The sequence below is a fragment of the Lentzea sp. NPDC036955 genome (assembly GCF_055608005.1).
The window spans coordinates 184436-240317 of record NZ_JBVJRC010000003.1 but is presented as its reverse complement, the minus strand read 5'-3'; the positions used below and the strand labels follow the sequence as shown (position 1 = coordinate 240317).

The following is a 55882-nucleotide window of genomic DNA, read 5'->3' as shown; positions in this document are numbered from 1 at the left end:
AGTGGGCGCCCTTGGGCTGGACGCCGTAGATGAGCCAGACCGCGCACCGATCCGAGCACGGCGTGACGGCCAGCTCTGCGGCCAGGCGGTCCGCGTGCTCGGCGACCCGAGCCGAGGTGTCGACGTCCACGACTTCAGTGATCGACTTCGTGAGGTACTTGGTCAGGTAGCCGATGTGCCGCCCGGCTTCCTCCGTGCCGCCGAGGATGCCCTTGGAGTGCACCTGACGGCCGAACTCAGCCACATGCGCCGGGGCGTCCAGGTTGGCCACTGCGTCCGCCCACGAGGTCAACGGGACGTTCGTGTCAGGGTCCGCGAAGCCCTTGACGCGCATGTCCCACACGGGCATCCGGGTGCCGCTGTACTTGATCTCATCGTGGTTGGGCCACCACACCTGGAGGTAGGTGGCCGCCGTGACGTCGCGGACGATCTGGTGGGGGATCGAGCCCCGGACGGCGAAGTGCGCGTGCGGGGTGATTCGCCTTTGCGGCTCGACAGTGCCGAAGTACTGCGCGTCGAACCCGACGACCCGGCGGAGGTTCTGCCACCACCGGTCCACCAGCGACGCGAAGTGCACGGCGTCCCGAGCCGCACGGCGGTAGTCGTAGGTGTCCGGGTTCACCGGGGAGCCGTCGTCGCGCACCTTGCCGTAGGTGTCGAGGGTGAGCGTGACGAACGTGGACGGCCGGTACTTGCCCGCAAACTCTCGTCCGACCGTGCGCTTGTCGACCCTGCGCCGAGGCAGGTTGGGCGCGTCCTGACGCCGACAGGTGGACCGGATCGGCGCGGTTCTGGCCGGCCGTTCGACGGCGGGGAGGTTCCTGCGGACTCCCTCACCGCGCAGGTCGGTGTCCGCTTCCCGGATGGCCTCGCGCAGGTCCTCCACCTGGTCGAGAGCGCCCTCAACCTCTGCCTTGCGGTACTCCGCCGTCAGGTCCGAGCGGTAGGTGATCAGCGCGACCTGATCGGCCGTAGGTGCTTCTCGCTCGGCAACGGGCTCGTGGTCGAGGTGCCAGCCCTCGCGACACTGGGCCATCCGGGAGCGCCGGTTGCGGTCCGCGCAGGCCGGGCACTTGCTCGCCTGGGTGGAGTTGCAGCGCACCGCGACGATGCGAACCTCACCGGTGTCGAGGTCGACGACCTCACGCATCACTGGCCGAGTGCACACGCCGTGCTGCTCAGCCGCCGCCTTGATCACGTCGAGCGTGAGAGGCAGGCGTGCGCGTTCCGCCGAGGTCATGCCCGCGACGTCGAGAGGAACGGCGGGAACAATGCCGGTTGCGTCTGATGTGGACTGCTCGGTCACGCTGCCATCCCTTCCGGATCGTTGGGGCGTCCGGTGATCTCGTGCACCGTCGCGTCGGTGAGGAACAGGGACAGCTCGACCAGGTCCGCGTCCGTGACGTGGAAAGCCCGCGCTCGTTCCGGCTCCCTGTGGCCGTCCTGCTTGATCCAGGCGACACCGGGCGTGTTCTCGCTGATTTCGTGAGCAGCCGCACCCCGCTGCCGGACACCGTCACCCAGGACCATGTCCACCTGAACCGGCTCGTCCAGGCGCAGTGCCACGCGGGTCGTGAACAGGTGGCGGAAGCCGACGATCTCCTTGCGCGGGTCCTGGACCAGGGCGACGACCGCGAAGCCCGGAGCGCGGCCCTGCGACGTGATGGTCTGAACGGCACGAGTAGCGCGGTCCCGCAGGTTCTTGTCCGTCTGGTAGGCGATCACGTCCGCCAGCTCGTCCACGATCAGCACCGTGAACGGCTCACCCGTCGACCGCGCCGCCCAGAGCCGCCGGACACCCCGGTAGCGAGAGGCCCTCTCCTTGACCTCAGCCGCGATCTCCTCCAGCAGTGCGACCGCGTCAGGGCCGTTGTCGTAGACGACCTTGGCGAAGGCGTCCGGGCACTGTCCGAGTTCCATGCCGCCCTTGGGATCGACGCCGACCAGGCGGACGAGTCCCGCGCGGATGGCCGGGGCGAGCTGCCAGACGATCGACCACAGCACAGAGCCCTTGCCCGCACCGGGCACGCCGACGACGAGCAGCTGAGAGCCCAGCAGACGCAGCGACCACGGCCGGCCAGTCTCCGTCTCACCGACAACGACCCGCTTGAGGTTCACCGCCGCGTCATCGGACAGCTCAGGCACGGTGACCGCGCGAGCGAGCGGGTCCGAGTGGATCAGGTCGAGTTCGAGCACCCGAGGCCGCAACACCCGGACCCGGCACGACTTCGCGTTGAATGAGTGCGCCAGGTTGTCCCGCCGAGCCTCCCACTGCTCCGGAGACTGCGCGGGAACCATCCGCACCCGCACACGATCCCGCCAGCCCTCCGAGCGCACGCGACGCAGCTTCGGCCGGTATTCCCTGCCCCTGCTGTCTTTCGTGAGTTCGGCGAGCCGCGTCACCGTGCGCCACTGAGGCGCGTAGACAGTGGCGCGACGCCACTCCGTCAGCACGCGATACCACACGTGGCGCACGAATGACGGCCGATGAAGACCGGCCCAGATCGTCAGGGCGCACGCGATGCTCAACAGGACGATGACGAGCACCCACAGTCCCCAGTGGAGGTGGACCAGGTAGACCGTGAGGCCGCAAAGCACCGCGACCGGGTACCGCACGGCGAGAACCACCAGGCGCACGACCAGCCAGACGAGCAGGACCGCCGCGACGATGGGCAGTGATACGACCTTGACCCACCGGGGCAGGAAGAACCACCACGGCAGGCGCGGCCGGACGCCCTCGAACGGCGCGGGATCAACCCAGCGGTTCCCGGACATCACGCCTCACCGCCGTTCACGACCACCACGGCGACGAAGATGAGCGGCAACCAGCCCAGGCAAGCACAGCACTTGATATGTCCAGGCGCGTAGATGCCGAACCGGTGGCACACCTGGCAACGCCGACCGTTCGGCAACTTCCAGTCCGATTGCCGGTGAGTCCCGCTTGACGCGGTGCATGTGTGTGGCGATACCCTTTGCATGACTCGAATCCCCTTGTGTCCCAACGAATGCATGGCAGATCGAGTCGGTGTGAATCACGGGGAAACAGCCGAGGCCCGCCAAGACTTCCGGCTGTTTCCCGCGCGACACACCAACACGGGGTATTCAGTTGTCGATCACATTCGAGCGACCGTCAGGTCAGCTCTTGCCTTGCTCTCGCGCCAGTCGGGCTTCACGGTCGGCCCAGTACAGGGCTTCGTGGTGATGGCCCCGGTCGATCTCAGCCACCCTCAGATAGACCGCCGCGCTCTTCTCGTGGAACCGCCGCAGTTCCTCAGGACTCGCACCGTTGCGCGGCATCAGCCGAGGCAACAGGTCGTGCGCCTCACTCAGCGACTGCACCTGTGCGACCCGCTCCCAGGTCACCTTCTGCTCTGCCACAGACATCACAGCCGTTCCCCTCACGCCGCAGTGGGCGACGCGTCGGTCTTCTGCGGAGCGGCCTTCCCGCCACGGTTCGCGGGCATCGCCGAGTGCATCTCGTCGGCCCAGATCGTGTAGTTGACCCAGCCGTCTCGCACGTACGGCGTGACCTTCAGTCCGGTGAACACCGCAGGACGGAACGGCGTGCCCTGCATCGTCTCGGGTGGAACCGGCTGGTGGTCCGCCGCGATCTTCACGACCTGACCGGTGTTCTTGCCCTTCGCGGAGGGGTCCGTCCCCTGCACCGTCCACACCGGACGACCCGTCAGCTTGCAGACGGCGGGCTTGCTCTTACCGTCCACGTAGTCGTTCGCCCGCTCCACCGAGATGACGAAGAAGCCCTGCGGGAACAGCTCGTCGAAGGTGATCGGGAACCTGTGACCAGCGGGGATAGCCATGTTGTGCACCTCTTCACGTCGTTGCCCGTAGTGCCGGACTGGAGTTACCTAGTCCTCTAGGCAAGTTCAGGTTAGCTAGTCGTCTAGAGGAGTTCAATCAGTCCTCCTGATTGTTCGCTTTTGCAAGCGCGACTACTGCGCCGGGACGTCGTATTCCAAGACGAAGGAGTGCGCGATCTTCACTGTGTCGCACACCTCCACCGGGACGCCGTTCGTGTCGTACGCCGTGCGTACCAGGGTCATGACCGGGATTCCTGCGCCGATCTCCAACGCCTTGCGCTCGTCCGGTGTCGGCATCCGTGCGGACACCTCTTCCGTGAAGCGCGCCAGCTCGTGCCCCGCGTCCTCGATCCGGCCGTAGATGCCGCCGGGGCCGGTGTTCACCTCAGTGATCGACGTGCCCTTGGCAATCGACTCCGGGATGTACGAGGTTGCCGTCTCCACCGGCCGGCCATTGGCCAGGTAGCGCCGCGACCGGACGATGACCCGTTCCCGCGGCTTGAGGCGGAGGCGTTCGGCGATGTCCGCCGAGGCAACCTCGTTCGTCACGCGGATCTGGTCGACGCTCGGCACGTGGCCAGACGCTTCGGCCTCAGCGATGAAGGCGGACTTACCTTCCTTGCGGTGTCGGCGAGCGAACCGGTCGGAGGCGAGTCGTCGGACCGGGGGAGCGGAGCGCACGAAGACGCCCTTGCCATGCTGGGCGACGACGAGACCTTCGGTCCTCAGCTCCTTGATCGCTTCGCGGACCGTCATCCGGGCTACCCCGAAGTGGTCGATCAGCGTCGCTTCGGAGGGTAGTTGCTCGCCAGGAGTCAGGCGTCCGTGATCGATGTGCGCGCGCAGGATGTCCGCGATCTGGCGGTACGGCGGCCGATCGCTGGACCTGTCTATAGTTCCTAGATCGAGCATGGTCACCTACTCCTACAGACGACTAGACGAGTTCAGTTTCCCACACTCGTCTGCTGAGGGAAAGTGCAGGCGATGACTGAGACGCCCCGTCATTCCGTGAGTGTTGCCGGAATCGTCGTGAACGACGAGGGCAAGGTTCTTGTCATTCGCCGCCGCGACAACGGTCACTGGGAGCCTCCAGGTGGGGTGCTCGAAATATCGGAGACGTTCGAGGAGGGCGCGCGCCGTGAGATCTTGGAAGAGACCGGAATCGCTGTTCGTGTAGACCGTCTGACTGGTGTCTACAAGAACATGAAGCGCGGTATCGTCGCGCTAGTCTTCCGGTGCACTCCGCTTGATCAACCAAGCTGTGTCACGGAGGAAGCGACCGAAATTTGCTGGATGTCATTGAAAGACATCCATGAAGTAATGGCGCCTGCTTATGCTGTGCGGGTCGCAGACGCCTGGGGTTCCGGCGTGGAGGTTCGTGCTCACGATGGCGTGAACCTGTTGTCCTAGTTGAGTGGCTAACGCCCGACATTGAGAGTCGACTGACACGGAATCGATCCCGCTCTAAGTTGATGTTAACCTTATGTAGCGCTGTCAACGTTGGACTCGTAAACGTTTGCGCTGTGTCGTGTCACCGTTGTGCGGACCTTCCATGGTTTCCGCAGTTGCAACAGTCTTATCTCGTTCGCGTCAAGCTTCAGGCCGCATATATCGCAGTCGAACTCGATCGGTACGACCGAATTATCATACTCGCGAGCCTCGCCGACTTCGAGTTCGGGGGGTTCGACAGCTTCGGACTTGTCATAATCTGCGTACAGTAGGCCGTCATTTCCGCAAACTCTACACTTCTCAAACTCGACGAATGACGGCGCCAGACGGACATGCATGTTCACCATTACCACTGAGACGTACTCGGAGAGGCTGGGGCCAAAGCGTCGCTTCAGGTCGCGAAATCTTCTGGCCGCACTATCAAGTTTTGCATCAAGGCGGATTTGGATCTCGTCAATCGCCTCGTCCAGCAATCTTTTGGCGGCGCGGTGTGACGGGCCCCAAAAGATATCCCATCGTTCTCCGGTTATTTCGATTAGCTCGCTAGTGAGGCGAATGAAGCTGCGAAGTGCTGGCGATGCATGCTGGTTATCCATGAAACCTGTGTGGCAAACCGAATTTCTGGAGTCAAACACTACGCCGTCTGATCGGTCAGTGTAGGAAAATGTTGGATGCAACTCTTGCACTCGCCTGCATGCTTCTGGTCCGCTAACTGTGCGAACCTTGTGTAGATCCACTTTGGCTACTGGTATCGCTCCTGTCAAATATCTCAAAGTATCAAAAGTGCAATTCCTGTCGGCTATCAATACAGGGATTGTGAGTGTCAGGCAGTACTTTGCTAGGTATTCAAGGGAAAGTCCGCTATGGAGGGCGCACCTATCGGTTTCTTTCGGCGTATCGTGAAATGACCTGATTGCCTCTTGTCCGGCCCGGCGTGCTGCGCTGAGGAGAAAGTTCGGAAGCTTTGCAACATTGCGCCAGTCTTCGTTCTGTGGCATCTCTCCACCTTGCCTGTAACTGTGCGGCAGCGTATCAGTGTTTACTGTTGCTGAATTCGGCTTTATTGGATCAAGGCGCGCCGCCGTCGGCGGCGCGCGGTGGACCGGTCGCCTGCCGGCATGGACCGCATTCATCCGGGTACGGCGGGCTCCCGCTTCGCTCCGCCCGCCGACCACGGCGGCACGGCCCACGAGGTGGCGTGGCAGCGCACCGCCGACGACGGAACCAGAACCACGAAGCCACCAGCCGACCCTAGCCGGAACGATCGCGTGGACGGCCGGCTGATCGAGCTGGGCACGGCGATCGACTGCCGCGACGGCTACGCCGCCTTGCCACCGAGCAAGGGACCCCGGACAGCGCGAAGGCACCACCGCGACGCGCTGCGATCGGCTTCGCGTCGAGGTGATGCCTAAGGTGTGGTTGATCAACTCCCAGGCCGTCTCCAGGCCGTGAGACGTCCCAAAGCGTCGAAAACCAGTGAGAACTATCGAGCAAGAAACCGCAGCTCAACGGTCATGCAAACCAACATCCACGCCTACAACAAACCCCAGCGATCACAACATCGCCATCTGGCTCGCGATGTACTCCTGACCTGCTGTTTTCGGCCTAGCTGATCTTCCAGGCCGTCATACTCGTCCGCATGACACGAGTGAGATGCCAAGCGGTGCGCTGGGTGAGCGACGAACCTCAGCCGGGTTGGGTCGAGGTTCAGCTCACCGACGCCGACGGAGCGGTCTGGAGCCTCTTCGACAAGCCGCCGGTGTTCGATGCGGATGACCGGCTGACGCCCGACGCGGTGTACCCGGTCGAAGTCGAGCTGGACTGCGAGATCGTGTCGCGCCAAGCCGACGCCGGCGGCCGCGATCTGATCACCATCTCGACCCGGCGTCCCCGGGGCGTTGAAACGGAGACCGGCCGAGACCGGTTCACGGTCGCACCAAGTCAGCTCATCCGTGCCTAGCTGCAGCATCACGCCGTCTCCAAGCTGACGGCCTTCCTGCTCTTGGCCCGCTGAACGGCATCAGGTGCGTGTAGACGCGACGGACCGGACGCGTCCAGCCTCTGGGGAACTCCACCCTCAGCGCCAGATCCGCCGCGAGTGCGCGGAGGTCGTCGAAGCGACGCCCCCGCGCACCCGGTCCTGCCGTGCTCCCGACGGACGACCTGGGCGTCAACGTCCGCCGCGGGCCATCCGCAGCACGTCCAGCGCCTCGTCCAGCTGCTCCTCGCTCAGCTTCCCGGGCACGTGACCGCGCTCCAGCACCACCGCGCGGATCGTCTTGCGCTCCTTCAGCGACTGCTTGGCGATGGAGGCGGCCTCCTCGTAGCCGAGGTAGCGGTTCAGCGGCGTCACGATCGACGGCGACGACTCGGCGTACTCGCGCATCTGCGACTCCTGGGCCTCGGCGCCCGCGAGCACCTTGTCGGCGAGCAGGCGGGCGACGGCGGCGAGCAGGCGGGAGGACTCCAGGACGTTGCGGGCGATCACCGGGAGCATCACGTTCAGCTGGAAGTTGCCCTGGGAGCCGGCGAACGCGACCGCGGCGTCGTTGCCGATGACCTGGGCCACGACCATCATCGTGGCCTCGGAGATCACCGGGTTGACCTTGCCGGGCATGATCGAGCTGCCGGGCTGGAGGTCGGGCAGTGCGAGCTCGCCGAGGCCGGTGCGGGGGCCGGAGCCGAGCCAGCGGAGGTCGTTGGCGATCTTGAACAGGGCCACGGCGGTCGCGCGGAGCTGGCCGGAGATCTCGACCACGCCGTCCTGGGTGGCCTGGGCCTCGAAGTGGTCGCGGGCCTCGGTCAAGGGGAGGCCGGTCGCGGTGGCGAGCTCGGCGGCGACCGCGGCGCCGAACCCGTCGGGGGCGTTCAGGCCGCTGCCCACGGCGGTGCCGCCGATCGGGAGCTCGGCCAGGCGCGGGATCGAGGCGTTCAGGCGTTCGACGCCGTAGCGGACCTGGGCGGCCCAGGCGCCCGCCTCCTGGCCCAGGGTGATCGGCACGGCGTCCATCAGGTGCGTGCGGCCGGACTTGACCAGGTCGGACCACTCAAGAGCACGCTGCGAGAGCACCGACTCCAGGTGTTCCAGTGCCGGGACGACGTCGGTCACCACGGCTTCCGTTGCGGCCACGCGCAGGGTCGTGGGGAACGTGTCGTTGGACGACTGGGAGGCGTTGACGTGGTCGTTCGGGTGGACGTCACGGCCCAGTGAGCGCGTGGCGAGGGTGGCGATGACCTCGTTGGCGTTCATGTTCGACGACGTGCCGGAGCCCGTCTGGAAGACGTCGACCGGGAAGTGCTCGTCGTGGGCGCCGGAGGCGACGTCGTCGGCGGCCGCGGCGATCGCGGCGGCGACGTCGTCGGGGAGGACGCCGAGGCGGGCGTTCACGCGGGCCGCCGCGGCCTTCAGCAGGCCGAGGGCGCGGATCTGCGCGCGTTCCAGGCCTCGACCGGAAATCGGGAAGTTCTCGACCGCGCGTTGGGTCTGGGCACGCCACAATGCGCCGACCGGCACGCGGACCTCGCCCATCGTGTCGTGCTCGACGCGGTACTCCTGTTCAGACATACCCCGAGTCTCTACGCTCGATCACAGCACTGCCACCCACCACTGGCAGAAGGGCACCACTCATGGAGCGTGACGTCGACCTCCTCATCGTGGGCGCTGGTCCCACGGGGTTGTTCGCCGCTTACTACGCAGGCTTCCGGGAACTCTCCGTCGCACTCGTCGACGCCCTGCCCGAACCGGGCGGCCAGGTGACGGCGATGTATCCGGAGAAGATGATTTTCGACGTGGCCGGGTTCCCCGCGGTCCGCGGCCGCGACCTCGTCAACGGCCTCGTCGAGCAGGCGGGCCAGTTCAAGCCCACCTACCTGCTCGGCCGGCAGGCCCGCACCTGCGAGTCCACTGAGGACGGTCTGCGGGTCGGGCTCGCGGACGGCACCACCCTCAACGCCGGCGCGGTGCTCATCACCGCCGGCATGGGCGAGTTCAACCCGCGTCCGCTGCCCGCGGGCGACGGCTGGCTGGGACGTGGCATGGTGCACTTCGTCCCGGTGCTCGCCGAGCACGCCGACCAGCACGTCGTGATCGTCGGCGGCGGCGACTCGGCGTTCGACTGGGCGCTGGCGCTGCACCCGATCGCCGCGAGCGTCACGCTGGTGCACCGCAGGGCGAACTTCCGCGCGCACGCCGCGACCGTGCGGCAGGTCCGCGAGCTGGGCATCGAGATCATCACCGACGCCGAGGTGCTCGCGCTGCGCGGCACACCGCTGTCCGAAGTGGACGTCAAGGTCAAGGGCGAGGACGTCAAGACGCTGCCCGCCCACACCGTGGTCGCCGCGCTCGGGTTCACCGCCGACCTCGGACCGATCGAGTCGTGGGGCCTGGAGCTCGACCACCGCGCAGTCGTCGTCGACACCACCATGCAGACGAAGATCGACCGCGTCTACGCGGCGGGTGACGTCGCGCAGTACCCCGGCAAGGTCAAGCTGATCGCGACCGGGTTCGGCGAGGCGGCCACGGCGGTCAACAACATCGCCGTGGCGCTCAACCCCGGCGCCCACCTCTTCCCGGGGCACTCCAGCAACGCCGGCTGACCACGACCCGGCACCGCGCGCTACGGCAGCGGTGCCGGGTCGTGCTTCGCGATGGCCTGGAAGATGATCGACGTCCGGAAGCCGACGATCTCCTTGCGCTGGCTCAGTCGGTCCACCAGGAACGCGTGCAGGTGCTCGTTGTCCTGCGCGCTCACGTGGATCACGAAGTCGTCGCTGCCCGCCATCACGAACACCGACTGCACCTCCGGCAGTCCGGCGGCGAAGTTCTGGAACGCGTCGATCACGGCTCTGCTGAGCGGGCGGACCTGCACCGACACCAGGGCCTGCACCGAGCGGTTCAGCGCGATCGGGTTGATGTCGGCGTGGTAGCCGCGGATCACGCCGCGTTCGCGCAGCAGCCGGGTGCGTTCGAGGCACGTCGACGGCGCCACGCCCACCTTGCGCGCGATGTCGCGGTTCGACTGCCGGGCATCGCGCTGCAGTTCCCGCACGATCGCCGAATCAAGTTCGTCCACCACGCCTCCCGCCTGCCTCTGCCGAACAAGGTTCGGCACAGCATCCACGACCTTGGTCATCACCCTAACTTCAGGTGCGGATGTTGTCGGAAGTTCGGGGAGGACACGAGATGTGGGAACACGAGCGGCTGGTCGTGCGCACCGGGCGGAGGTCGGGCATGACCACGATGGTCGCCGTCCACTCGTCCGCGGCGGGCCCTGCGGTCGGCGGCTGCCGGATGAAGGCCTACCCGGCGGTCGGGGACGCCATCGCCGACGTGCTGCGGCTGTCCAGGGCGATGACGCTCAAGTGCGCCGCGGCCGGCCTCGCGCACGGAGGTGCGAAGAGCGTGATCGTGGCCGACCGGCCGCTCACGCCCGAGCTGCGGCGGGCGGTGCTGCTCGACCACGCCGAGCTCATCGAGGAGTTCGGCGGGCAGTACCGGGCGGGACCGGACGTCGGGACCGGGCCGGACGACATGCTGGTGCTGCGCGAGATCACCCCGCACGCGTACTGCCTGCCGGAGGAGCACGGCGGCACGGGCTCGTCGAGCGGGCCCACGGCGCGCGGGGTGCTGGCGGCGCTGCACGCGGCGGCCGAGGAGGTGTTCGGGAGCGCGGACCTGACCGGGAGGAAGGTCGTCATCAGCGGGTTCGGGTCGGTCGGCGAGCTCGTCGCACGGGGGCTGCCGGGCGCGGACGTCGTGGTGTCCGATGTGGACCGGAGCAGGCGGACCGGCGAGTTCGGCTGGGTGGAGCCGGAGCAGGCGTACACGACGAAGGCCGACGTGCTGGTGCCCGCGGCCGTCGGCGGCGTGCTGAGCCCGGAGGTGGTGCGGTCGCTGGACGTCCGGCTGGTCGTCGGCCCGGCGAACAACCAGCTGACCGACGACGGTGTCGCGGACCTGCTGGCCGAACGCGGGATCGTGTGGGTGCCCGACCACGTCGCGGGTGCGGGCGGGGTCGTCTACACGCTCGCACGGGAGGACGAGGGCCTCGACCACGAGGCGGCCCTCAAGCGCGTGGACGGCATCGCCGGGACCGTCCGGCGCCTGCTGCACGGCGGCTGACCGCGCGACGAGCCCGCCGGAGTCCACTTCGGACCCCGGCGGGCACGTCACCGCTCGATCAAGGAAGGACCTGCACCTGCTCGCCGACCACCAGGTTGTCGTAGAACACCTGCGAGGCGTCGAGCGTCATCCGGATGCAACCGTGCGACTGGACCGCGATGTCACCCTGGTGGAACGCGATACCGGTCGTGGTGAAGTACACCGCGTTCGGCATCGGGCCGTTGTAGGGGACGCTCCAGTCGTTCTTCACCTTGCGCAGTACCGAGAACGTGCCGACGGGGGTTTCGTGCCCCGGCTTGCCGTGGCTCACCTTCACCGGGCCGTAGCTCGTCTTCCCGTTGTAGACGAGCCATGCCAGGTTCGAGTGCTTCTCCAGACACGCTCCGTTGTAGACGGTGCACCCCGCCTGAGCCTGAGCGGGAGTGGCGAAGGCCGCCACACCGAGGAGCAGGAGCACCGTCGTGATCAGAACTCGCATCCTCATCACCCCTCGGTGATGGGATAACCACCCTCAGGTGACTTCAATCATGTTCGGATGCACCCCGGCCACGGCACGAGCGGCGGTCGCGACGCGGAGGACCCGCCTCCCGCGATGAAGGGGAGACGGGTCCTCGGGGCTGCGCTTACCGCCGTGCGACTAGACGGTGCCGGCGTACTGGCTGATCCACGAGCGGAAGTACGGGACGTCCACGTAGATCGACGGGGCCTGGGCGCAGTTCGCGCCGCCACCGGAGCGGCTGGTCGCGCCGATGAGCTCCCAGCGGCCGTTGATCGACTTCACCTCGGGGCCACCCGAGTCGCCGTAGCAGGCGCCCTTGTTGCCGTCGGTGTTGTTGGTGCAGATCTCCGACGCGGCGCTGATGCCGGAGCAACGGCTGTCCGAGACGATCGAGGTGTTCAGCTCCTGCAGGGTGACCGGAGCGCCACAGGCACCGCGGACCGGGCAGGTCTGGCCCCAGCCGATGATGCGGGTGGCGGTGCCGACCGGACCGGACGTGGCCGCGACGGGGGCGGGCGCCTGGCTGACCGAGGTGCTGAGCTGCACCAGCGCCAGGTCGGCCGACGGGTGCGTGACGATCCGGGACGCGCCGGTGACCGTGCCGCCGCTGGTGCGGTTGGTCGTGCCGATCCGGGTGCGGATCGAGGCCGCCGAGGAGCCCTGGACGCAGTGCTTCGCCGTCACGACCCAGTTGGCCTTGATCAGCGTGCCGCCGCAGAAGTGGCTGCCGGAGGTGCTCTGCAGGGAGACCATCCAGGAGTAGACCTGCGTGGCGTTGCCGCCACCCACGATCATCGGCGAGACCTCGCCGTCAGCGGTGGGGGTGGGGGCCGCCGTCGCCGAGACGGCCGAGGCGAGCAGAGCGCCCGCGGCCACGACGAATGCGGAGAACAACGAACGTGCCCTCATCGTTGAGTTCCTTTCCTGAACCCGGCGCAGGGTTGCCGGGGTCAGGACGGAAACTAAGGACAAAACCGACCCGGTCACTAGGGTCACTCGGAGGGTGACAGTCCGTTGACGGTTCACAGATTCACAGCGATCTACGGCAGCGGCTGCTGGACGTTCTCGGGCGCGTCGAAGTCCACCGAGGCGTATTCGCGCAGCTTGTGCAGGCTGTGGAAGCCGTCGATCATGCGCACCGTGCCGGACTTGGACCGCATGACGATCGACTGGGTCGTGCAGCCACCCGCCCGGTAGTGCACACCGCGCAGGAGGTCGCCGTCGGTCACGCCGGTGGCGCAGAAGAAGACGTTGTCGCCCGACACGAGGTCGTTCGTCGTGAGCACGCGCGACAGGTCGTGGCCCGCGCCGATCGCCTTCTCCCGCTCCTCGTCGTCCTTGGGCCACAACCGGCCCTGGATCGCGCCGCCGACGCACTTGAGCGCCGCCGCCGCGATGATGCCCTCCGGCGTGCCGCCGATGCCCACGAGCATGTCCACACCGGACGTGGGACGTGCGGCCGCGATCGCGCCCGCCACGTCGCCGTCGGAGATGAAGTGGATGCGCGCGCCGGCCTTGCGCACCTCCCGCACGATCGACTCGTGCCGGGGGCGGTCGAGGATGCACACGTTCACGTCGGACACGTCGCTGTGCTTGGCCTTCGCCACCCGGCGGATGTTCTCCGCGATCGGGGCGGTGATGTCGATGACGTCGGCCGCCTCCGGGCCCACGGCCAGCTTCTCCATGTAGAACACGGCGGACGGGTCGAACATCGCGCCGCGCTCGGCCACGGCCAGCACGGCCAGCGCGTTCGGCATGCCCTTCGACATCAGCGTGGTGCCGTCGACCGGGTCGACGGCCACGTCGCACTCGGGGCCCTCGCCGTTGCCGACCTCCTCGCCGTTGAACAGCATGGGCGCCTCGTCCTTCTCGCCCTCGCCGATCACGACGACACCGCGCATCGACACGGTGTGGATCAGCTTGCGCATCGCGTCGACCGCGGCGCCGTCACCACCGTTCTTGTCGCCGCGTCCCACCCACCGGCCGGCGGCCATCGCCGCGGCCTCGGTGACGCGCACGAGCTCCAGCGCCAGGTTCCGGTCCGGGGCTTCGCGACGTCGTTCCGCGGGGGTGTTCACCATTGCGCGCCTCCATGCGACTACTCAGCGTGCCGGGTTTGTGATCGGCAATCTGAATCCTTGCACGGGATCACGCCTGCGAAACGTCCTCCTCGACCACGGCGAGAGCTGCATCGATTCGCTCGCGCGCACCGGCGAGATGCTGCTCACACGTCTTGGCGAGCGCCTCACCGCGTTCCCAGAGCGCGAGCGAGTCCTCCAGCGACAGGCCACCGGCCTCCAGCTTGCGGACCACCTCGACCAGCTCGTCGCGGGCGGCTTCGTAACCCAGTGTTTCCTTCTGTGCTTCCGGACTCACGCGGACTGGCTCCTCAGACGGCTCAGCACGGTCGCGACGGCCAGGTCGTACCCGACCAGCGCCTCCGCGAACTCCTCGCCGTCACCCTCTCGCACCGCCTCGTCGATGAGCGCTTCGGCCTCCGCGACGCGCCGGTACTGCACCGTGCCCGCGGTGGCTTCGCTCAGGTCGTGCAACGTCAGGATCAGCGTCCGGCGGCTCGCGGTGTCGCAGTCGCCCACCAGATCGGTCCAGCACTCCGCCGCGGCCCTGTTCGCCGCCTCCGCCTTGGTGCGCAGCCCGGACGCGCACGCGCCGGCCGCCTCCATGGTCAGGGGCAGGAACACGGCATCACGCATCATCGGTACCTCCCCCTCCCGCATCGGTTCCCGCGCTGGTCACCACAGCGCGCACTGCTCCGTCAACGACGCGCACCCGCAGCTGTGTTCCGCCGGGGGCGTCCGTCACGGACCGCAACACACCGTCCGGCCCGTCGGGTGTGACGAGTTGCACAACGGCATATCCGCGCGCCAGCGTGGCGGCTGGTCCCAGGGTCGTCAAGCGGGCTTTCGTCCCGGAGAGGTGGACGTCCTCGCGGTCGAGACGTTGCGTGACCGCTCGCCGTCCCTGCTCCCGCAGCCGGTTCACCTCTTCGGCCCTGCGGTCGAGCGGACCGTGCGGGTCCGAAAGCACAGGTCGTGAGCGCAGCTGGTCGAGCAGGCGGCGTTCGCGGTCGACCCAGCCGTGCAGCGCGCGCCGGCCGCGGTCGCGCATCTGCCTGACCCGTTCACCCTCCTCGGCGACATCGGGAACCACCCGTTTGCCCGCGTCGGTGGGCGTCGAACACCGCACGTCAGCGACGTGGTCGATGAGCGGGGTGTCCGGTTCGTGCCCGATCGCGGACAGCACCGGCGTGCGGCACGACGCGACCGCGCGGCACATCGCCTCGTCGGAGAACGGCAGCAGGTCCTCCACGCTGCCGCCGCCGCGGGCGATGATGATGACGTCGCACTCCGGATCGCGGTCCAAAGTGGACAGTGCGGTGATCACCTGGGTGACCGCGGTCGGGCCCTGCACGGCGACGTTGATGACGCGGAAGTGCGCGCCGGGCCAGCGGTTCCGCGCGTTCGTCAGCACGTCCCGCTCCGCCGCGGAGGCGCGTCCGGTGACGAGCCCGATCTTCTGCGGCAGGAACGGCGGCCTGCGCTTGCGGCGCGGGTCGAACAGGCCCTCGGCGTGCAGCAGCTTGCGCAGCCGTTCGATGCGGGCGAGCAGCTCGCCGATGCCGACCGCGCGGATCTCGTCCGCGCGCAACGAGAGCGTGCCGCGGTTCGGGTAGAAGCTGATCTTGCCGTGCACGATCACGCGACTGCCCTCGGTCAGCTGCAGCTCGCGCACCATCCCCGAGCTCGCGGTGATCGACATGGACATGTCGACGCTCGGGTCGCGCAGCGTCAGGAACGCCGTGGAGCTGCGGGCGTTCAGCTGCGTCACCTGGCCCTCGACCCAGACCTCGCCGAGCCGGTTGATCCAGTCGAGCAGCTTGCGCGCGACCGTCCGCACCGGCCACGGGTTCTCCGGCGTGGATTTGTCGGTCACTGAGCCTTGACCGTCGCGATCCGCCGGTTGAGCATGCCGATGAACTCCGGCCGCGCGGCGTGGTCCAGCTCGTAGCGCAACAGCTCTTCGAGGTGCTCCAGCGACAGGTTCCGCAACCGGGCGCGCAGCTGGGCGATCGTCAGCTCGTCGTAGGACGGCAGGAACTCCGGCACCTCGGCGAGCGCGCGTTCCTCTTCCTCCCACGGGTCACCGGCGGGGGTTTCCTGAGAAGTCGTGACCGGCGTCTCGTCCTCGTCGAACGTCGCCCACTCCGGCTCCTCCTCCGCGGGCCTCAGTCCGGAGAGGACGTCGTCGCCCTTGATGGCGAGTTCGGTCACATGCTGCTGCACCCGCATGGAGAGCTGCATAGCCTCGCTGACCACCGTCAACGGAAGTCCGGCCAGCTGCTGCGGCAGCTTGCGGGCCTGTTCGAGGGCGGTCACCGCGAGCCCGGCGGCGACTCGGACACCCAGTGGCAGTGGCTTCATACCGCCTAGCCTGCCGCACCAGCGCGGCAAATGCCTAGGAACGGTCCTGGGTACCCTGGAGGCATGCCCAAGCGAGTCCTGTTGGCGAAGCCGCGTGGTTACTGCGCGGGCGTTGATCGTGCCGTCGAGACGGTCGAGCTCGCCCTCGAGAAGTACGGCGCTCCCGTCTACGTGCGCAAGGAGATCGTCCACAACAAGTACGTCGTGGAGACCCTGTCCGACCGAGGCGCGATCTTCGTCAACGAGACGGACGAGGTCCCCGAGGGCGCGCTCGTGGTGTTCTCGGCGCACGGCGTGTCGCCCGCGGTGCACGCGGAGGCCGAGCAGCGGTCGCTGCGCACCATCGACGCGACCTGCCCGCTGGTCACCAAGGTCCACAAGGAGGCCGTGCGGTTCGCCAAGGAGGACTACGACATCCTCCTGATCGGCCACGAGGGCCACGAGGAGGTCGAGGGCACCGCCGGTGAGGCACCCGACCACGTGCAGCTCGTCGACACCGCGGAGGACGCGGCCACCGTCGAGGTGCGCGACCCGAACAAGGTGATCTGGCTGTCGCAGACGACGCTCTCGGTCGACGAGACCATGGTGCGCGTCCGGCAGCTCAAGGACCGCTTCCCCGAGCTGCAGGACCCGCCCTCGGACGACATCTGCTACGCCACGTCGAACCGCCAGACCGCGGTGAAGACGATGGCGCCGTCGTGCGACCTGGTGCTGGTCGTGGGCTCCAAGAACTCCTCCAACTCGGTCCGCCTGGTCGAGGTGGCGCTGCAGCACGGCGCCAAGGCCTCGTACCTCATCGACTACGCCAAGGAGGTCGACCTGGCGTGGCTCGAAGGCGTCGAGACCGTCGGCGTCACCTCGGGCGCGTCGGTGCCGGACCTGCTCGTGATGGAGCTGCTGAAGTTCCTGGAGACGCACGGTTTCGGCGAGGTCGAGGAGATCACCACGGCGAACGAGCGGATCACGTTCTCGTTGCCGCGCGAGCTCCGCAAGGACCTCGTCCGCTAGTCCTCCGAAGTGCACGCGGGGACCTTTCGTACTCTCACTGAGTACGAAAGGTCCCCGCGTGCGTTCAGCCGAGGTTGTGCGGGGTGTGGTTGAGCGGGCTGGGTCCGGACAAATGAGTCAGGATGTTTCAGCAGCTCAGCGGTCGTCGCGTGGGGGACGGGGACGGCGCTGGCCGGCCGGGCGCTCGCCGCGGGCGGCACCTTCCGGGCGTGGGCGGCGGGCCGGAGCACCCTCCGGACGCGGACGGCGTGCAGGGGCCCCCTCAGGACGTGGGCGGCGCGGACGCTCCTCCGGCTCGTCGACGACCTCTTCGCGCGCGGGCTTGCGAGCGGGCTTGTTGCGCGACTTGATCTCGGCCTTCGCCTCGCGGACCTCGTCCGCGCTCGGCCGGTTCGGGTCCTTCTGCAGGAAGATCCGCACGATGCCCAGCGCCACGGTGACGGCGGTGGTGATCGCCATGACCGGGAAGCTGTCGATCAGCGGCTTGCCCAGGCCCAGCGCCATGGCGGCGAGGCCGCCCTTCTCCACCCCGCCGGTCATCAGGACCAGCAGCGGCACGGTGGCGGCCAGCACGAGCGGCGGCTGCACCATCGGCGCGAACAGGCTGCGGCGCTGCACCAGCAGGATCGCGGCGAGCGCGCCGAGGAAGAACGCCACGTTGAACGTCCAGCCGACCGTCTTGGTGCCGCTGATGTCGATGAACGCACTGATGGCCGCCGGGATGAACGCGCAGAGGATCGCGGCCCACCACGGGATGCCCTTGAACGACCCGCCGATGGCCCGGTAGTTCCACGGCACGGCGTCGTAGTCCTCGACCTCGTCGAGGTCGTCCTGACGGTCACGCAGCTCACTCACGAGGCACACGGTAGCCGTTCGGCCATTCGGTGTTCGTCAGTCCGTGGTTATCTCACGAGAAAGCAACCCGACTGCACGCTCTGTGCGTTTTATGCGGACTGTTCGTCCGCCCTTCGGACGATCGGGAGGGGCGTTGGGGTGGCGGAGGCGTCGGTGAGCGGCTCCACGCTCGCGCGGAACCCCTCCAGCGCGTCGAGCTCACGGCGCCGCGCGCTGAGGAAGCGCTGCAGGTGGGTGGAGGAGAGGTTGACGGCGTCGATCGCCGCGTCGGCGGCCCGGTGGGCCCGCCCGGCCTGCACGCGGACCTGTTCGACGTCGTCGGCCAGTGCCCGTTCGGTCACCGCGAACATCGCGGAGGACGCGATCACCGCGAACCCGGTCGGGCCGCACAGGAACACCCGGCGGTCGAGCAGCCAGCGCAGCAGCTCCGGGTCGGTGTCCAGGGCGGCGACGACGGCGCCGTCGTTGGGGACGAACATGATCGTGCCGTAGATCGCGTCGGCCCAGCGCTGGTAGCCCTTGCCGGCCAGCTCCGCGGCGCGCGAGCGGATGTTGCGGACGTGCACCCGCAGCGCGTCCTGGCGTTCCTGCGGGTCGTCGGTCTCGACCGCTTCCGCCCAGGTCGCCATCGACATCTTCGAGTCGACCGGGACCGCGCGGCCGCCGCCGACGTTGAGCACCATGTCCGGCCGCACCGAGCCGCCGCCGGCCACGTCCGTCTGCAACGTGTAGTGCAGGTTCTCCCTCAGGCCGAGCGCGCGCGCCGTCTCGACGAGCACCTGTTCGCCGAGCTCGCCGCGGCCGGAGACGCTGGAGAACGCCACCTCGTACCGTTGCAAAGCCGCTTGCTGGGCGTCCACGCGCGCGCGTTCGGCCTGGATGGCGAGCATGGCCTCGTCGGTCCGGCGGACGCCGTCCTGGTACAGGCGCCAGACGAACACCAGCGCCCCGGCGCACACGAGGGCCAGGACGAGGGAGGCGGTGATGATCACTGCGGTCACGGCACCGATGATGCTCCACCACCGATGTGAACTCGATCGGGTGACACGCCGGGAACCCTGGCGGAGTTTTGTCGGACCCCGTCTCTACGGTTGGGCCCATGCGGATCCTGCACACCTCCGACTGGCACGTGGGGCGGACGTTCCACGGCCGGGACCTGCTCGTGGAGCAGGAGTCGGTGCTGGGCGGCCTCGCCGACCTGGTCGCCTCCGAGCGGGTCGACGTGGTCGTGATCTCCGGCGACCTGTACGACCGGGCGGTGCCGTCGGCGGACGCGGTGTCGTTGTGCGCGCGGGTGCTGATGCGGATCAGGGCGGCCGGCGCGCGGATCGTGATCACGCCGGGCAACCACGACTCGGCGGCGCGGATCGGCGTGTTCGGCGAGTTCGCGGCGGCCGGCGGGCTGCACCTGCGCACCTCGATCGCCGAGCTGGCCACGCCCGTCGAGCTGGCCGACGAGCACGGACCCGTTGTGCTGTACGGCATCCCGTTCCTGGAACCGGAGCCGGCCCGGCACGTCCTGGGAGTCGTGGAGAAGGGGCACGCCGGGGTGCTGACCGAGGCGATGCGGCGGGTGCGGGCCGACCTGGCCGGTCGCGCGGCGCGGTCGGTGGTGCTGGCGCACGCGTTCGTCACCGGCGGGGCGCCGTCGGAGTCGGAGCGCACCATCGCGGTCGGCGGCGTGCAGGACGTGTCCTCCCGGGTGTTCGAGGGCGTGGACTACGTGGCGCTGGGGCACCTGCACGGGCCGCAGACGCTGGCGGACAACCTGCGGTACTCGGGCAGTCCGCTGGCCTACTCGTTCTCCGAGGCGCGGCACCGCAAGTCCGTGTGGCTGGTGGAGCTCGACGAGGGCGGCCTGGTCGGCGTGGAGCGGCGCGACCTGCCGGTGCCGCGGGCGCTCGCGACGGTGACGGGCACGCTGGAGGACGTGCTGTCCGACCCGGCGCACACGCCGCTGGAGGACCACTTCCTGTCGGTGGTGCTGACCGACCGGGTGCGGCCGATGGACGCGTTGCGGCAGCTGCAGAAGCGGTTCGAGCACGCGGTGCACGTGGAGTGGCGGCCGGAGCAGGGCCAGCAGCACACCATGACCTACGCCGAGCGGGTGCGCGGCCGCACCGACGAGGAGGTGGCCTGCTGCTTCGTCTCCGACGCGCGCGGGTCCGAGCCGTCGGAAGCGGAGAAGGCGTTGCTGCGCGAGGCTTTCGCGTCGGTCGCGAGGGAGCGGGAGCGATGAGGCTGCACCGCCTGGAGCTGACGGCGTTCGGGCCCTACCCGCGACCCGAGGCGGTCGACTTCGACCAGCTCGGCGCGGACGGGCTGTTCCTGCTGCACGGGGACACGGGCGCGGGCAAGACGACACTGCTCGACGCGGTGGCGTTCGCGTTGTTCGGCCGGGTGCCGGGCGCTCGAGGCGACGTGAAGAAGCTGCGCTGCGAGTACGCCGACCCGCAGACGCCGACCGAGGTGTCGCTGGAGCTCACCGTGCAGGCGCGGCGGTTCCGGATCGTGCGCTCGCCGGAGTTCGACCGGCCGAAGAAGCGCGGCGGCGGCTTCACCACGCAGCCCGCGAAGTGCTCGCTGACCTGGCTGGAGGGCTGGGACGGCGAGGGCATCACCCGCATCGACGACGTGGCACGCGCGGTCGAGGACCTGCTGGGCATGTCGTACGAGCAGTTCTTCCAGGTCGTGCTGCTGCCGCAGGGCGAGTTCGCGAAGTTCCTGCGGTCGGACACGGCCGAGCGGGAGGTCCTGCTGGAGAAGCTCTTCGGCACCGAGCGGTTCCTCGACGTGGAGAAGTGGTTCCGCGACAGGCGGCTGACGGCCGGCCGCGCGCTGGACGAGCGCCGGCGCGGTGCGAACGAGCTGGTGCACCGGGTCGCCGAGGCCGCAGGCGAGGAGCCGTCCGACGAGCCGGACTGGCTGGAGTCGTTGCTCGACCGGCTGTCCCGCGCGGTGAAGGAGCTGGAGGAGCGGTCGGTGGAGACCGCGGGGCTCGCCGACTCGGCCGACGCGCTGCTCGCGCAGGCGCGCGTGCAGGCCGACCAGATCCGCCGCGTCCGCGAGGCCCGCGATCTGTTGCAGCGGGTGGAGGACGCGGACTCCGCCGCCTGGTTCACCGAACGCGACGCCGCCCGCCGCGCCGTCCCGGTCGTGCCCGCGCACGGTGAGATCGCGAAGCTGCGGCAGTCCCACGAGTTCGCGCTGCGCGACGAGGCGCGGGCCGCCGAGGCGCTGGAGCGGCTGGGGTACGCGGGCACGGAGCTGCGGGCCGACGCCGAGCGGTTCCGCGAGGAGGCCGGTGGGCTCGGGGAGCTGGCCGCGGAGGCCGAGCGGCAGAAGGCCGACGAGCGGCGGCTGTCGGAGCTCAAGCACGCGTCCTACCAGGTCGAGCGGCGGCTGCTCGCGGTGAACGCCGAGCTGGAGGTGCTGCCGGAGGAGCTGGCGCGGTGCCGTGCCCAGCTCGACGCCGCGGCCGAGGCGTCCGCGCGGCTGGAGGGCCTGAAGGCCAAGGCGGACGCGGCCGAGGCGCTGCCCGGTGCGCTGAAGGCGTTGGAGGTGCGCAAGAACGAGCTGCACCAGGCGATCGACGTGCACCAGAAGGCCAAGGACGTGCTGCAGCAGGTCCGCCAGCAGCGCCTGGAGAACATGGCGATCGAGCTGGCGTCGGCGTTGCAGCGGGGCAAGCCGTGCGCGGTGTGCGGGTCGCCCAGCCACCCCGCCCCCGCGCAGCCGATGCTGGGCGGTGTCGGTGCCGCCGACGAGGAGGACGCGGCGCGCGACGAGCAGGCCGCGCTGGAGCAGCGCAACGCGGCCGAGAAGGCCCAGCACGCAGCCGAGCTGCGCATCCAGTCGTGCTGGGAGGTGCTGGGCTCCGACGAGCCCGCCGTCGTGGTCGCCGAGCACCGCGCAGCGGCGGAGCTCGCCCGGACCCGGTCGCAGCGGCAGACGGAGTTCGTGGCGCTGGAGGCCAAGACCCGCGACCTGGGCGCGGAGAAGTCGCGCGTCGAGCAGGACCTGGTCGGCCTGCGCACCGAGCACACCGCCCTGACCACGACCGTCGAGGTCCGCGCCGCCCGCCTGGACGCCGCGCGCGGTGAGCACGACGACGTGCTGACCCGCCGCGACCACCTCCTGCGCCTGGCCAAGGCCCTGGTGGAGCTGGCCGACCGCCGTTCCGCCCGCGACGCCGCGCTGGCCCGCGTGACCGAGCAGGAGGCGCTGGTCGCCGCTCTCGCCGCGGAAGCCGGCTTCGCCAACGTGCCCACCGCCCTGGCCGCCGCCCGCCCGCCGGTGAAGCTGCAGGCCCTGGACGACCGCATCGCCGCCTGGGAACGCGCCCGCGCCAGCGCCACCGCCACCCTGGAGGAGCTCGCCGGCGTCGACCCGGCCACCGCCGTGGACCTCGACGAGGTGGTCGCCCAGGCCACCGCGGCCCGCACGACCGCCTCGGAGGCCGCCACCCGCCTGGCCCGCGCCCGCGGCGCGTTCGACCGCGTCGGCGAACTGGCCGCCCGCCTGCGCGCCGAACGCAAGGCACTGGAACCGCTGGAAGCCGCCTACGCCGAGCTGGACGCGCTCACCGACGTGATCAACGGCCGCGGCCAGAACTCGAAGAGGATGACGCTGCGCTCCTACGTCCTGGCCGCCCGCCTGGAGGAGGTCGCCGTCGCCGCCTCCGCCCGCCTGCACCGCATGAGCCAGGGCCGCTACAGCTTCGTGCACTCCGACTCGGCCGGCGCCCGCGGCACCCGCGGCGGCCTCACCCTCGACGTCCTCGACGACTACTCCGGCCGCGAACGCCCGGCCAAGACCCTGTCCGGCGGCGAGTCGTTCCTCGCCTCCCTCTCCCTGGCCCTGGGCCTCGCCGACGTCGTCGCCAACGAGACCGGCGGCGCCCTCCTCGACACCCTGTTCGTCGACGAGGGCTTCGGCACCCTCGACTCCGACACCCTCGACATCGTCATGAACACCCTCGACGAGCTCCGCGCCGGTGGCCGCGTCGTAGGCCTGGTCTCCCACGTCGAGGAACTCCGCCAACGCATCCCCACCCGCCTGCGCGTCCGCAAGGCCCGCACCGGTTCCACGCTGGAGGTGTCGCTGGCCTGACCGTCCCGCACCACCTCCAGCGCGGAGCCGGTGTCACGCGGTTGGTCGCGCCGCGACCAGCTCGCTCGGTGTTCGTCGCGCCGCCGTCGGCTCGCACGCGGTTCGCCTGCGCGCCCGCAGGCTCGCGCTCCGCTCGCGTCCACCCGCTTTGCTCAGGTGCCACTCGCGACCGCTCCGCCCGCACAGCGGCCCTGCGCCTCGCCCGCTCGTGTTTCGCCCGTACGCGCCGCGCTTCGTCGCTGGCTCCGCTTCGCCCGGACGCGTCTCGCTCCGCCGCCTTGCCCGAACTGCCGTTCCGCGCCCGGTCCCTATCGCCCGGGGCTCAGCTCTCGTGCGCGAGCAGCCAGCGCTTCACGTCCAGCCCCCAGCGGAACCCACCCAGGTCCCCACCGATCCGGATCACGCGGTGGCACGGCACGAACAACGCCGCGGAGTTCCGCGCGCACGCCGACGCCGCCGCCCGCACCGCCGCCGGACGCCCGGACAGGGACGCGTACTCGCTGTAGGTGACCGGCTCACCGGCGCGGACGGTGCGCAGGACGTCCCACGCGTGCTGCAGGAACGGGCCCGACTTCTGCCGCACCTCGACGGTGTCGATCACCTCCAGGTCACCCTCGTGGTACGCCTCGACGGCCTTCGTCACGGTGCCGAGGTCGGGGCGCGGGACGATCTCCGACGGCATCAGCGAGGCGTGGATCTGCGGCGTCAGCAGGGCGAGGTCCGCGGTCCAGCCGCTGGCCAGCACCGCTCCGTCCGCCGCGACGACCGCGGTGAACGGGCCGGTCGGGGTGTCCACGGTGGACGTGTGGGCGACGCTCATGGGGTTGCTGCCTTCCTCGTCAGGTGTGCGCTCGCGTAGGAGCGCCACGGCCGCCAGTCCGGGCCGTGGGGAGCCAGGTCGCGCAGTCGCGCGGGGAGCACCAGGACGTCCGGTGCGCCCAGGACCCGCATGGCCACCTCGTCGGCGTTCTGGGCGCCGACCAGGGGTGCGAGCTCTTCGGTCAGGTCTTCGAGGGAGCGGCCCACGTCCACGACGAGTCTGCCGCTCGCCAGCGCCTCGGCCACCGGGTGGTCACCCGCCGAGTACAGGTGCGTCAGCGCGCCGTCCGGGACCCGCAGCGGGACGCCCGCGAACGGGGCCACGAGGCGCAGCAGGGTCTCGGCGCCGTCGACGCTGCCCGCGACGCGGATGCCGGGGACCGCGCGGACCAGCGGGCCGATCAGCGGGTCGGCGCCGAGGAACGAGTCCACGGCCACCGGGTCGGCGTCGAGGTCCAGCAGGCGCCGCACCCGCGCTACGGCGGCGCCCAGGTCGCGGACGTCGGCCAAGCGCAGCGAGCACAGGACGTGGTCGGCCGGGAACGTCAGCCGCACGATCGCCTCGCCGTGCGGCAGGAGCAGCGTGCGCGCGTAGGAGTCGTCGGTGACCTCCTCGACGCCGGGCAGTGCGTGCGCGCGGAAGTGCGCGAGCAGGCCGACGACGTCAAACGGGGGCCGGTAGGGCAGGCGCAGCACGATCCGGCCCGGCGTGCCGACCGGCGCCTTGCCGCGGCCGCGCATGTCGGAGGGGGTGGAGGCGAACACCATGCGGATGGTGTCGTTGAACTGCCGCACCGAGGCGAACCCGGCCGCGAACGCGATGTCGGCGAATGCCATCTCGGTCGTCTCGATCAGCAAACGGGCGGCGTGCGCGCGATGGGCACGGGCCAGCGCCAGCGGACCCGCGCCCAGCTCGGCGGTCAGCACCCGCGTGAGGTGGCGTTCCGAGTAGCCGAGCTTCGTCGCCAGGCCGGACACGCCGTCGCGTTCGACCACGCCGTCGCTGATCAGCCGCATCGCGCGGGCGGCCAGGTCGGCGCGCAGGTTCCACTCCGGCGAGCCGGGCGTGGCGTCGGGCAGGCAGCGGCGGCAGGCGCGGAAGCCAGCGGACTGCGCGGCGGCCGCGGTGAGGAAGAACCGGCTGTTGCGGCGCTTCGGGGTCACCGCGGGGCACGACGGCCGGCAGTAGATGCCGGTCGTGCGCACCGCGTGGATGAAGCACCCGTCGAACCGGGCGTCACGTGCGGCGCACACCCGGTACGCGTGTTCTTCGTCGATGACCATGTCAGCGATCCTGCCAGCGGGAACGCGCTATGGCTCGCGGGAATCGGACACCACCGTGGCCTGCCGTAGACTCGTCACCCGTGAGTTTGACCCTCGGTATCGTCGGCCTGCCCAACGTCGGCAAGTCCACCCTCTTCAACGCACTGACGCGCAACGACGTGCTCGCCGCGAACTACCCGTTCGCGACCATCGAGCCGAACGTCGGCGTCGTGCCGCTGCCGGACGCGCGCCTCACCAAGCTCGCCGAGATCTTCGGCTCGGAGCGCGAGGTGCCGGCCGTGGTGTCGTTCGTCGACATCGCAGGCATCGTCAAGGGCGCGTCGGAGGGCGAGGGCCTCGGCAACAAGTTCCTCGCCAACATCCGCGAGGCCAACGCGATCTGCCAGGTCATCCGCGTGTTCGACGACCCCGACGTGGTGCACGTCGACGGCCGCGTCGACCCCGCCTCCGACATGGAGACGATCAACACCGAGCTGATCCTCGCCGACCTCCAGACCCTGGAGAAGGCCGTCCCGCGCCTGGAGAAGGAGGCGCGGATGCAGAAGGACCGCCGCCCCGCCCTCGAGGCCGCGCAGAAGGCCAAGGAGATCCTCGACTCCGGCCGCACGCTGTTCTCCGCGAAGTCCGAGGTGGACCACGCGCTGATCCGCGAGCTGTCCCTGCTCACGACCAAGCCGTTCCTCTACGTCTTCAACGCCGACGAGGGCGTGCTGGGCGACGAGGCCCGCCAGAAGGAGCTGCGCGAGCTGGTCGCCCCGGCCGACGCGGTGTTCCTCGACGCCAAGGTCGAGTCCGAGCTGCTGGAGCTCGACCAGGAGTCGGCCCTCGAACTGCTGGAGTCCATCGGCCAGCACGAGCCGGGCCTGCACTCGCTCGCCCGCGCCGGCTTCCACACCCTCGGCCTGCAGACCTACCTGACCGCGGGCCCGAAGGAAGCGCGGGCGTGGACCATCCCGCAGGGCGCGACGGCCCCGCAGGCCGCGGGCGTCATCCACACCGACTTCGAGAAGGGCTTCATCAAGGCCGAGGTCGTGTCGTTCGACGACCTGGTGGCCGCGGGCTCGAAGGCCGACGCGAAGGCGGCGGGCAAGGTCCGCATGGAGGGCAAGGACTACGTGATGGCGGACGGCGACGTGGTGGAGTTCCGCTTCAACGTCTGACCCCGGACGACGGTGCCGGATCGTGGAGGTCCGGCACCTGACGCATTGACGCAATGTTTGCGTCATTCTATTGTTGGTCGATGCTGTACCCCACGCCCGCCCTCAGGTCCGAAGATCAGCGTGTTCTGCACGAGATCGAGGAACTGCGGCGCTCGTTGCGCCTCCAGGTCCGGTCCGCTCCGACGAAGTGGACCGACGGGCTGCGCAAGTTCCTGACCGCTGACGCGGTGGCCGCCTCCAACTCGATCGAAGGCTTCAAGGTGTCCACCGTGGACGTCGAGGACCTGATCGACGGTGAACGGGACGTCGACGTCTCCGAAGAAGATCGCGAGGAGACGCTCGCCTACCAGCGGATGATGACGTACATCCAGACGCTGCACGACGTCGAGGACTTCCGGTACGGCAAGGAGTTCCTCAACGCGCTCCACTGGATGCTGCAGGGGCACCGCAACACCCCGCGCAAGCCGGCTGGCCAGTGGCGTCGCGGCGCGGTGTACGTGACGGATGCCCGAGACCCCAGCATCGCGGTGTACACGGCGCCCGAAGCGGCCGACGTGCCGGATTTGATGGGCGAGCTGGTGGAGTGGCTGAACGCGGACGACGGCAGTCATCCGCTCGTGCGTGCCGCGATGGCGCATCTCCATCTCGTCTCCATCCACCCGTGGGCGGACGGGAACGGCCGCATGTCCCGGTCGCTCCAGACGCTCATGATCGCCAGGGAGGGAGAGCTGGCGCCGGAGTTCTCCTCGATCGAGGCGTGGCTCGGGCGGCCGGGCAACACCTGGGAGTACTACCGCGAACTGCAGAGCCGCGGGGCGATCTACCGTCCTGACCAGGACGTCTCCGGCTGGGTTCGGTTCAACCTCACCGCTTACCACCAGCAGGCGCAGACCGTGCGCAGTCGCCTGGACCGTTCTGGTCGCGTGTGGGTGCTGCTCGACGAGTTCGCCGCGTCCCGGGGGCTGGAGCAGAGGGTGGTGTCGGCTCTGCACGACGTCGCGATGTCGGGCCGGGTGCGCCGTACCCGCTACGAGCGAGCCGAGGACCTGGGCCTGCAACGAGCCCAGCGTGATCTCAGGGACCTGGTCGCCGCCGGGGTCCTCACACCTGTCGGTCGCACCCGTGCGCGCTTCTACACGGCCGGTTCGGCTTTTCCGGAACCGGCCCTCGAAGCGGCTCGGACACCGCTGACGCTTATCGACCCGTACGCGTCCTGACGGTGACCTGGACTCCCGGCTCGCGCGGTCGAAACGCGCGGGTACTCGGTTGACGATCACACCTAGACTCTCGCTGTGTGATCGTCGAGTACCGCGTCCTGGGACCGCTCGAGGTGCTGGCCGACGGCGAGCCGATCGCCGTCCCGGCTGGGCGGGGACGGGTGTTGCTGGCCACCTTGTTGTTGCGCGCCAACGAGTTCGTGTCCGTCGACGAGTTGGTGGACCGGGTGTGGGAAGGGGCGCCGCCGGCTGCGGAACGGGCGCACAAGACGTTGCAGACGGTCGTGTTGCGGTTGCGGCGGGCGTTGGGGGCGGCCAACTGCGTGCGGACGGTGTCCGGTGGGTACCGCGCGGAGGTCGCGCCGGAGCAGCTGGACCTCACGCGGTTCCGGGCGTTGGTGGAGCAGGGGGAGTTCCGGGCGGCGCTGGGGTTGTGGCGGGGGCCGGTGCTGGCCGACGTCGCTTCGGAGGCGTTGCACCGCGAGGACGTGCCGCCGCTGGTGGAGGAGCACGTCGTGGCGTTGGAGCGGCGCATCGACGAGGACCTGGCGCGGGACACCGACGTGCTGGTGCCCGAGCTGCGGGCGTTGATCGGGAAGCACCCGTTGCGGGAGACGTTCTGGGCGCAGCTGGTGCTGGCGTTGCACCGGTCGAACCAGCAGGCGGAGGCGCTCGCCGTCTACGAGGAGGTGCGCAGGAACCTCGCCGACGAGCTCGGGGTCGACCCCGGTCAGCGGTTGCGCGACGCGCACCGGCAGGTGCTCAGCGGTGAGGTGCCGTCCGGCGGTGTGCCGCGGCAGTTGCCGGCCGGTGTGCCGCACTTCGTCGGTCGGGAGCGCGAGCTCGACCGGCTCACCGAGTTGTTGCGGACGCGGCCGGGTGAGCCCGTGCTGATCTCGGCGATCAACGGGATCGGCGGCGTCGGGAAGACCGCGCTCGCGGTGCAGTGGGCGCACCAGCAGGCCGACCGGTTCCCCGACGGGCAGCTCTACGTGAACCTGCGCGGGTTCGACTCCCAGGCCGAGCCCGCGGACCCGATGTCGGTGGCCCGCGACTTCCTGGTGGCGCTGGGCTTCGCGTCGCACGAGATCCCGACGTCGGGGGAGCCGCTCGTGGCGGCGTACCGGTCGGCGCTGGCCGAGCGGCGGATGTTGCTGGTGCTCGACAACGCGCGTGACGTCGAGCAGGTGCGGCCGTTGCTGCCCGGTGGCGCGGCGAACCTGGTGGTCGTCACCAGTCGCAACCGGCTCGCCGGGCTGGTGGCGCGGGAAGGGGCGCTGCCGGTCGCGCTGGACGTGCTCGACGAACGGCAGGCGGTCGCCCTGCTGGTCGAACGCGTCGGCGCCGCCAGGGTCGAGGCCGAGCCGGACGCGGTGCGGCGGCTGGTCAAGCGGTGTGCCGGGTTGCCGCTCGCGCTGAGCATCGTCGCCGCCCGTGCCGCGTACGGGGACTCGCTGGGCACCCTCGCCGACGAGCTGGACGACGAACGGCTCGACGCGCTGGACATCGACGACCCGACCACCGGCGTCCGCGGTGTGTTCTCGTGGTCGCTGCGGTCGGTCAGCGAGCCGGCGGCCAGGACGTTCGTGCTGCTCGGGCTGCACCCCGGCCCCGACTTCGCGTTGAGCGCCGTGGCGAGCCTCACCGCGCTGCCGGCGGCCGAGGCCCGGCGCGCGCTCGCCGAGCTGGTCGCGGGCAGCCTCGTGCAGGTCGGTGCGAGCGGCCGGTACTCGCAGCACGACCTGGTGCGCGACTACGCGGCGGAACGGGCGGCCGAGCTGCCGGCGCAGGTGCGGGACGCGGCGGTGCACCGGATGTTCGAGCACTACCTGCACCTGACCCAGAACTGCTGGCAGCGGTTGCAGTTCAACATCCCGCCGGTCGTCACGGAGCCGCCCTCGCCGGGAGTGGTCGTCGAGGAGGTCCCGGACTCGGACGTGGCGTGGGCGCGGTTCGGCGCCGAGTACCCGGTGCTGTTCGGCACCGTCGAGCGCGCGAACGAGCTGGGTGCGGACCACGTCGTCTGGCGGGTGCCGTTCATGCTGCACGGCTACCTCTCCCGGCAGGGCTACATGCGGGAGGCGGTGGGCCTGCACCGCCTCGGGCTGGCCGCGGCGCAGCGGCTCGGCGACGTGGAGGCGCAGAGCCTCATGCACCGCAGGATCGCCGCGATCCTCATGAGCTTCGACGACTACGGGGAGACCGAGTTCCACCTGCGCGAGGCGATCCGGTGCGCCCGGCCCGGCGGCAACGTCCTCGCGGAGGCGCACCTGCGGCGCGGCCTCGCGTTCGCCTACGAACGGCAGGGCCGGCTGGCGGACGCGCTCGACGTGCTGGCGGAGATCCACCCGCGGATCGTGGGCCAGGACGACAGCTACGAGGTCGGCCGCCACCTCGCCGCACTGGGTCGCGCCCACCACACCGTCGGGCAGCACGAGCGGGCCCTGCAGCTCTGCCTGCAGGCGGCCGAGAAGTTCGCGGAGACCGACTTCAACGGCCAGGACGAGGGACCGTGCGGCAACACGGAGACGCTGGGTGACATCCACCACGCGCTGGGACGGCACACCGAGGCCGTCGTGATCTACCGGCGGGCGCTGCAGATGTGGCGGGACATGCGGACCGCGACCAACATCGCCGACTGCCTGCGCAAGATGAGCGAGGCGTTCATCGCCATGGGGGACGCCGTCCAGGCGCGCGAGTGCCTCCTCGAAGCCGTGCAGATCATCAAGGGCAGCCAGGACTCGACGTACTACCAGGGGGCGGAGGACCTGCAGGACCTGCTCGCCCGGCTCGACCGGATCGAGGACGCCGACGGGACGCCGGCGTGAAGGCCGAGTACCGGGTGCTGGGGCCGCTGGAGGTCCTGCTCGACGGTGCGCCGGTCACCGTCCCGGCCGGCCGCTGCCGAGTGCTGCTCGCGACATTGTTGTTGCGCGCCAACGAGTTCGTGTCCGTCGACGAGCTGGTGGACCGGCTGTGGGACGGCGCACCGCCCGCACCGGACCGGGCGCACAAGACGTTGCACATGGTCGTGACGCGGCTGCGGCAGGCGCTCGGCGCGGCCGGCTGCGTCACCACCCGCAGCGGCGGCTACGCGGCCGTGGTGGCGCCGGAACAGCTGGACCTCACGCGGTTCCGCGTGCTGGTGGAGCAGGGGGAGCTGCACGCGGCGCTGGCGCTGTGGCGCGGCCCGGTGCTGGCCGACGTGGTCTCCGAGCCGCTGCACCGCGACGACGTGCCACCGCTGCTCGAAGAACAGGTCGTGGCGCTGGAACGCCGGATCGACCAGGACCTCGCCCGCGACACCGGCGCGCTCGTGCCCGAGCTGCGGGCGCTGGTCGCGCGGTACCCGTTGCGGGAGGTGTTCTGGGCGCAGCTGGTGCTGGCGTTGCACCGGTCGGACCAGCAGGCGGAGGCGCTGGCGGTCTACGAGGAGGTCCGCGCCCGCCTCGCCGCCGAGCTGGGAACCGGTCCCGGGCAACGGCTGCGCGACGCGCACCGGCAGGTGCTCAGCGGTGAGGTGCCGCCCGACGACGTGCCCCGGCAGCTGCCGGCCGGTGTGCCGCACTTCGTGGGCAGGGAGCGGGAGCTCGACCGGCTCACCGAGCTGGTGCGGGCGCGGCCGGGTGAGCCGGTGCTGATCTCGGCGATCAACGGGATCGGCGGGGTCGGCAAGACCGCGCTGGCCGTGCGGTGGGCGCACGAGCAGGCTGACCGGTTCCCCGACGGGCAGCTCTACGTGAACCTGCGCGGGTTCGACTCGCGTGCCGAGCCGGTCGACCCGCTGTCGGTGGCCCGTGACTTCCTGGTGGCGCTCGGTTTCGCCGCGGCCGGTGTGCCGGCGGCGGAGGACGCCCTCCTCGCGGCCTATCGGTCGGCGCTGGCCGAACGCCGCGTGCTGCTGCTGTTGGACAACGCGCGTGATGTCGAGCAGGTGCGGCCGTTGCTGCCCGGCGGTGCGGCGACCCTCGTGGTCGTCACCAGTCGCAACCGGCTCAGCGGGCTGGTGGAACGGGAGGGTGCGCTGCCGGTCGCGCTGGACGTGCTCGACGACCGGCAGTCGGTCGACCTGCTGGTCGAACGGATCGGGCCGGCCAGGGTGGCGGCGGAACCCGAGGCGGTGGCCCGCCTGGTGCGGCGCTGCGCGGGTCTGCCGCTCGCGCTGAGCATCGTCGCTGCCCGTGCCGCGTACGGCGACGCGCTGGGCACCCTCGCCGGCGAGCTGGACGGCGAACGGCTCGACGCGCTGGACATCGACGACCCCACGACCGGCATCCGCGGCGTGTTCTCGTGGTCGCTGCGGTCGGTCAGCGCGACCGCGGCGAGGGTGTTCGTGCTCCTCGGCCTGCACCCCGGCCCCGACTTCACGGCCGACGCCGCGGCCAGCCTCGCCGCGGTGCCGGTGGAGACCGCTCGCGCGGCGCTCGGCGAGCTCGTCGCCGGCACCCTCGTCCAGCACGGCGCGGACGACCGGTACTCCCTGCACGACCTGTTGCGCGACTACGCGGCGGAACGGGCCGCCGAGCTGCCGGAGACCGAACGGGAGCACGCGCTGCGCGGCATGTTCGACCACTACCTGCACACCTCGCTGCTCGCCTGGGCGCAGGTCCGGTCGGTGGTCGTCGAGCCGCCGGTCGCACCGCCGGTCGCGCACGCGGTGGTCCGGCCGGTCGCGGACCTGGCCGCCGCGGGGGAGTGGTTCGCCGCGGAGAAACCGGCGCTGCTGCGGGTCGTGGCGCACGCGGCCCGGTCCGGCGCGGACGACGTCGCGTGGGCGCTGGCGTTCTCGATGCACCTGGCGGTCCTGCGGGCCGGTGACCTCGCCGTTGCCGTGGCGCTCAACCTCCAGGGGCTCACGGCGGCGGAACGCGCCGGCAGCCGCTGGGGCCGTGCGCGGATGCACCGCTGCCTGATCGGCACGTACATCGCCATGCGGGCGCTGGACGACGCCGAGCTGCACCTGCGGGCGGCGCTGCGGCTGGAGGAGGACGACCCCGCCTCCAGGGTGAACCTGACCAGGGGCCTCGCCCAGATCTACCAGTTCCAGGACCGTCCTGCGGACGGGCTGGCCGCCCTGCTCGGGGTGCGGGACCTGGCCGACGGGCTCGCCGACCGGGTGGAGCGGGCGAACTACCTCGCGAGCCTCGGCGACTTCTACCTGATGTCCGGTGACGACGAGCAGGCGCTCGTGGTCGGGGAACAGGCGCGGGTGGCGATGCGGGAGGCCGGCGTCCGGCCGACCCCGGTGCTGTGCCGCAACATCGAGGGGCTCGCCGCCCTGCACCTGAAGGCCGGGCGGTATGCCGAGGCCATCGCGTACTACGAGGAGTCCGTGGGCCTGCTGCGCGAGATGCGGGCGACCTACGACCTGGCGCACACGCTCGTGCTGCTCGGGAAGGTCCTCAAGCAGACCGGTGACCTGCGGCGGTGCGAGGAATGTCTGCGCGAGGCGGAATACATCATCGGCGAACGTGATGACGGATCGTCACGAGACGTGCGCAGAGAGCTGAATGTCGTGCGGGGCTAGAAAATTCGTGTTTGTACCGACCTTCGTGGGGTATCCGAGTTGAGGATTTCCCCACCTGGAGGTGTCATGATCGTCCTCGGACTGATCCTGCTCGTCGTCGGATGGCTCGCCGGTATCAGCATTCTGACGACCATCGGTGTCGTGCTGCTGGTCATCGGCGCGATCCTCGCCGTTCTCGGCGCGGTCGGCAAGCCGATCGGCGGTCGCGCGCACTACTTCTAAGAAGGTCCTGACGCCAGGACCGCGGTCCTGAAGCAGGGCTACGAAGCCAGAAGGGGGAGCCTCCACTGTGGAGGCTCCCCCTTTCGGCTTGGGTGGCAACGGTTTGTGGACGTTGCTCCGGCTTCAGCTGCCTAGAGGCTGCTCTTGCTCCGAGCGGCCGCCGCGAACACTCCGAACGCGACTCCCAGCATGCCCAGAGCGGCGACAGCGGCAACAACAAGATCAACAGACATGATCAGAAAAACTCCCTACAGCGATCTCTCCCGTTCTGATGACGCTCGGGTACCCACTCGCGTTGCATCGAGTAACGTTTTCCGCGTGAAACTCCGTGCTGTGGAAGCGCGTGTGCTCTCCGTAGCGCCGTGGCTGCTCGCCCTGTCGGTGGTCGGGCACCTGCTCATGGTCGCCTTCCAGGCGAAGATGACCATGATCGACCTGCTCGTCTACCGCAACGGATCACCGCACCTGTTCCGGGGCGACCTCTACGAGTGGCGGCTCGACCAGTACGCGGACGTCTTCCCGCTGCCGTTCACCTACCCGCCGTTCGCGGCCGCGATCTTCACGCCGATGAGCTGGGTGCCGTGGGAGGCCTCCCGCTGGATCTGGCAGCTGATCTGCCTCGGGTGCCTGTACTTCATCGTCCGCACGAGCCTGAAGCTGCTCAGGCTCGACGACCCGCGCCGCGCGATGCTGTGGACCGCGCTGGTGCTGTGGATCGAGCCGGTGCGCACCACGCTCAACTACGGGCAGATCAACCTGGTGCTGTGCGCGATCCTCATCGGCACGCTCGCGAGCGCGCGCAACTGGGTCGGTGGCGCGGGTGTCGGTTTCACCGCGGGCATCAAGCTGACGCCCGCGATCTCCGGTTTGTACTTCCTCATCACGAAGAGGTGGATGGCGGCCGTTTGGTCGTTCGTCGCTTTCGCGGCCACGTACGGCATCGGCTGGGCGATCTCACCGTCGCAGTCGGACAGGTTCTGGTTCCAGCTGCTCGGCGACGCGAGCCGGGTCGGGCCGGTCGGCAGCGCGATCAACCAGTCGATGCGCGGCGCGCTGAGCCGCACGGTCGGCCACGACGTGCAGACCGGGCCGCTCTACCTCGTCGCCGTCGTCGTCGCGGCCGCGCTCACGTGGTTCGCCGTCAGCAGGACCAGGGACGTGCTGGCGTTGATCGTCAGCGTGCAGTTCCTCGGCCTGCTGGTCTCGCCGATCTCGTGGAGCCACCACTGGGTGTGGGTGGTGCCCGCCCTGCTGTGGCTGGTCTACGAGGGCGGCCACGTGCTCTGCACGATCACCGCCGGCCTGTGGGTGCTGCTGACCGGCGGCTTCCTGATCTCGTTCCTGCTGCTCGCCCAGCCGAACATCTGGGACTTCGCCCGCCCCTGGTACCTCGTGGTGCTCGGCTGGGGCTACCCGGCCGCGGGCCTGCTGACGCTGGTCGCGATCGGGCTCGCGGCCCGGCGCCGGGCCGGCGGCCCGCCCTCCGGTGAGGAGAAGGCCGCCGACGGCGCACCGAGCCGGGTCGCCGGCTGACGGCAGCCTCCCTCAGGAGAGCGCGTCCACCACCCCGTCGATCTCCTCGGCGAGGGAGACGTCCAGCGCGGTGATCCCGCCCTTGTAGTGCGTGCTCAGGCGGAATGTCAGCGTCCTGTACCGGATGTCGACGTCCGGGTGGTGGTTGTCGTTCTCCGCGATCTCCGCGACCCGGTTCACGACCATGATCGCCTGCGCGAAGCTCGCGAGCTCCACCGTCCGGACCAGTGCCGCGTCCTGGGCGGTCCAGTCGGGCAGCTTGGGCAGCACGTCGTTCAACTGATCGTCGCTCAACAGCTCGGCCATGTCCTGATCGTCCCACCACGTCACGTAAGCTGCGCGTTCGCCACGGGAGTCCGGTGAAGCGCCGGGCTGAGAGGAGGGCTCGCAAGCCCTCGACCGTCCACCTGATCCGGGTCATACCGGCGTAGGGAGAGATGATGAGAAGGATTTTCGCTGCTCTGACCGCTGCGGCGCTGGTCACCGGGTGCTCGGCCGGCACGTCGACCGCCCCGCAGGCGCGCGAGGTCACGCTGGTGACGCACGACTCGTTCGCGGTGAAGGACGGCCTGCTCGACGAGTTCAAGCAGGCCACCGGCATCACCGTGAAGCAGATCGCGAGCGGTGACGCGGGTGAGCTCACCAACAAGCTGGTGCTCACCAAGTCGAACCCGATCGGCGACGTCGCGTTCGGCGTCGACTCGACGTTCGCGTCGCGGGCGCTGGCCGAGGGCGTCTTCGCCGAGTACGCCTCGCCGGAGGCGGCCAAGGGCGCGCAGCGCTACCAGGTCGACGGCACGAACCGGCTGCAGGCCGTCGACGTCGGTGACGTGTGCCTCAACATCGACCCGGCTAAGCTCGGCGGCGTCGAGCCGGCCTCCTACGAGGACCTGGTCGACCCGAAGTTCAAGGACAAGCTGGTCGTGGAGAACCCGGCCACGTCCTCGCCCGGTCTCGCGTTCCTGCTCGGCACGATCGCGAAGTTCGGCGAGAACGGCTGGCAGGAGTACTGGACCAAGCTCAAGGCCAACGGCGTCAAGGTCGTGAGCGGCTGGGAAGAGGCCTACAACCAGGAGTTCTCCGCCACCAAGGGCGACCGGCCGATCGTCGTGTCGTACGCGTCGTCGCCGTCGGCGGAGGGCGGCAAGACCAAGGCCGTGCTCGGCACCTGCTACCGCCAGGTCGAGTACGCGGGCGTGCTGTCCGGCGCGAAGAACTCCGAGGACGCGAAGAAGGTCCTCGACTTCCTGCTGGGCGAGGAGTTCCAGGCGCAGGTCGCCGAGCAGATGTACGTCTACCCGTCGCGCGAGGGCGTCGCACTGCCCGAGTCGTGGACGAAGGACGCCCCTCTGCCGGCGAACCCGCAGACGCTGCCCGCCGACAAGGTGAAGGACAACCGCGAAGCCTGGGTCGAGCAGTGGCGCAAGCTCGTGCAGGGCTGACGCTGCTGTCGGCCCGCACCGGGTGGTCGGCGGCGGCGCTGCTGCCGCTGGCCTTCCTCGGACTCTTCTTCGCGTGGCCGGTGCTGGCGATCGTCACCCTCGGCCTGCGCGAGGGCGGGGTGCTCGACGCGGTGCTCGCCGGGGAGACCTGGGAGCTGGTCGGGTTCACCCTGGGCCAGGCCCTCGCCTCGACGGCCGTGGCGGTGCTCGCCGGGATGCCGCTCGCGTTCGTGCTGGCCCGGTGCCGGATTCGCGGGCTCGGGTTCGTGCGCGCGGCGGTGATGGTGCCGTTCGTGCTGCCGACCGTGGTGGTGGGCCTGGCGTTCCGGACGTTCTGGCCCGACGGCGGGGTGCTGCCGATCGTGCTGGCGAACGCGTTCTTCAACGTCGCCGTGGTCGCGCGGACCGTCGGCGGGCTGTGGGCGCACACGGACCGGCGGGCCGAGGACGCCGCCCGTGCGCTGGGGGCGTCACGGCCGCGGGCGTTCCTGTCGGTGGTGCTGCCGGCGCTGGCCCCCGCCGTCGGGTCGGCCGCGGCGGTGGTGTTCCTGTTCTGCGCCACCAGCTTCGGTGTGGTGCTGGTGCTCGGCGGGTCGCGGTACCGGACCCTGGAGACCGAGATCTACCTGCGGACGGTCGAGCTGTTCGACCTGTCCGGTGCCGCCGCGCTGTCGTTGCTCCAGTTCGCCGCAGTGCTGGCGGTGCTGGTGCTCGGAGCACTGGCCCGCAGGCGGCGGGAGACCGCGCTGTCGCTGCGCGGCAGGGAGGAGCTGGCACGCCGGCCGTCCGGTGGTGAGTGGTACGTGGTCCTCGCGGCGTTCGCCGTCGTGGCCGCGCTGCTGACGCCGGTGGTGGGGCTGGTCACGCGCTCGCTGTCCACAAGGGACGGCTGGAGCCTCGCCGGGTACGCCGCGCTGGCCACCCGCGGTGACCGCGGGACGCTCGCGGTCACCGGGATCGACGCGGCGCTCAACTCGGTGCGCACGGCGTTCGACGCGACCGCCGTGGCGCTGGTGGTCGGGGTGTTCTCGGCGGTCGTGCTGGTCGGGTTGCGGCGCGCGGGCGGCCGGTTCGCCGAGGTGCTGGACACCGCGCTGATGCTGCCGCTGGGCGTGTCCGCGGTGACCGTCGGCTTCGGGTACCTCATCACGATGGACGCGCTGCCGGGCGACTTCCGCACCTCGCCGCTGCTGGTGCCGCTGGCGCAGGCGCTGGTCGTGACGCCGCTGGTCGTGCGGATGGTGCTGCCCGTGCTGCGGGCGGTCGACGAACGGCTGCGGCAGGCGGCGGCCACGCTGGGCGCCTCGCCCGCCCGCGTGTGGCGCGAGGTCGACCTGCCGCTGGTCGGGCGCTCGCTCGCGGCGGCGGCCGGGTTCGGGTACGTGGTGGCGCTGGGGGAGTTCGGTGCCACGAGCTTCCTGGCGCGGCCGGAGTCGCCGACGCTGCCGGTGGTGATCGCGCGGCTGATGTCGCGGCCGGGGGAGTTGAACAGCCAGATGGCCTACGCGGCGTGCGCGCTGCTGATGGTCGTCACGGTCGGGTGCGTGCTGCTGATCGAGCGGTTGCGCGTGCCGAGCAGCGGGGAGTTCTGATGGCACTGGCACTCGGCTCGATCACCGTCCGGTATGGACGGACGACGGCCGTCGACGGCGTGTCGCTGGAGGTCGCCGACGGCGAGGTCGTGGCGCTGCTCGGGCCGTCCGGCTGCGGCAAGTCGACGCTGCTGCGCACCGTCGCGGGACTGGAGAAGCCGTCCGCGGGCGCGGTGCGCTGGGACGGCGCTGACCTGGCCGGCGTGCCGGTGCACCGGCGGGGGTTCGGGCTGGTGTTCCAGGACGGGCAGCTGTTCCCGCACCGGTCGGTGGCGGGCAACGTGGCGTTCGGGCTGCGGATGCGGGGCGTCGACCGCGAGGAGCGCGACAAGCGGGTGGTGTCGCTGCTGGAGCTCGTCGGCCTCGACGGGTACGCCGACCGGCGCGTGACGCAGCTGTCCGGCGGCGAGCAGCAACGGGTGGCGCTGGCACGGGCGCTGGCGCCGTCACCGCGGTTGCTGCTGCTGGACGAACCGCTGTCGGCGCTGGACCGGGCGTTGCGCGAGCAGCTCGCGGTGGACCTGGCGCGGCTGCTGCGGGAGTCGGCCACGACGGCGCTGGTCGTGACGCACGACCACGACGAGGCGTTCACGCTGGCCGACCGGGTGGCGATCATGTCGCGCGGCCGGGTCGTCCAGGTCGGGCCGCCCGCGGAGGTCTGGTCGGCGCCGGTCGACGTGGAGACGGCGAAGTTCCTGGGGTGCGGCAAGTTCGTGCCCGGTTCGTTCGTCGGGCTGGACGTTGCGCGAGTGGGGCTGCGGGCGACGGCGTTGCGCGTCGACGCCGACGGGCCGTTGTCCGGGACGGTGGTGGAACGGGTGCACCGGCGCGACCACGTGCGGTTGCTCGTGGAGATCGACGGCGAGGAGTACGAGGCCGTCGGACCGGTGTCGGTCGGTGACCGGGTGCGGCTCGCAATCGACTTGGACGGTGTCGCGCGCGTCGGGTAGTTGTTGGCCCATGGGACATCTCGACGGGCGGGTCGCACTGGTCACGGGCGTGAGCAGGCGGCAGGGCATCGGGTACGCGATCGCCACGCGCCTGGCCGGGCTCGGCGCGGAGCTGTTCGTGCAGCACCACGTGCCGCACGACGCCGAACAGCCGTGGGGTGCCGACTCGGTCGACGAGGTCGTCGCGGGCATCGGCGGACGGGTCGAGCACCTGGGCCTCGACCTGGCCGAGCCGGACGCGCCCGACCGGCTGGTGGCGGCCGCGGTCGAGGCGTACGGCCGGGTCGACGTCCTGGTCTGCAACCACGCCCGCTCCGGCGGCGACGGGCCGTTGGGCGAGCTGGACGCGGCGATGCTCGACGCGCACCACGCGGTGAACACGCGGTCGACGATCCTGCTCGCGCAAGCGTTTGCCCGGCAGCACGACGGTGCTCGCGGCGGACGGGTCGTGCTCATGACGTCCGGTCAGAACCTGGGCCCGATGCCCGGTGAGGTCGCGTACGCGGCGTCGAAGGGGGCCCTGGTGGGAATCCTGCCGACGTTGTCGCACCACCTGATCAGGCAGGGGATCACGGTCAACGCCGTGAACCCCGGCCCGACGGACACCGGCTACGCGACGCCGGAGGCGCACGAGTGGGTGCGGGAGCGGATGCCGCTGGGCCGCTGGGGCCAGCCGGACGACGCCGCCCGGCTGGTCTCCTGGCTCTGCACCGACGACGCCGGCTGGGTCACCGGCCAGGTCATCAACAGCGAGGGCGGCTTCCGCTGACCCCCCTGCCTGCCCAGGCAGACGTCAGTTGTCCTTCGTGATCAGGCGAGCCGCCGCCAGGCCGGTGCCGATCAGCAGGTAGCAGCCCGCGAGCAGGGTGCTGTCCCAGATCTGGTCGAGCGGCATCGGGTCGCGCATCACGTCGACCAAGCCGGGGAACCCGGTCGTGAGCAGGAACGGGTGCAGCCAGTCGAGCGACGGGAACTGCCCCAGCACCTGGAACACGATGATCCCGGTCATCGTGGCCGCCTGCACCACCAGCGGGTGCTCGGTGGTCGACGAGACGGCCAGCGCCACCGCGCCGACCGCGATCATCTGGAACGTCACCAGCACGATGAAGAACGCGATCCGCAGCAGGCCCTCACCGGTCGACAGGGTGTTGCCGGACAACGTCATCATGCCATCGTTGCCCAGGAACGCCGTGCCCGCGGCCATGCCGACGACCGCCATCAGCGTGACGGCCAGCAGCGACATCGCGCTGATGCCGAACAGCTTCACGAACAGCAGCCGCACCCGTGACACCGGCGCGACCAGCAGCCCGCGCAACGTGCCGTGCTGCGCCTCGCCCGCGAGCCCGTCCGCCGCCCAGATCGACGCCACCAGCGGCAGCAGCAGGTTGAGCGACAGGAACAGCGTGAAGATGGACACGACCAGGCCGTTGCCGGTGAGGATCGCGGACAGGCCGGGCCCGCCGCCGTCGCCGTCGGCCGTCCAGATGCCGAAGCTGATGACGATGGGCACGAGCACCAGGCCGAACAACCCGATGAGGGTCCGCGGCCTGCGCAGCATCCAGCGCACCTCGGACCCCAGCTGACGCGTGATCATCGCGTTCCCCCGTCCAGCGTGTCCACGGCGGACATCCCGCGCTCGGCCTCCTCGGCCTCGGTGAGCCGCGCGAACAGCTCCTCCAGGCCGGTCTTCCAGCGCGTCGCCTCGTGGACGTGCACGCCGGCCTTGACCAGCGTCTCGATCACCTGCGGGGCACTGGTCCCCGCGAGCTCGACCCGCAGGCCCTCGCCGAGCGGTCGCGCGGAGATGCGGGCCTGGCGCAGTGCGCCGAGCGCGTCCTCCACGTCCGGCGTGACCACCTGCAGCGCCGAACCGCCCGCCTGCAGCAGCTCGGTCAGCTCTCCTTGCGCCACAACGGTTCCCCGGTGCAGCACGGCGACGTGGGTGCAGGTCGCCTCGACCTCGCTGAGCAGGTGGCTCGACACCATCACGGTGCTGCCGCTCGCGTGCAGCTCGGCGATGATCTTGCGGATCTCCCTGGTGCCGGCCGGGTCGAGCCCGTTGGTGGGCTCGTCCAGCACGACGAGCCTGCGCGGCACGAGCAACGCCCCGGCGAGGCCGAGACGTTGCTTCATGCCGAGCGAGTACCCGCGGAACCTGCGGTGGGCCGCCTGGGCGAGCCCGACGCGTTCGAGTGCGTCCTCCACCGCCTGCTTGACCTGCTTCTTCGGCAGCAGCGGCTCGAACGCGGCACAGCGGATGAGGTTCTCCCGCCCGCTCAGGAACGGGTGGAACCCCGGACCCTCGACCAGCGCGCCCACGTGCGGCAGCGCCTGCTCGGCCCCGTCCGGAAGCGGCCGGCCGAGCAGTTCGATCTCCCCCTTGGTGGGCCGCACCAACCCGAGCAGCATCCGGATCGTGGTCGTCTTGCCCGACCCGTTGGGGCCGAGCATGCCGAGCACGGCCCCCTCCGGCAGCTCCAGGTCGACGCGGTCCACGGCGACCGTGCTCCCGTACTCCTTGCGCAGACCCCTGGTCCGCGCGGCGACCCCGGTCTGCACCGGTGCGGCCGCCGGCGCGCTGGTCGAGGTGGTCACTTCACCTGTCCGATCGTGTCGAACAGGACCTGCTCGGGAACGGCACCCGCGACCACGCGGCCGTCGTCCGCGATCAGGACGTTCGCGACCTTCGTGGTGAACAGCTTGCCGGTGCCCCAGCTGCCGCTGACCTTCTTCGTGAACCGGTCGACCAGCCCCTGCGCCTCGGCGGGCACCCGGGTCATGGCCTGAGCCGGGATGCGCGCGCCGACCACGGTGTCCCAGCCGTCGCCGAAGAACTGCGGGTCCTTGCCCTGCAACGCCTGCTCCAGCGCGGCCTCGGGCTTGCGGTCACCCCGCTGCTCCTTCGCCTCGGGCGTCGTGACCTTCGCACCGGCGGCCGGGGTGAACTCGAACAGCTTCGCGTCCTGCGGTCCCACGGTCAGCTGGGTGAAGCCGACCTGGGCAGCGGGGGAGCTGGCGCCGTTCGTGTGGATCGCGACCCGCAGCGGCATCTTCGTCTCGGAGTCGACGGCGATGCGGACCTCGCGGACGAGGGTCTTCTCGGTCGGCTTCGGGGTGAGGACGAGCTCGTAGGCCGCGCGGTCGGCGACCCGCGCGGTGCCGTCGACGCTGAGGTCGCTCGACTCCTTCGTCAGGTTCACGATCTCCCTGGCCGCGGTCGTCGGGTCGACGGCCTTCGCCTCCGCGGGCGCCTTCCCGGCGTCGGCCCCGTGCTCGGCCTTCGTGACCTCGTTGGTCTGCGAGTTCCACGACCAGGTGGTCTTGCCGTCGTTGACGATCGTCTGCTCGGACTGGCCCGTCGGCAGGGCGAGGCGGAACTTCTCGTCCCCGTCGGTCCAGATCCGCGCGGTGTGGTTGCCGTCGGCCAGCTGCGGGATCTCGGCGATCGCAGGCAACCCGAGCTTGTTCTCGGCCTGCACGGTGCCGCCGAACGCGGCCGGCTTCGTCGTCAGGACCTGCTCGACCAGCGCTTCCGGGGTGATGGGCGGAAGCGTCGGCGGCTGACCTGCGCCTGCGGGCATGGCGAGCAGGCTGAGGCCTGCCACGCCGGTGACCACCGTGGCCGCTGCCGCGGCCAGGGTCACCTTTCGCTTGTTCATCGCTGTGGTCCCCTCCTCCATGGGCTTGTGGGACCAGCTTGCTGGGGGCGAGCTGAGATGGTGCTGAGACTAACGTCGTCGCTGGTCGGCGGCATCGGGACGCGGCGTCGCCCCGTGCCCGGCACCGGTCCGCTGAGAGTCGGCTGAGACCGTGCGAGCGACCGGGGTGGCGTGGGTGCATGCTGATCTCGTGAAGCCTCGAGTGCTGGTCGTGGACGACGAAGCCGGCGTGCGCCGGGCGTTGGAGCGCGGGTTGTCGGCCGAGGGCATGGAAGTCGTCACGGCCGCGGACGGGCCGACGGCGTTGCGGGTCGCGTTGACCGGGGCGTTCGACGTGGTGCTGCTGGACATCATGTTGCCGGGGCTGTCGGGGTACCGGGTGCTGCAGCGCATGCGGGCCGACGGGGTGCGGACGCCGGTGCTGATGGTGTCGGCCAAGGACGGTGAGGTCGACCAGGCCGACGGGCTCGACCTCGGGGCGGACGGGTACCTGGTGAAGCCGTTCAGCTTCGTGGTGCTGGTGGCGCAGGTGCGCGCGTTGCTGCGCAGGGGCGGGGGTGCGCGCCGCAGGCTGACGCTGGGGGAGCTCGTCATCGACCGCGGGTTGCGGGAGGTGAGCTGGGCGGGGCAGGACGTGTCGCTGAGCCCGCGGGAGTACGCGGTGCTGGACGTGCTGGCGTCGCGGGCCGGGTCGGTGGTGACGAAGGACGAGCTGCTGCGGACCGTGTGGGGCGATGAGCAGGCGGCCACGCGCAACGCCGTCGAGGTGTACGTGGGGTACCTGCGGCGGAAGCTGGAGGCGGTCGGGGCCGGGGAGGTGGTGCGGACCGTGAGGGGGCACGGGTACATCGCGTCGACTCCGGACCTGGACAGCGCGCTGGGGAACAGGTGAACCCTCGTCGCTGGTGGTCGCGGCGCAGTCTGCGGTTCCGCATCACCGTGGTGGCGACGGGGGTGGCGTTGCTGTGCCTGCTGGCGCTCACGGGGCTGGCGCCGTCGTTGATCGGGCTGGTCCAGCTCACCGCGGTGGACCGGGAGCTGGCGCAGGAGCCGCCGCGGGTGCTGGACCTCGCGGGAACGCCGGTGGACGGCAAGCCGGAGCTGCCGCTGACCGGGCAGGACGTCCGCGCGTTGAAGGCGGGGGAACCGGTGCTGCGGCTCGACGGGGCGTCCGCGTACCGGTGGCGGGGACAGGTGGTGTTCCTCGGCGACGGGACGCCGCGGCTCGAGGTCTACGGCGACAAGCTGCTGGGGTACGAGAACGCCAACACGGTCGGCACGCGGTGGCTCGCGGTCGCCGCCGTGCTGGTGGCCGGGCTGGTCGGCACCGCCACGTGGCTCGCGGTGCGGTCGTCGCTGCTGCCGGTGGAGCGGATGCGGGTGGCGGCGGGGGCGCTGCCGCACGGGGAGCGGTTGCCGGTGCCGCCGTCGCGCGACGAGCTGCAGGCGCTGGCGCAGGCGTTGAACGCGTTGCTGGCGCGGCGGGACGAGGCGTCGGACCGGTTGCGGCGGTTCACCGGGGACGCGGCGCACGAGCTGCGGTCACCGGTGGCGTCGGTGCGGGCGCAGGCCGAGGTCGCGGTGGCGCACCCGGACCCGGACTTCTCCATCGAGGTGCTGGAGTCGGTGGTCGAGGAGTCGATCAGGCTCAGCCGGCTCGTCGACTCGCTGCTGATCCTCGCGCGGGCGGACACCGCGGCACCGGGACGGGCCGAGGCGGTCGACCTGGTGCTGGAGGCGGAGGCGGCGATCTCCCGGCTCGACACCGAGCTGCTGGTGCGGCTGAACGCGCCGCCCTCGGCGTGCCTGGTGTCGGCGACGCGGTCCGAGGTCGAGCTGGTGCTGGACAACCTGCTGCGCAACGCCGGGCGGTACGCGTACTCGACGGTCACCGTCACGCTGGCGCCGGTCGGGCGGGACGTGCGGCTCATCGTCGACGACGACGGGCACGGCATCCCCGCGGAGCACCGGGCGAAGGTGTTCGACCGGTTCTACCGGGTCGAGGAGGACCGCGGGCGGGCCTCCGGCGGCTTCGGGCTGGGGCTCGCGCTGGTCGCGCACCTCGTGCAGCGGCGCGGCGGGACCGTGCTCGCGGCCGAGTCACCGGCCGGTGGCGCGCGTTTGGAGATCCGCTGGCCGTCCTGGTAGTCAACGCGGGTGCCTGAGTTGCGAGCGTCGGCGTTGGTCGACGCGCCCGTCGCGGTGGTCGCCGGTGCCCTGCTGGACACCTCGTTGCTGACCGGTCTCGGTGTGAGGGTGCCGGGGCCGCTGCTGTGCACCGGGGACGTGCTCACCGGGCCGTTCGGGGTGAAGCTCACCGTCACGCGCGCCGACCTGTCCGGGGTGTCGGCGGCGGGGGCGTTCCTGGAGCTGCACACGGACCTCGTGGTCACCGGTGCCGGGACGATGGTGGTCGACCGGGTGGGCTGGACGACCGTCGGCGGCGCGGTCGGGCGGTTCGCCGACGTCGTGGTCGGGCGCGGGATGGCGTTGCGCCTGCTGGAGAAGCGGTCGGCGGCGCTGGCCAGGCGGTGCGCCGAGCTGGTGGCCGCGCGGGTCGTCGTCGGAGCGGCCGTCGTCCGGGGCGGACGGTTGCTCGCGCAGCAGCGGTCGTACCCGGAGGGCCAGGCGGGGCAGTGGGAACTGCCCGGTGGCCGGGTCGAGGACGGGGAACGGCCGGAGGACGCGCTGGTGCGCGAGTGCGTCGAGGAGCTCGGCGTGCCGGTCGTGGTCGGCGACCGGGTCGGACCGGACGTGCCGCTGAAGCGGGACCTCGTGCTGCGGATCCACGCCGCACGGCTCGACCCCGCGGGCGGTGAGCCGGAGGCGTTGGAGCACAACGCCGTCCGGTGGCTCACCGCCGACGAGCTGCCGGGACTGCCCTGGCTGCCGGCGGACCGGGTGCTGGTGCCGGCCCTGCTGGACCTCCTCAGCTGAGCCCGGACAACCGCAGCGCCGCGTCGAGCCGGGGCTGCGCGCGTTCACGGGCCCGGTCGGCACCCGCGCGGCGGATGCGGTCCAGCTCCGCGGGGTCGGCGAGCAGAGCAAGCGTGCGGTCGCGGACCGGGCGCAGCTCCTCGACCACCGCCTCCGCCACGGCCTCCTTGAGCTCGGAGAACCGGCCCGTGAAGTCCTCCGGTTCCGCACCGGTGCACGAGGCGAGGACGTCGGTCAGGTTCGCGATGCCGTCGGTCGACGACACCGCGCGCCGGATCTTGCGCCGAACCAGGTCCGGTTCGTCGAGCACGAAGACCACGCCGGCCGAGCTCTGCGCCGACTTGTCCATCTTGCGCGCCGGGTCGGACAGGTCCTTGATCCGCGCGCCCACCTTCGGCACCACCGCGGTCGGCACGACGAACACGTCGCCGTAGGCGTGGTTGAACCGCCGGGCGAGCGCGCGGGCCAGCTCGACGTGCTGGAGCTGGTCCTCCCCGACCGGTACCTCCGCGGTGCCCTGCAGCAGGATGTCCGCCGCCATCAGCACCGGGTAGGTGAGCAGGCTCAGCCGCACCGACTCGCGGCCGAGCGACTTCTCCTTGAACTGGATCATCCGCGCGGCCTCGCCGTAGGTGCAGGTGCACTCCAGGACCCAGTTCAACGCCCCCAGCTCGCGGATCAGGTCGGACTGCACGCAGGTGCTCTCCGGTTCGATGCCGCACGCGATCAGCACCGCGAACTGCTCCCTGGTGAGCGATCGCAGCCGTTGCGCGTTGTGCGAGGACGTCATCGCGTGCAGGTCGCTGATGAAGTAGACGTCGTCCTTGGTGCCCTCACGCGCCCACGTGCGCAGCGCCCCCAGGTAGTTGCCCAGGTGCACCTGGCCGGACGGGGTGATGGCCGACAGCCTGATCATGGTCGGGTCCCTTCGAGGTTCGGGACCGCCCGCACGGAACGCATGAAAAAGCCGCCCCTGCCGGGCGGCCTGTGTTCGCGTCAGCGCACAGCTGTTACGGCCGCCTGGAAGCGGCCCACCAGAACGCGTTCATCGTGCGCATGCCCGGCAGTATAGGACTACCGTTGCTCCATGTTCATAGTGTTGCTGGAGTACGCCGCGCCGCTGGAACAGATCGACTACGCCCTCCCCGACCACCGCGAGTGGGTCGAGGAGCAGTACGGGCGGGGGCTCTTCCTCGCGTCCGGGCGTCAGGTGCCGAGGACCGGGGGCGTGATCATCACACGCCCGATGCCCCGGGGCAGGCTCGAAGCGCTGCTCGCCACGGACCCGTGGGCCGAGCAGAAGTTGGTGAAGTACAAGATCATCGAGTTCGAGGCGACGCGGACCGCCGACGAGCTCGCCAAGCTGAACGAGGCCGTGCTGCCGGCCCACTAGCCCGGTTGGCTGGCCTGCCACCCGATCGAGGCGTCGAGCCCTCGACCGCGGGTGCCGCGCGTGCCGGGAACGGCCTCGCGGAGTGAGCTTGCGCACGTGGAACGGCCCGTCCACGCGTGGACGGCAGGCGGTCTCACGCCGCCTTCTGGGCCTTCTTGGCGGCCTTCGCCGCCTTCTTCGCGGCCTTCTTCCTGGCCTTGTCGCGCTCCTTGAGCAGGAAGGGCACCGGGCAGCGCTTGCACTGCGGCTTCGACCTGCAGCACTTCTTCTTGAGCTTTTTACCCACGTGTTGAACTCCCCCTCACTCCTGCCGCTACAGTAGGTGAGGCTCACTTCACTGGCACTCTTGTGTGGTAATGCCGCCCCGGCCGGTACTCTGGTGTACGGCTGTGCGCATCGACGTGTCCGGCGCGAGCCCCCTCCACGACTTTCAAGCTCTAGGAGTTCTGCGTGCCCACGGCCACCGCGTCCGCCCTACAGACGCGCACTGACCTGCGCAACGTCGCTATCGTCGCGCACGTCGACCACGGCAAGACGACTCTCGTCGACGCCATGCTGCGCCAGTCCGGCGCCTTCTCCGCGCGGGCCGAGCTGGTCGACCGGGTCATGGACTCCGGCGAGCTCGAGCGCGAGAAGGGCATCACCATCCTCGCGAAGAACACCGCCGTGCGTCGTCACACGCCCGACGGTGACGTGATCATCAACGTCGTCGACACCCCCGGCCACGCCGACTTCGGCGGCGAGGTCGAGCGGGCGCTGTCGATGGTGGACGGCGTCGTGCTGCTCGTCGACGCGTCCGAGGGCCCGCTGCCCCAGACGCGCTTCGTGCTGCGCAAGACGCTGGCCGCCGGCCTGCCGGTGATCCTGCTGGTCAACAAGGTCGACCGCCCCGACGCCCGGATCTCCGAGGTCGTCGAGGAGGCCCACGACCTGCTGCTCGACCTGGCCACCGAGGTCGGCGCCGACGAGTCCGTGCTGGACCTGCCGGTCGTCTACGCCTCCGCGCGTGCCGGTCGCGCCTCGCTGACCCAGCCGGAGGACGGCGGCCTGCCGGACGAGGAGAACCTGGACACCCTGTTCCAGGTGCTGATGGAGCACATCCCCGCGCCGCACGTCGACGTGGACGGCCCGCTGCAGGCGCTGGTCACGAACCTCGACGCCTCGACGTTCCTCGGCCGCATCGCGCTGTGCCGCATCCACCAGGGCACGATGCGCAAGGGCGAGACCGTGGCGTGGTGCCGCGAGGACGGCGAGCCCGTCAAGGTCCGCATCACCGAGCTCCTCATCACCGAGGCGCTGGACCGCGTGCCCGCCGAGTCGGCCCGCGCGGGCGACCTGGTCGCCATCGCCGGCATCGCGGACATCACCATCGGTGACACGCTGGCCGACGCCGAGAACCCCGAGGCGCTGCCCCGGATCACGGTCGACCAGCCCGCCATCTCGATGACCGTCGGCGTGAACACCTCGCCCCTGGCCGGTCGCAACGGCGGCACCAAGCTCACCGCCCGCGTCCTCAAGGCGCGGCTCGACGCCGAGCTCGTCGGCAACGTGTCGGTGAAGGTCCTGCCGACCGAGCGCCCGGACACCTGGGAGGTGCAGGGCCGCGGTGAGCTGGCGCTGGCCATCCTGGTCGAGCAGATGCGCCGCGAGGGCTTCGAGCTGACCGTCGGCAAGCCCCAGGTGGTCACGCGCACGGTCGACGGCAAGGTCCACGAGCCGTTCGAGCGCCTGTCCGTCGACTGCCCCGAGGAACACCTCGGCGCCGTCACGCAGCTGCTGGCCAACCGCAAGGGCCGCATGGAGAACATGTCGGGCCACGGCACCGGCCGCATCAAGCTCGACTACGTGGTCCCGTCGCGCGGCCTGATCGGCTTCCGCACCGAGTTCCTCACCGAGACCCGCGGCACCGGCATCGCCAACGCCGTCGCCGAGGGCTACGGCCCGTGGGCGGGCGAGATCCGCACCCGTCACAACGGCTCCCTGGTCGCCGACCGCGCCGGCTCCATCACCGCCTACGCGATGATCCAGCTGGCCGACCGCGGCACGTTCTTCGTCGAGCCGGGCGCGGACGCCTACGAGGGCATGGTCGTGGGCGAGAACCCGCGCGCCGAGGACCTCGACGTCAACGTCACCCGCGAGAAGAAGCTCACCAACATGCGGTCCTCCACGGCCGACGTGATGGAGACCCTGGCCCGTCCCCGCAAGCTCTCGCTGGAGGAGGCGCTGGAGTTCTGCGCCTCCGACGAGTGCGTGGAGGTCGCGCCGGAGGTCGTGCGCGTGCGCAAGGTGACGCTGGACGCCAACATGCGCGGCCGTGAGCGGTCGCGGCTGAAGCAGCGCGGCTGATCTTCGCCCGGTCGGTGGGCGGTCCGGCTCCTGCCGGGCCGCCCACCGGCGTTTGGCGGGCGGCCGGACCCGCCTGGCCGGTGAACCCGTCCGAACCGCCCGCCGGGGTGAGCCGTACTACCCGGCAGCGACGCAACCCCGCCGCGGACCGGGACGTCCTCCCAGTGACGCGGGTGACAGGTACACCGGGTTGCCCGCACGCGTTCACACCACTTCTGGCAATGTGAGGACCCATGAGGCGTCTCGGGGGAGTGCTGGCAGCCGCCGTCCTGTGCGGCGCCGCGGCCTGCACGAACGCGCCTCCGCCACCGCTGGTCCCCAAGTCCGAGGCCCCGGTCATCACCACGACGGGACCGAAGGTCAAGGAGGTGGTGGTCGGCGTCGACGACGTGGCCGGCGGCTACAACCCGCACGCCACCGCGACGCAGAGCCAGATCACGACCGCGCTCAGCTCTCTGCTGCTGCCGTCGGTGTTCCGCAGCGGGCCGAACGGTGCGCCGGAGCTCGACCGGAACCTCATGGTGAGCGCGAGGGTCACCAAGGCCGAGCCGTTCACGGTCACGTACACGATCCGCAAGGACGCCTCGTGGTCGGACAGCGCGCCGATCGCCGCCGAGGACTTCTACTACCTCTGGCAGCGCATGCGCAGCGAGCCCGGCGTGGTGGACCCGGCCGGCTACCGGCTCATCGACAACATCAGCGCCCGCGAGGGCGGCAAGGTCGTCGAGGTCGCCTTCGGCACGCCGTACCCGGGGTGGCGCAGCCTGTTCGGCAACCTGTTGCCGGCGCACCTGCTCAAGGACGCGCCCGGCACGTGGTCCAACGTGCTCGCCACCAACTTCCCGGCCACCGCGGGACCGTTCGCCGTGCGGAGCCTCGACGAGCCGCGCGGCGAGGTGATCCTGGAGCGCAGCGACCGGTACTGGGAGGTGCCGACCACGCTCGACCGGCTCGTGCTGCGGCGGGCCACGCACAGCGCGATGGCCGAGTCACTGTCCAAAGGCGACAACCAGGTGGTGTTGCTGCGAGCGGACGCCGCCGACGTCAACCTCATGAGGACGGTCGCCGGTCTCGACACGAAACCCGTGCCGCGCAACGAGGTCGTGCAGGTCCTGTTCAGGCCCGCCAGCCAGCAGCTCGCGGATCTCAAGGTGCGCAAGGCACTCGTGGCCGCCCTCGACCGGGACGCGTTGATCGCGAGCGGTGCGCAGAGCGGGCCGAGCGCGCAGCTGCGGGCCGACTCCTACGTCGTGCCGCCGAGCCGCGCCGGGTACCGGCCGGTCATCCAGGGCAACACGCTCGACCCGGCCGCGACCGAGCAGCTGCTCACCGAGGCGGGGTACGCCAAGGGCGCCGAGGGGTGGACCAAGGCGGGCAAGGCGCTGAAGCTGCGGATCGCGGCCGCGGACGGGATCGAGCCGTACGTGACCGTCGCGAACCAGGTCAAGGCGCAGCTCGGGGCCAGGGGGATCGCGGCCGAGGTGGTCACGCCCAAGGCCGACGAGCTCTTCACCGTCCAGCTGCTGCAGAAGGACGTCGACGTCGTCGTCGGGCCGCGCGTGGACGCGGGCGACTCGGCGGCCGGGCTCGCGAGCCAGTTCGGGTGCACCGGGGACGCGCCGGACGGTGCCACGCCGAACCCGGCCAACGCCGCCGGGTTCTGCGACCCGGTGCTGCAGGCCGAGATCGACGCGGCGCTGGGCGGCAAGGTGCTGCTGGCCGACGCGCTCACCCGGATCGAGCCGCAGCTGCAGGCCCAGGCGGTGGCGCTGCCGCTGTTCCAGGTGGCCGACCTGCTCGGGGTGCTGCCGACGGTGTCCGGCGTGGACACCGGAGCGCCGCTCGCGGGTGTGCTGAGCGGTGCGCCCGAGTGGCGCCGCCTCGACACCAAGTGACGGGCCGCCCGGCCGTCCGGCCACACCGCGCACGGGATCGTCGTCGAGCAGGTTCAACCGGTGGAGAAGTGGGCACCCTCGCTGCGGCCGCCGAGGAAGTCGATCTTCGAAACGGGCTCGTCGTGCCGGGAAAAACGGCCGGGTGGGCCCAATTCCGCGTTGGTACGTTCGGTCGCCTTCGTTGACAGAATTCCCGGTGCCCGGTTAACGAACGCCTTCGCCCGGTAATCGGGCCATTGCATTGGGCTACAAGGCGTCACCATTGGGTCACGATCGCCCTCCCAGGTAGTGACCGCCGCCTCAACGGGTTCTTACGGTGCTGCCCACGATGTGCCGGTTCGGGGCGCGTATGGCACATCACGGTCACGGGTGTGCACACCGGATGAAGGTGCGGCCGCCCAGTGCTAGGAGGGCACGTGTCGATGAGGAAGACCAAAGCACTGCCGGCGATCGCGCTGATCTCCAGCGCGGCGCTCGTGCTGGGTGCGTGCGGTGGTGGTGGCGGCGGCAACACGGACGCGAACGGGAACGACGCGACCGTCGCCGAGATGGCGACCGCGCGCGGCGAGTCCGGAGACGGCTACACCGCACCGGACACGAAGTCCAGCGAGCAGGTCGTCGTGTCCACGGACAAGCCGTACACGACGTACAACAACGCGACGGAAGACGGCAACAACTCGTACAACACGTTCGCGCTGGTGCTGGTCCAGCCGGGTGCGCACATCCTGAACGGCAACAACAAGGTCATCCTGAACAAGGACGTCATGGACGGGGTCGAGCTCACCTCGAAGTCCCCGCAGACGGTGACCTGGAAGCTGAAGAAGGGCGTCACCTGGTCCGACGGCGAGGCGTGGGACTGCGACGACTTCTACCTGGCCTGGTTCTCGGCCAGCACGAAGGCCAAGAAGGCCGACGGCAGCAAGTACTTCAAGCCGGCCGGTACCACGGGCTACGACCTGATGACCGGTTCGTGCAAGGACGACCAGACGTTCGTGGGCACCTTCGACAGCCCGTACCCGGACTACGAGGGCCTGTTCAACAGCGACGTCCTGCCCGCGCACATCCTGGAGAAGGGTGCCGGCGTCGCGGACGTCACCAAGCTGACCGCGACGAGCGACCCCGCCGAGCTCGAGAAGGCCTCCGCTTTCTGGAACGAGAAGTGGAACGGCTTCGACAAGGCGCTCATGCCCGGTGCGGGCCCCTACATGCTGACGAGCTACGAGGCCAACCAGTCGGTCACGCTGGAGCGCAACCCGAAGTGGGCCGGCAAGCCCGGTGGTCCCGCCAAGATCATCCTGAAGGCGATCCCGGACCCCGTCGCGCAGGCGCAGGCGCTGGAGAACGGTGAGGTCTCCGTCAACTCCTTCGCGCAGCCGGACGCGAACGCGGCCACCAAGCTGAAGAGCCTGAACGCCCAGGGCGTCACGTTCGGCGCTGGCCCCGGCCTGTCGTTCGAGCACCTGGACATCCAGTTCAAGCACCCGGCGCTGTCCAAGGAGGAGATCCGCAAGGCCTTCTTCATGTGCGTCAAGCGCCAGGACATCATCGACAAGCTGATCTCCGAGGTCCAGGCCGACGCGAAGCCGCTCGGCAGCCTGATCTTCTTCCCGAAGGACGAGGGCTACAAGGACGTCTACGGCGAGAAGGCCAAGGGTGACGCGGCCGCCTCGAAGAAGATCCTCTCCGACGCGGGCTGGACGCAGGGTGCGGACGGCGTGTTCGCGAAGGACGGCGTCCGCGCCTCCTTCCGGATCAGCCACACCGACATCCCGCGGCGCAAGCAGACCGTCGAGCTGATCCAGGGCCAGTGCAAGGAAGCCGGCATCGAGGTCAAGGACGACACCGACCCGAACTTCCTCGACGAGCGCGTGTCCAACGGTGACTACGACGTCGCCCTGTTCGCGTGGTCCGGTGACCCGTTCAAGAGCTCCAAGAAGTCGATCTACGAGACCGGCGGTGGCCAGAACTGGCAGAACATGAGCGTCCCGGCCGCGGACGAGGCCCTCAAGACGGCCGTGTCCCAGACCTCGATCGCGGACTCGCTCAAGTACTTCCAGAAGGCCGACGAGGAGATCGCGAACGCGTACGGTTCGCTCCCGCTGTTCCAGATGCCGAACATGTGGGCGTTCAAGGGTCTCGACCGCGTGTACTTCCAGAGCTACTACGGCGCTCTCTGGAACGCCAACGAGTGGCAGCCCAAGAACTAGACGGGCCTGAGCAGTACACGAGGCTGAACTGAGGGGACGGGGCCGGGCCTACAGGTCCGGCCCCGTTCGCCTGGGTTCCCCGCACGCCACCACCGCGCGTACATTCCGCGCTGCGGGGTTCCCGTGCCCGGCCTCACCCCCCGGCAGCCGGGTGCCGCCCAACAGGAGCTTGTCGTGATTCGCTACATCATTCGTCGTTTGCTCATATCCATACCGATCCTGCTGATCGGTAGCTTCGCCTGCTACGTCCTCGTCGCCACGGCGGGCAACCCGCTGGCGGAGATGCGGTTCCGCCCCGGTGTCACCGAGGCCGACATCAGGGCCGCCGAGATCTCGCTCGGTCTCGACAAGCCGATCGTCGTCCGCTACTGGAACTGGCTCACCGACTTCCTGTCCGGTGACTGGGGACAGAGCATCGCACTCGGCCAGGCGAAGCAAGCGGTTTTCCCGGCGGTCACCGACGCGCTGTGGACCACCGGGCGGCTGGTCATCGGGGCCGAGCTCCTCGCGCTGACCCTCGGCGTCTCGGTGGGCGTGCTCGCCGCGGTGAAGCAGTACTCGATCTTCGACTACCTCGCCACCAGCACCGCGTTCCTCATGTTCTCGATGCCGATCTTCTGCGTCGCCGTGATCGTGAAGAACTACGGCATCCAGTTCAACAACGTCCTGGAGTCGATGGGGCTGGACCGCTGGCTCACCACCGCCGGTCCGCGGCCGGGTGGCTTCAGCGGCGACCTCGGCGACGTGATCTTCAAGTACACCGGCACGTTCCTGTTGCCGACGGTCGCGCTGATGCTGATCAGCTTCGCCGCCTACAGCCGGTTCGAGCGGGCCTCCATGCTGGAGATCCTGCACTCGGACTTCGTGCGCACGGCGCGGGCGAAGGGCATCTCGCAGAGCCGGGTGGTCTTCCGGCACGCGTTCCGCAACGCGCTCATCCCCGTCGCCACGCTGTTCTCGCTGAACTTCGGCGCGGTGCTCTCCGGCGCGATCATCACCGAGACCGTCTTCGGCTGGGCCGGCATGGGCACGCTGCTCGTGAACTCCGTGCGCCAGTTCGACCCGGCGATGCTCATGGGCTGGCTCGCGGTCACCGCGACCCTGATCGTGCTGTTCAACCTGGTTGCCGACGTCGTGTACGGCATCCTCGACCCGAGGATTCGCCTTGGCTAACATCAACCTGGCGTCCGAGGGCGGCGTGGTCAGCTCCGCGCCCGAGGCGGGCGCCCACGAGTTCGACTCGGCGAAGACCCGCACGCAGGGGCAGCTCGTCATCCGCCGCTTCCTGCGCCACCGGCTCGCCATGGTGAGCCTCGGCGTGTTCGTCTTCCTGGTGCTCTTCGCGTTCGTCGGCCCGTTCATCTGGACCTACGACTTCGAGGACGTCTCCAGCAGGTCCTACCAGCCGATGAGCGGCACCCACCCGCTCGGCACCACCCAGGTCGGCAAGGACATGCTCGCGCTGCTCATGCGCGGCACCGGCTACTCGCTGCAGATCGCGCTGATCGTGGCCGCGCTGGCCACCGCCATCGGCGTGACGTTCGGCGCGCTCGCCGGCTACCTGCGCGGGTTCGTCGACGCGGCGCTGATGCGCCTGGTCGACCTGCTGCTGATCATCCCGCAGATCGCGGTCGCCGCGATCGTGGTGAAGGGCTTCTCCGGCAGCTGGTACGTGGTCGCGCTGGTGCTCGCCGCGTTCGCGTGGATGCAGATCGCCCGCATCACCCGCGGTGAGACGCTCTCGCTCGCGCAGCGGGAGTTCGTCGAGGCGGCCCGCGCCTGCGGTGCCACCACCCCGCGCATCATCTTCAAGCACCTGGTGCCGAACATGATCGGCAGCATCACCGTGAACGCCACGCTGGCGATCGCGGCGGCAGTGCTCACCGAAGCCGCGCTGTCGTTCCTGGGACTGGGCGTCCAGCCCCCGGACACCTCGCTCGGCGTGATCGTGCTGGAGAACTACGGGCAGTTCCTGAACCGGCCCTGGCTGTTCTGGGGTCCGTTCATCGTGCTCGTGTCGCTCTCCCTCGCCGTCAACTTCATCGGTGACGGCCTGCGCGACGCGTTCGACCCGCGGCAGACGAAGGTGCGTGCCTGACCATGACCACTGTTCCCGAACTGACCGAGGACTTCCTGCCGGCCGACAACGGGTCCACCGCACCGCTGCTGTCGGTGAAGGACCTGTCGGTCACCTTCCCGACCGACGACGGCGACGTCCGCGCCGTGCGCAACGTCTCGTTCGACCTCAACGCCGGTGACGTGCTGGGCATCGTCGGCGAGTCGGGCTCCGGCAAGTCGGTGTCGTCCATGGCGATCATGGGCCTGCTGCCGGGCAGCGCGCGGATCGAGGGCTCCATCCGCTACCGCGGCCAGGAGCTCAACGGCCGCACCTACA

The 55882-nt window shown here is 70.2% G+C and carries 52 protein-coding genes (2 of these 52 cut by a window edge); 27 read left to right on the top strand and 25 right to left on the bottom strand.

All coding sequences use genetic code 11. The annotated features are described in order from the left end of the window. The 5 genes from ACZ7CF_RS10290 to ACZ7CF_RS10270 all read right to left on the bottom strand — a co-directional run. Window positions 1-1240: the 5' portion of a replication initiator gene (locus ACZ7CF_RS10290; RefSeq protein WP_470369669.1), read on the bottom strand. The gene continues 374 nt to the left of window position 1, outside the view; the window shows 1240 of its 1614 coding nt (coding positions 1-1240); it begins with the start codon at window positions 1238-1240; its stop codon lies off the left edge, out of view. Window positions 1241-1302: 62 nt separating this feature from the next. Next, window positions 1303-2775 (bottom strand): FtsK/SpoIIIE domain-containing protein, encoded by a 1473-nt coding sequence (locus ACZ7CF_RS10285; protein WP_470369428.1) that lies wholly within the window; start codon window positions 2773-2775, stop codon window positions 1303-1305. A 360-nt stretch (window positions 2776-3135) separates the two neighbouring features. Next, window positions 3136-3378, bottom strand: coding sequence for an AMED_5909 family protein (locus ACZ7CF_RS10280; RefSeq protein ID WP_470369427.1), 243 nt, complete (start codon window positions 3376-3378; stop codon window positions 3136-3138). Window positions 3379-3398: 20 nt separating this feature from the next. Further along, the gene (locus tag ACZ7CF_RS10275) at window positions 3399-3818 is read right to left on the bottom strand and encodes a hypothetical protein (RefSeq protein ID WP_470369426.1); all 420 of its coding nucleotides are present in this window, start codon (window positions 3816-3818) and stop codon (window positions 3399-3401) included. 132 nt (window positions 3819-3950) lie between these two features. Continuing rightward, window positions 3951-4730, bottom strand: coding sequence for a GntR family transcriptional regulator (locus tag ACZ7CF_RS10270; RefSeq protein ID WP_470369668.1), 780 nt, complete (start codon window positions 4728-4730; stop codon window positions 3951-3953). Between the two features lie 72 nt (window positions 4731-4802). On the opposite strand from ACZ7CF_RS10270, the gene ACZ7CF_RS10265 reads away from it, so the two are divergent. Beyond that, a complete protein-coding gene (locus ACZ7CF_RS10265; RefSeq protein WP_470369425.1) occupies window positions 4803-5228 on the top strand; it encodes an NUDIX hydrolase in 426 nt (141 codons plus the stop codon). A 71-nt stretch (window positions 5229-5299) separates the two neighbouring features. On the opposite strand, the gene ACZ7CF_RS10260 is transcribed toward ACZ7CF_RS10265, so the two are convergent. Beyond that, the gene (locus ACZ7CF_RS10260; protein WP_470369424.1) at window positions 5300-6265 is read right to left on the bottom strand and encodes a hypothetical protein; all 966 of its coding nucleotides are present in this window, start codon (window positions 6263-6265) and stop codon (window positions 5300-5302) included. A 674-nt stretch (window positions 6266-6939) separates the two neighbouring features. Between ACZ7CF_RS10260 and ACZ7CF_RS10255 the strand changes: the two genes are divergently transcribed. After that, window positions 6940-7227, top strand: a complete 288-nt coding sequence (locus ACZ7CF_RS10255; protein WP_470369423.1) for a hypothetical protein — start codon at window positions 6940-6942, stop codon at window positions 7225-7227. A 210-nt stretch (window positions 7228-7437) separates the two neighbouring features. Here the strand turns inward: ACZ7CF_RS10255 and ACZ7CF_RS10250 are convergent, their stop codons facing one another. Continuing rightward, window positions 7438-8832, bottom strand: coding sequence for a class II fumarate hydratase (locus tag ACZ7CF_RS10250; protein ID WP_470369422.1), 1395 nt, complete (start codon window positions 8830-8832; stop codon window positions 7438-7440). Window positions 8833-8894: 62 nt separating this feature from the next. Here ACZ7CF_RS10250 and ACZ7CF_RS10245 point away from each other — a divergent pair, with 62 nt between their 5' ends. Then, window positions 8895-9863 carry an NAD(P)/FAD-dependent oxidoreductase gene (locus ACZ7CF_RS10245; RefSeq protein ID WP_360386043.1) on the top strand — a complete coding sequence of 323 codons (969 nt, stop codon included), beginning with the start codon at window positions 8895-8897 and terminating at the stop codon, window positions 9861-9863. Window positions 9864-9883: 20 nt separating this feature from the next. Here the strand turns inward: ACZ7CF_RS10245 and ACZ7CF_RS10240 are convergent, their stop codons facing one another. Beyond that, window positions 9884-10339 carry an Lrp/AsnC family transcriptional regulator gene (locus ACZ7CF_RS10240; RefSeq protein ID WP_360386045.1) on the bottom strand — a complete coding sequence of 152 codons (456 nt, stop codon included), beginning with the start codon at window positions 10337-10339 and terminating at the stop codon, window positions 9884-9886. 110 nt (window positions 10340-10449) lie between these two features. Here ACZ7CF_RS10240 and ACZ7CF_RS10235 point away from each other — a divergent pair, with 110 nt between their 5' ends. Then, window positions 10450-11388 carry a Glu/Leu/Phe/Val dehydrogenase dimerization domain-containing protein gene (locus ACZ7CF_RS10235; RefSeq protein WP_470369421.1) on the top strand — a complete coding sequence of 313 codons (939 nt, stop codon included), beginning with the start codon at window positions 10450-10452 and terminating at the stop codon, window positions 11386-11388. A 58-nt stretch (window positions 11389-11446) separates the two neighbouring features. Here the strand turns inward: ACZ7CF_RS10235 and ACZ7CF_RS10230 are convergent, their stop codons facing one another. The 7 genes from ACZ7CF_RS10230 to ACZ7CF_RS10200 form a co-directional block, all read right to left on the bottom strand. Then, the gene (locus ACZ7CF_RS10230; RefSeq protein WP_360386049.1) at window positions 11447-11866 is read right to left on the bottom strand and encodes a L,D-transpeptidase; all 420 of its coding nucleotides are present in this window, start codon (window positions 11864-11866) and stop codon (window positions 11447-11449) included. A gap of 159 nt (window positions 11867-12025) precedes the next feature. After that, on the bottom strand, window positions 12026-12796 hold the full coding sequence (locus ACZ7CF_RS10225) for a S1 family peptidase (RefSeq protein ID WP_360386051.1): 771 nt from the start codon (window positions 12794-12796) through the stop codon (window positions 12026-12028). Between the two features lie 131 nt (window positions 12797-12927). After that, window positions 12928-13968 carry a class II fructose-bisphosphatase gene (glpX, locus tag ACZ7CF_RS10220; protein WP_360386053.1) on the bottom strand — a complete coding sequence of 347 codons (1041 nt, stop codon included), beginning with the start codon at window positions 13966-13968 and terminating at the stop codon, window positions 12928-12930. A gap of 67 nt (window positions 13969-14035) precedes the next feature. Beyond that, entirely contained in the window at window positions 14036-14263 is a 228-nt protein-coding gene (locus ACZ7CF_RS10215; RefSeq protein ID WP_360386055.1) for an exodeoxyribonuclease VII small subunit, read from the bottom strand. After that, a complete protein-coding gene (locus tag ACZ7CF_RS10210) occupies window positions 14260-14604 on the bottom strand; it encodes a sugar ABC transporter substrate-binding protein (protein WP_360386057.1) in 345 nt (114 codons plus the stop codon). Before ACZ7CF_RS10210 ends, ACZ7CF_RS10215 begins: the two co-directional genes overlap by 4 nt. Next, on the bottom strand, window positions 14594-15841 hold the full coding sequence (xseA, locus tag ACZ7CF_RS10205; protein ID WP_360386059.1) for an exodeoxyribonuclease VII large subunit: 1248 nt from the start codon (window positions 15839-15841) through the stop codon (window positions 14594-14596). The genes ACZ7CF_RS10210 and xseA overlap by 11 nt, the downstream gene beginning before the upstream one ends. After that, a complete protein-coding gene (locus tag ACZ7CF_RS10200; RefSeq protein ID WP_360386061.1) occupies window positions 15838-16329 on the bottom strand; it encodes a lipid droplet-associated protein in 492 nt (163 codons plus the stop codon). Before ACZ7CF_RS10200 ends, xseA begins: the two co-directional genes overlap by 4 nt. 63 nt (window positions 16330-16392) lie before the next feature. Between ACZ7CF_RS10200 and ACZ7CF_RS10195 the strand changes: the two genes are divergently transcribed. After that, on the top strand, window positions 16393-17337 hold the full coding sequence (locus ACZ7CF_RS10195) for a 4-hydroxy-3-methylbut-2-enyl diphosphate reductase (protein WP_458429332.1): 945 nt from the start codon (window positions 16393-16395) through the stop codon (window positions 17335-17337). Between the two features lie 135 nt (window positions 17338-17472). Here the strand turns inward: ACZ7CF_RS10195 and ACZ7CF_RS10190 are convergent, their stop codons facing one another. Together ACZ7CF_RS10190 and ACZ7CF_RS10185 are read right to left on the bottom strand one after the other, a co-directional pair. After that, entirely contained in the window at window positions 17473-18192 is a 720-nt protein-coding gene (locus ACZ7CF_RS10190; protein WP_360386065.1) for a DUF6542 domain-containing protein, read from the bottom strand. Between the two features lie 89 nt (window positions 18193-18281). Further along, window positions 18282-19193, bottom strand: coding sequence for a DNA recombination protein RmuC (locus ACZ7CF_RS10185; protein ID WP_470369420.1), 912 nt, complete (start codon window positions 19191-19193; stop codon window positions 18282-18284). A 98-nt stretch (window positions 19194-19291) separates the two neighbouring features. On the opposite strand from ACZ7CF_RS10185, the gene ACZ7CF_RS10180 reads away from it, so the two are divergent. Together ACZ7CF_RS10180 and ACZ7CF_RS10175 are read left to right on the top strand one after the other, a co-directional pair. Then, window positions 19292-20431: an exonuclease SbcCD subunit D gene (locus ACZ7CF_RS10180; RefSeq protein ID WP_458429331.1), complete on the top strand. Its 1140-nt coding sequence runs from the start codon at window positions 19292-19294 to the stop codon at window positions 20429-20431. Then, window positions 20428-23304 (top strand): AAA family ATPase, encoded by a 2877-nt coding sequence (locus tag ACZ7CF_RS10175; RefSeq protein ID WP_470369419.1) that lies wholly within the window; start codon window positions 20428-20430, stop codon window positions 23302-23304. The genes ACZ7CF_RS10180 and ACZ7CF_RS10175 overlap by 4 nt, the downstream gene beginning before the upstream one ends. Window positions 23305-23626: 322 nt before the next feature. Here ACZ7CF_RS10175 and ACZ7CF_RS10170 read toward each other — a convergent pair whose 3' ends face one another. Together ACZ7CF_RS10170 and ACZ7CF_RS10165 are read right to left on the bottom strand one after the other, a co-directional pair. Then, a complete protein-coding gene (locus ACZ7CF_RS10170; RefSeq protein WP_458429329.1) occupies window positions 23627-24124 on the bottom strand; it encodes a methylated-DNA--[protein]-cysteine S-methyltransferase in 498 nt (165 codons plus the stop codon). Beyond that, window positions 24121-25407, bottom strand: coding sequence for a bifunctional transcriptional activator/DNA repair enzyme AdaA (locus ACZ7CF_RS10165; protein WP_470369418.1), 1287 nt, complete (start codon window positions 25405-25407; stop codon window positions 24121-24123). Before ACZ7CF_RS10165 ends, ACZ7CF_RS10170 begins: the two co-directional genes overlap by 4 nt. A gap of 80 nt (window positions 25408-25487) precedes the next feature. On the opposite strand from ACZ7CF_RS10165, the gene ychF reads away from it, so the two are divergent. The 6 genes from ychF (at window position 25488) to ACZ7CF_RS10135 (ending at window position 35066) form a co-directional block, all read left to right on the top strand. Continuing rightward, window positions 25488-26567: a redox-regulated ATPase YchF gene (ychF, locus tag ACZ7CF_RS10160; RefSeq protein WP_360386074.1), complete on the top strand. Its 1080-nt coding sequence runs from the start codon at window positions 25488-25490 to the stop codon at window positions 26565-26567. 80 nt (window positions 26568-26647) lie between these two features. After that, window positions 26648-27784 carry a Fic family protein gene (locus ACZ7CF_RS10155; RefSeq protein ID WP_470369417.1) on the top strand — a complete coding sequence of 379 codons (1137 nt, stop codon included), beginning with the start codon at window positions 26648-26650 and terminating at the stop codon, window positions 27782-27784. 77 nt (window positions 27785-27861) lie between these two features. Then, the gene (locus ACZ7CF_RS10150) at window positions 27862-30612 is read left to right on the top strand and encodes an AfsR/SARP family transcriptional regulator (RefSeq protein ID WP_470369416.1); all 2751 of its coding nucleotides are present in this window, start codon (window positions 27862-27864) and stop codon (window positions 30610-30612) included. Continuing rightward, a complete protein-coding gene (locus ACZ7CF_RS10145) occupies window positions 30609-33311 on the top strand; it encodes an AfsR/SARP family transcriptional regulator (protein ID WP_470369415.1) in 2703 nt (900 codons plus the stop codon). Before ACZ7CF_RS10150 ends, ACZ7CF_RS10145 begins: the two co-directional genes overlap by 4 nt. A 66-nt stretch (window positions 33312-33377) precedes the next feature. Beyond that, the gene (locus ACZ7CF_RS10140; RefSeq protein ID WP_170067891.1) at window positions 33378-33533 is read left to right on the top strand and encodes a DUF6131 family protein; all 156 of its coding nucleotides are present in this window, start codon (window positions 33378-33380) and stop codon (window positions 33531-33533) included. Between the two features lie 189 nt (window positions 33534-33722). After that, window positions 33723-35066: a mannosyltransferase gene (locus tag ACZ7CF_RS10135; protein ID WP_470369414.1), complete on the top strand. Its 1344-nt coding sequence runs from the start codon at window positions 33723-33725 to the stop codon at window positions 35064-35066. A 12-nt stretch (window positions 35067-35078) separates the two neighbouring features. On the opposite strand, the gene ACZ7CF_RS10130 is transcribed toward ACZ7CF_RS10135, so the two are convergent. Further along, window positions 35079-35372, bottom strand: a complete 294-nt coding sequence (locus ACZ7CF_RS10130; protein WP_360386084.1) for a 4a-hydroxytetrahydrobiopterin dehydratase — start codon at window positions 35370-35372, stop codon at window positions 35079-35081. 131 nt (window positions 35373-35503) lie between these two features. Here ACZ7CF_RS10130 and ACZ7CF_RS10125 point away from each other — a divergent pair, with 131 nt between their 5' ends. From ACZ7CF_RS10125 to ACZ7CF_RS10110, 4 genes are read left to right on the top strand one after another with little or no spacing between them, the layout of a single operon-like run. Beyond that, window positions 35504-36508 carry a thiamine ABC transporter substrate-binding protein gene (locus ACZ7CF_RS10125; protein ID WP_470369413.1) on the top strand — a complete coding sequence of 335 codons (1005 nt, stop codon included), beginning with the start codon at window positions 35504-35506 and terminating at the stop codon, window positions 36506-36508. Continuing rightward, on the top strand, window positions 36484-38100 hold the full coding sequence (locus ACZ7CF_RS10120) for an ABC transporter permease (RefSeq protein WP_470369412.1): 1617 nt from the start codon (window positions 36484-36486) through the stop codon (window positions 38098-38100). The genes ACZ7CF_RS10125 and ACZ7CF_RS10120 overlap by 25 nt, the downstream gene beginning before the upstream one ends. Next, the gene (locus ACZ7CF_RS10115; RefSeq protein WP_360386089.1) at window positions 38100-39050 is read left to right on the top strand and encodes an ABC transporter ATP-binding protein; all 951 of its coding nucleotides are present in this window, start codon (window positions 38100-38102) and stop codon (window positions 39048-39050) included. Before ACZ7CF_RS10120 ends, ACZ7CF_RS10115 begins: the two co-directional genes overlap by 1 nt. A 10-nt stretch (window positions 39051-39060) precedes the next feature. Continuing rightward, complete coding sequence (locus ACZ7CF_RS10110; RefSeq protein ID WP_470369411.1) at window positions 39061-39819, top strand: SDR family oxidoreductase; 759 nt, start codon at window positions 39061-39063, stop codon at window positions 39817-39819. A 24-nt stretch (window positions 39820-39843) separates the two neighbouring features. On the opposite strand, the gene ACZ7CF_RS10105 is transcribed toward ACZ7CF_RS10110, so the two are convergent. Genes ACZ7CF_RS10105 through ACZ7CF_RS10095 form a run of 3 tightly spaced genes read right to left on the bottom strand, consistent with a single transcriptional unit; the run spans window position 39844 to window position 42709 of the window. Beyond that, window positions 39844-40644, bottom strand: a complete 801-nt coding sequence (locus ACZ7CF_RS10105; protein ID WP_360386094.1) for an ABC transporter permease — start codon at window positions 40642-40644, stop codon at window positions 39844-39846. Continuing rightward, window positions 40641-41645, bottom strand: coding sequence for an ABC transporter ATP-binding protein (locus ACZ7CF_RS10100; RefSeq protein WP_360386096.1), 1005 nt, complete (start codon window positions 41643-41645; stop codon window positions 40641-40643). Before ACZ7CF_RS10100 ends, ACZ7CF_RS10105 begins: the two co-directional genes overlap by 4 nt. After that, on the bottom strand, window positions 41642-42709 hold the full coding sequence (locus tag ACZ7CF_RS10095; protein ID WP_470369410.1) for a LolA family protein: 1068 nt from the start codon (window positions 42707-42709) through the stop codon (window positions 41642-41644). Before ACZ7CF_RS10095 ends, ACZ7CF_RS10100 begins: the two co-directional genes overlap by 4 nt. Window positions 42710-42899: 190 nt before the next feature. Between ACZ7CF_RS10095 and ACZ7CF_RS10090 the strand changes: the two genes are divergently transcribed. From ACZ7CF_RS10090 to ACZ7CF_RS10080, 3 genes are read left to right on the top strand one after another with little or no spacing between them, the layout of a single operon-like run. Beyond that, window positions 42900-43601 carry a response regulator transcription factor gene (locus ACZ7CF_RS10090; protein ID WP_360386101.1) on the top strand — a complete coding sequence of 234 codons (702 nt, stop codon included), beginning with the start codon at window positions 42900-42902 and terminating at the stop codon, window positions 43599-43601. Continuing rightward, window positions 43598-44857 (top strand): sensor histidine kinase, encoded by a 1260-nt coding sequence (locus tag ACZ7CF_RS10085; RefSeq protein ID WP_360386104.1) that lies wholly within the window; start codon window positions 43598-43600, stop codon window positions 44855-44857. The genes ACZ7CF_RS10090 and ACZ7CF_RS10085 overlap by 4 nt, the downstream gene beginning before the upstream one ends. Window positions 44858-44866: 9 nt before the next feature. Then, complete coding sequence (locus tag ACZ7CF_RS10080; RefSeq protein ID WP_360386107.1) at window positions 44867-45646, top strand: (deoxy)nucleoside triphosphate pyrophosphohydrolase; 780 nt, start codon at window positions 44867-44869, stop codon at window positions 45644-45646. On the opposite strand, the gene trpS is transcribed toward ACZ7CF_RS10080, so the two are convergent. After that, window positions 45639-46562 (bottom strand): tryptophan--tRNA ligase, encoded by a 924-nt coding sequence (gene trpS, locus ACZ7CF_RS10075; RefSeq protein WP_360386110.1) that lies wholly within the window; start codon window positions 46560-46562, stop codon window positions 45639-45641. The genes ACZ7CF_RS10080 and trpS overlap by 8 nt on opposite strands. Window positions 46563-46733: 171 nt before the next feature. Between trpS and ACZ7CF_RS10070 the strand changes: the two genes are divergently transcribed. Further along, window positions 46734-47039 (top strand): YciI family protein, encoded by a 306-nt coding sequence (locus ACZ7CF_RS10070; RefSeq protein WP_360386113.1) that lies wholly within the window; start codon window positions 46734-46736, stop codon window positions 47037-47039. A 133-nt stretch (window positions 47040-47172) separates the two neighbouring features. Here the strand turns inward: ACZ7CF_RS10070 and ACZ7CF_RS10065 are convergent, their stop codons facing one another. Further along, entirely contained in the window at window positions 47173-47325 is a 153-nt protein-coding gene (locus ACZ7CF_RS10065; protein ID WP_360386115.1) for a hypothetical protein, read from the bottom strand. A gap of 164 nt (window positions 47326-47489) precedes the next feature. On the opposite strand from ACZ7CF_RS10065, the gene typA reads away from it, so the two are divergent. The 6 genes from typA to ACZ7CF_RS10035 form a co-directional block, all read left to right on the top strand. Then, window positions 47490-49385 carry a translational GTPase TypA gene (gene typA / locus ACZ7CF_RS10060; RefSeq protein ID WP_360386117.1) on the top strand — a complete coding sequence of 632 codons (1896 nt, stop codon included), beginning with the start codon at window positions 47490-47492 and terminating at the stop codon, window positions 49383-49385. A gap of 233 nt (window positions 49386-49618) precedes the next feature. Then, entirely contained in the window at window positions 49619-51280 is a 1662-nt protein-coding gene (locus ACZ7CF_RS10055; RefSeq protein ID WP_360386119.1) for an ABC transporter family substrate-binding protein, read from the top strand. A gap of 422 nt (window positions 51281-51702) precedes the next feature. Then, a complete protein-coding gene (locus ACZ7CF_RS10050) occupies window positions 51703-53487 on the top strand; it encodes an ABC transporter family substrate-binding protein (protein WP_470369409.1) in 1785 nt (594 codons plus the stop codon). A gap of 174 nt (window positions 53488-53661) precedes the next feature. Then, window positions 53662-54660 carry an ABC transporter permease gene (locus tag ACZ7CF_RS10045; protein ID WP_360386125.1) on the top strand — a complete coding sequence of 333 codons (999 nt, stop codon included), beginning with the start codon at window positions 53662-53664 and terminating at the stop codon, window positions 54658-54660. Then, window positions 54653-55585 (top strand): ABC transporter permease, encoded by a 933-nt coding sequence (locus ACZ7CF_RS10040; RefSeq protein WP_458429314.1) that lies wholly within the window; start codon window positions 54653-54655, stop codon window positions 55583-55585. Before ACZ7CF_RS10045 ends, ACZ7CF_RS10040 begins: the two co-directional genes overlap by 8 nt. 2 nt (window positions 55586-55587) lie before the next feature. After that, window positions 55588-55882, top strand: the beginning of a protein-coding gene (locus tag ACZ7CF_RS10035) for an ABC transporter ATP-binding protein (protein ID WP_360386128.1). The gene runs 872 nt beyond the window's last position; 295 of the gene's 1167 nt are visible here — the first part of the coding sequence; its start codon is at window positions 55588-55590; the stop codon falls past the right edge of the window.

What these genes read in the sequence shown, in the direction of transcription:
- ACZ7CF_RS10285 (WP_470369428.1), bottom strand. Translation starts at nt 2,775, where the DNA reads ATGTCCGGGAACCGCTGGGTTGATCCCGCGCCGTTCGAGGGCGTCCGG.
- ACZ7CF_RS10275 (WP_470369426.1), bottom strand. Translation starts at nt 3,818, where the DNA reads ATGGCTATCCCCGCTGGTCACAGGTTCCCGATCACCTTCGACGAGCTG.
- ACZ7CF_RS10270 (WP_470369668.1), bottom strand. Translation starts at nt 4,730, where the DNA reads ATGCTCGATCTAGGAACTATAGACAGGTCCAGCGATCGGCCGCCGTAC.
- ACZ7CF_RS10265 (WP_470369425.1), top strand. Translation starts at nt 4,803, where the DNA reads ATGACTGAGACGCCCCGTCATTCCGTGAGTGTTGCCGGAATCGTCGTG.
- ACZ7CF_RS10260 (WP_470369424.1), bottom strand. Translation starts at nt 6,265, where the DNA reads ATGCCACAGAACGAAGACTGGCGCAATGTTGCAAAGCTTCCGAACTTT.
- ACZ7CF_RS10250 (WP_470369422.1), bottom strand. Translation starts at nt 8,832, where the DNA reads ATGTCTGAACAGGAGTACCGCGTCGAGCACGACACGATGGGCGAGGTC.
- ACZ7CF_RS10245 (WP_360386043.1), top strand. Translation starts at nt 8,895, where the DNA reads ATGGAGCGTGACGTCGACCTCCTCATCGTGGGCGCTGGTCCCACGGGG.
- ACZ7CF_RS10235 (WP_470369421.1), top strand. Translation starts at nt 10,450, where the DNA reads ATGTGGGAACACGAGCGGCTGGTCGTGCGCACCGGGCGGAGGTCGGGC.
- ACZ7CF_RS10230 (WP_360386049.1), bottom strand. Translation starts at nt 11,866, where the DNA reads ATGCGAGTTCTGATCACGACGGTGCTCCTGCTCCTCGGTGTGGCGGCC.
- ACZ7CF_RS10225 (WP_360386051.1), bottom strand. Translation starts at nt 12,796, where the DNA reads ATGAGGGCACGTTCGTTGTTCTCCGCATTCGTCGTGGCCGCGGGCGCT.
- glpX (WP_360386053.1), bottom strand. Translation starts at nt 13,968, where the DNA reads ATGGTGAACACCCCCGCGGAACGACGTCGCGAAGCCCCGGACCGGAAC.
- ACZ7CF_RS10210 (WP_360386057.1), bottom strand. Translation starts at nt 14,604, where the DNA reads ATGATGCGTGATGCCGTGTTCCTGCCCCTGACCATGGAGGCGGCCGGC.
- ACZ7CF_RS10200 (WP_360386061.1), bottom strand. Translation starts at nt 16,329, where the DNA reads ATGAAGCCACTGCCACTGGGTGTCCGAGTCGCCGCCGGGCTCGCGGTG.
- ACZ7CF_RS10195 (WP_458429332.1), top strand. Translation starts at nt 16,393, where the DNA reads ATGCCCAAGCGAGTCCTGTTGGCGAAGCCGCGTGGTTACTGCGCGGGC.
- ACZ7CF_RS10180 (WP_458429331.1), top strand. Translation starts at nt 19,292, where the DNA reads ATGCGGATCCTGCACACCTCCGACTGGCACGTGGGGCGGACGTTCCAC.
- ACZ7CF_RS10175 (WP_470369419.1), top strand. Translation starts at nt 20,428, where the DNA reads ATGAGGCTGCACCGCCTGGAGCTGACGGCGTTCGGGCCCTACCCGCGA.
- ACZ7CF_RS10170 (WP_458429329.1), bottom strand. Translation starts at nt 24,124, where the DNA reads ATGAGCGTCGCCCACACGTCCACCGTGGACACCCCGACCGGCCCGTTC.
- ACZ7CF_RS10165 (WP_470369418.1), bottom strand. Translation starts at nt 25,407, where the DNA reads ATGGTCATCGACGAAGAACACGCGTACCGGGTGTGCGCCGCACGTGAC.
- ACZ7CF_RS10155 (WP_470369417.1), top strand. Translation starts at nt 26,648, where the DNA reads ATGCTGTACCCCACGCCCGCCCTCAGGTCCGAAGATCAGCGTGTTCTG.
- ACZ7CF_RS10140 (WP_170067891.1), top strand. Translation starts at nt 33,378, where the DNA reads ATGATCGTCCTCGGACTGATCCTGCTCGTCGTCGGATGGCTCGCCGGT.
- ACZ7CF_RS10135 (WP_470369414.1), top strand. Translation starts at nt 33,723, where the DNA reads ATGCCCAGAGCGGCGACAGCGGCAACAACAAGATCAACAGACATGATC.
- ACZ7CF_RS10130 (WP_360386084.1), bottom strand. Translation starts at nt 35,372, where the DNA reads ATGGCCGAGCTGTTGAGCGACGATCAGTTGAACGACGTGCTGCCCAAG.
- ACZ7CF_RS10125 (WP_470369413.1), top strand. Translation starts at nt 35,504, where the DNA reads ATGATGAGAAGGATTTTCGCTGCTCTGACCGCTGCGGCGCTGGTCACC.
- ACZ7CF_RS10115 (WP_360386089.1), top strand. Translation starts at nt 38,100, where the DNA reads ATGGCACTGGCACTCGGCTCGATCACCGTCCGGTATGGACGGACGACG.
- ACZ7CF_RS10110 (WP_470369411.1), top strand. Translation starts at nt 39,061, where the DNA reads ATGGGACATCTCGACGGGCGGGTCGCACTGGTCACGGGCGTGAGCAGG.
- ACZ7CF_RS10105 (WP_360386094.1), bottom strand. Translation starts at nt 40,644, where the DNA reads ATGATCACGCGTCAGCTGGGGTCCGAGGTGCGCTGGATGCTGCGCAGG.
- ACZ7CF_RS10095 (WP_470369410.1), bottom strand. Translation starts at nt 42,709, where the DNA reads ATGAACAAGCGAAAGGTGACCCTGGCCGCGGCAGCGGCCACGGTGGTC.
- trpS (WP_360386110.1), bottom strand. Translation starts at nt 46,562, where the DNA reads ATGATCAGGCTGTCGGCCATCACCCCGTCCGGCCAGGTGCACCTGGGC.
- ACZ7CF_RS10070 (WP_360386113.1), top strand. Translation starts at nt 46,734, where the DNA reads ATGTTCATAGTGTTGCTGGAGTACGCCGCGCCGCTGGAACAGATCGAC.
- ACZ7CF_RS10055 (WP_360386119.1), top strand. Translation starts at nt 49,619, where the DNA reads ATGAGGCGTCTCGGGGGAGTGCTGGCAGCCGCCGTCCTGTGCGGCGCC.
- ACZ7CF_RS10050 (WP_470369409.1), top strand. Translation starts at nt 51,703, where the DNA reads ATGAGGAAGACCAAAGCACTGCCGGCGATCGCGCTGATCTCCAGCGCG.